This is a genomic window from Raoultibacter massiliensis (genome assembly GCF_900199545.1).
Lineage (GTDB): Bacteria > Actinomycetota > Coriobacteriia > Coriobacteriales > Eggerthellaceae > Raoultibacter > Raoultibacter massiliensis.
In genome coordinates this window covers 356,398-414,068 of sequence record NZ_LT962671.1, presented here as the reverse complement: position 1 = coordinate 414,068, position 57,671 = coordinate 356,398, and the positions used below count along the sequence as shown (strand labels likewise).

The 57,671-nt window shown below is 59.2% G+C and carries 44 protein-coding genes (1 of these 44 running past the window's edge); 14 read left to right on the top strand and 30 right to left on the bottom strand.

The features are described 5' to 3' along the window. Both C1719_RS05860 and C1719_RS05855 read right to left on the bottom strand, forming a co-directional pair. Nucleotides 1–1,237: the 5' portion of a response regulator transcription factor gene (locus tag C1719_RS05860; protein WP_102374267.1), read on the bottom strand. The gene continues 272 nt to the left of window position 1, outside the view; only the first 1,237 of its 1,509 coding nucleotides appear in the window; its start codon is at nt 1,235–1,237; the stop codon falls past the left edge of the window. 331 nt (nt 1,238–1,568) lie between these two features. Next, entirely contained in the window at nt 1,569–2,840 is a 1,272-nt protein-coding gene (locus C1719_RS05855; RefSeq protein ID WP_102374266.1) for an MFS transporter, read from the bottom strand. Between the two features lie 238 nt (nt 2,841–3,078). Here C1719_RS05855 and C1719_RS15680 point away from each other — a divergent pair, with 238 nt between their 5' ends. From C1719_RS15680 to C1719_RS15540, 6 genes are all read left to right on the top strand, one after another. Beyond that, nucleotides 3,079–3,252 carry a hypothetical protein gene (locus C1719_RS15680; protein ID WP_180963494.1) on the top strand — a complete coding sequence of 58 codons (174 nt, stop codon included), beginning with the start codon at nt 3,079–3,081 and terminating at the stop codon, nt 3,250–3,252. Between the two features lie 101 nt (nt 3,253–3,353). Continuing rightward, nucleotides 3,354–3,791, top strand: coding sequence for an FKBP-type peptidyl-prolyl cis-trans isomerase (locus tag C1719_RS05850; protein ID WP_102374265.1), 438 nt, complete (start codon nt 3,354–3,356; stop codon nt 3,789–3,791). 270 nt (nt 3,792–4,061) lie between these two features. Continuing rightward, nucleotides 4,062–4,529, top strand: a complete 468-nt coding sequence (locus C1719_RS05845; protein WP_102374264.1) for a zinc ribbon domain-containing protein — start codon at nt 4,062–4,064, stop codon at nt 4,527–4,529. A gap of 314 nt (nt 4,530–4,843) precedes the next feature. After that, nucleotides 4,844–7,204, top strand: coding sequence for a molybdopterin-dependent oxidoreductase (locus C1719_RS05840; RefSeq protein WP_245874382.1), 2,361 nt, complete (start codon nt 4,844–4,846; stop codon nt 7,202–7,204). Between the two features lie 3 nt (nt 7,205–7,207). Continuing rightward, the gene (locus C1719_RS05835) at nt 7,208–7,555 is read left to right on the top strand and encodes a 4Fe-4S dicluster domain-containing protein (RefSeq protein WP_102374263.1); all 348 of its coding nucleotides are present in this window, start codon (nt 7,208–7,210) and stop codon (nt 7,553–7,555) included. Nucleotides 7,556–7,616: 61 nt separating this feature from the next. Then, entirely contained in the window at nt 7,617–7,808 is a 192-nt protein-coding gene (locus C1719_RS15540; protein ID WP_146007849.1) for a zinc-ribbon domain-containing protein, read from the top strand. 426 nt (nt 7,809–8,234) lie between these two features. Here the strand turns inward: C1719_RS15540 and C1719_RS05825 are convergent, their stop codons facing one another. From C1719_RS05825 to C1719_RS05790, 8 genes are all read right to left on the bottom strand, one after another. Continuing rightward, nucleotides 8,235–9,149, bottom strand: a complete 915-nt coding sequence (locus C1719_RS05825; RefSeq protein WP_180963493.1) for a LysR family transcriptional regulator — start codon at nt 9,147–9,149, stop codon at nt 8,235–8,237. Nucleotides 9,150–9,217: 68 nt separating this feature from the next. After that, nucleotides 9,218–10,456 (bottom strand): amidohydrolase family protein, encoded by a 1,239-nt coding sequence (locus C1719_RS05820; RefSeq protein WP_180963492.1) that lies wholly within the window; start codon nt 10,454–10,456, stop codon nt 9,218–9,220. Nucleotides 10,457–10,558: 102 nt separating this feature from the next. Then, a complete protein-coding gene (locus C1719_RS05815; RefSeq protein ID WP_180963491.1) occupies nt 10,559–12,001 on the bottom strand; it encodes an SLC13 family permease in 1,443 nt (480 codons plus the stop codon). Between the two features lie 52 nt (nt 12,002–12,053). Continuing rightward, nucleotides 12,054–12,341, bottom strand: a complete 288-nt coding sequence (locus tag C1719_RS05810; protein WP_102374259.1) for a hypothetical protein — start codon at nt 12,339–12,341, stop codon at nt 12,054–12,056. Nucleotides 12,342–12,366: 25 nt separating this feature from the next. Continuing rightward, entirely contained in the window at nt 12,367–13,935 is a 1,569-nt protein-coding gene (locus C1719_RS05805) for an SLC13 family permease (RefSeq protein ID WP_180963490.1), read from the bottom strand. 411 nt (nt 13,936–14,346) lie between these two features. Further along, complete coding sequence (arsS, locus tag C1719_RS05800) at nt 14,347–16,386, bottom strand: arsenosugar biosynthesis radical SAM (seleno)protein ArsS (RefSeq protein WP_102374257.1); 2,040 nt, start codon at nt 16,384–16,386, stop codon at nt 14,347–14,349. A 46-nt stretch (nt 16,387–16,432) separates the two neighbouring features. Beyond that, complete coding sequence (locus tag C1719_RS05795; RefSeq protein ID WP_102374256.1) at nt 16,433–17,548, bottom strand: GTP-binding protein; 1,116 nt, start codon at nt 17,546–17,548, stop codon at nt 16,433–16,435. Nucleotides 17,549–17,607: 59 nt separating this feature from the next. Beyond that, a complete protein-coding gene (locus tag C1719_RS05790) occupies nt 17,608–18,654 on the bottom strand; it encodes a hypothetical protein (protein ID WP_102374255.1) in 1,047 nt (348 codons plus the stop codon). Nucleotides 18,655–18,856: 202 nt separating this feature from the next. Here C1719_RS05790 and C1719_RS05785 point away from each other — a divergent pair, with 202 nt between their 5' ends. Together C1719_RS05785 and C1719_RS05780 are read left to right on the top strand one after the other, a co-directional pair. After that, nucleotides 18,857–20,059: a PucR family transcriptional regulator gene (locus tag C1719_RS05785; protein WP_180963489.1), complete on the top strand. Its 1,203-nt coding sequence runs from the start codon at nt 18,857–18,859 to the stop codon at nt 20,057–20,059. A 176-nt stretch (nt 20,060–20,235) separates the two neighbouring features. Next, on the top strand, nt 20,236–21,876 hold the full coding sequence (locus C1719_RS05780) for an FAD-dependent oxidoreductase (RefSeq protein WP_102374253.1): 1,641 nt from the start codon (nt 20,236–20,238) through the stop codon (nt 21,874–21,876). Between the two features lie 149 nt (nt 21,877–22,025). Here C1719_RS05780 and C1719_RS05775 read toward each other — a convergent pair whose 3' ends face one another. The 3 genes from C1719_RS05775 to C1719_RS15865 all read right to left on the bottom strand — a co-directional run bounded on the left by C1719_RS05775 (nt 22,026) and on the right by C1719_RS15865 (nt 24,293). Continuing rightward, nucleotides 22,026–22,442, bottom strand: coding sequence for a hypothetical protein (locus tag C1719_RS05775; protein ID WP_102374252.1), 417 nt, complete (start codon nt 22,440–22,442; stop codon nt 22,026–22,028). Nucleotides 22,443–22,479: 37 nt separating this feature from the next. After that, on the bottom strand, nt 22,480–24,027 hold the full coding sequence (locus C1719_RS05770) for a fucose isomerase (protein ID WP_102374251.1): 1,548 nt from the start codon (nt 24,025–24,027) through the stop codon (nt 22,480–22,482). A 119-nt stretch (nt 24,028–24,146) separates the two neighbouring features. After that, nucleotides 24,147–24,293: a hypothetical protein gene (locus C1719_RS15865; protein WP_219717823.1), complete on the bottom strand. Its 147-nt coding sequence runs from the start codon at nt 24,291–24,293 to the stop codon at nt 24,147–24,149. A gap of 185 nt (nt 24,294–24,478) precedes the next feature. On the opposite strand from C1719_RS15865, the gene C1719_RS05765 reads away from it, so the two are divergent. Further along, nucleotides 24,479–26,074 (top strand): PucR family transcriptional regulator, encoded by a 1,596-nt coding sequence (locus C1719_RS05765; protein ID WP_102374250.1) that lies wholly within the window; start codon nt 24,479–24,481, stop codon nt 26,072–26,074. Nucleotides 26,075–26,464: 390 nt separating this feature from the next. On the opposite strand, the gene C1719_RS05760 is transcribed toward C1719_RS05765, so the two are convergent. The 6 genes from C1719_RS05760 to C1719_RS16345 all read right to left on the bottom strand — a co-directional run bounded on the left by C1719_RS05760 (nt 26,465) and on the right by C1719_RS16345 (nt 34,074). Continuing rightward, nucleotides 26,465–27,799 carry an MFS transporter gene (locus tag C1719_RS05760; RefSeq protein ID WP_102374249.1) on the bottom strand — a complete coding sequence of 445 codons (1,335 nt, stop codon included), beginning with the start codon at nt 27,797–27,799 and terminating at the stop codon, nt 26,465–26,467. Between the two features lie 177 nt (nt 27,800–27,976). Next, the gene (locus C1719_RS05755; protein WP_102374248.1) at nt 27,977–29,266 is read right to left on the bottom strand and encodes an MFS transporter; all 1,290 of its coding nucleotides are present in this window, start codon (nt 29,264–29,266) and stop codon (nt 27,977–27,979) included. Between the two features lie 42 nt (nt 29,267–29,308). Further along, on the bottom strand, nt 29,309–30,679 hold the full coding sequence (locus C1719_RS05750) for an MmgE/PrpD family protein (protein WP_102374247.1): 1,371 nt from the start codon (nt 30,677–30,679) through the stop codon (nt 29,309–29,311). A 150-nt stretch (nt 30,680–30,829) separates the two neighbouring features. Then, nucleotides 30,830–31,180, bottom strand: a complete 351-nt coding sequence (locus tag C1719_RS05745) for a 4Fe-4S dicluster domain-containing protein (protein ID WP_219717821.1) — start codon at nt 31,178–31,180, stop codon at nt 30,830–30,832. 37 nt (nt 31,181–31,217) lie between these two features. Then, nucleotides 31,218–33,746, bottom strand: a complete 2,529-nt coding sequence (locus C1719_RS05740) for a molybdopterin-dependent oxidoreductase (protein ID WP_102374245.1) — start codon at nt 33,744–33,746, stop codon at nt 31,218–31,220. Between the two features lie 106 nt (nt 33,747–33,852). Beyond that, nucleotides 33,853–34,074, bottom strand: a complete 222-nt coding sequence (locus tag C1719_RS16345) for a zinc-ribbon domain-containing protein (RefSeq protein ID WP_425439824.1) — start codon at nt 34,072–34,074, stop codon at nt 33,853–33,855. 767 nt (nt 34,075–34,841) lie between these two features. On the opposite strand from C1719_RS16345, the gene C1719_RS05725 reads away from it, so the two are divergent. The 3 genes from C1719_RS05725 (at nt 34,842) to C1719_RS05715 (ending at nt 38,179) form a co-directional block, all read left to right on the top strand. Further along, complete coding sequence (locus C1719_RS05725) at nt 34,842–37,172, top strand: molybdopterin-dependent oxidoreductase (RefSeq protein ID WP_102374244.1); 2,331 nt, start codon at nt 34,842–34,844, stop codon at nt 37,170–37,172. A gap of 1 nt (nt 37,173) precedes the next feature. Beyond that, a complete protein-coding gene (locus tag C1719_RS05720; RefSeq protein ID WP_102374243.1) occupies nt 37,174–37,506 on the top strand; it encodes an oxidoreductase in 333 nt (110 codons plus the stop codon). A gap of 232 nt (nt 37,507–37,738) precedes the next feature. After that, a complete protein-coding gene (locus C1719_RS05715) occupies nt 37,739–38,179 on the top strand; it encodes a helix-turn-helix transcriptional regulator (RefSeq protein WP_102374242.1) in 441 nt (146 codons plus the stop codon). Between the two features lie 88 nt (nt 38,180–38,267). On the opposite strand, the gene C1719_RS05710 is transcribed toward C1719_RS05715, so the two are convergent. After that, nucleotides 38,268–39,962, bottom strand: a complete 1,695-nt coding sequence (locus C1719_RS05710; RefSeq protein WP_102375939.1) for an AMP-binding protein — start codon at nt 39,960–39,962, stop codon at nt 38,268–38,270. 9 nt (nt 39,963–39,971) lie between these two features. Then, nucleotides 39,972–40,550, bottom strand: a complete 579-nt coding sequence (locus C1719_RS05705; RefSeq protein ID WP_102374241.1) for a helix-turn-helix domain-containing protein — start codon at nt 40,548–40,550, stop codon at nt 39,972–39,974. A gap of 529 nt (nt 40,551–41,079) precedes the next feature. Between C1719_RS05705 and C1719_RS05700 the strand changes: the two genes are divergently transcribed. Continuing rightward, the gene (locus C1719_RS05700; RefSeq protein ID WP_180963488.1) at nt 41,080–42,342 is read left to right on the top strand and encodes an MFS transporter; all 1,263 of its coding nucleotides are present in this window, start codon (nt 41,080–41,082) and stop codon (nt 42,340–42,342) included. Here the strand turns inward: C1719_RS05700 and C1719_RS05695 are convergent. Beyond that, entirely contained in the window at nt 42,326–42,709 is a 384-nt protein-coding gene (locus C1719_RS05695; RefSeq protein WP_102374239.1) for a hypothetical protein, read from the bottom strand. The two genes, C1719_RS05700 and C1719_RS05695, sit on opposite strands and share 17 nt — an antisense overlap. 201 nt (nt 42,710–42,910) lie before the next feature. Between C1719_RS05695 and C1719_RS05690 the strand changes: the two genes are divergently transcribed. After that, nucleotides 42,911–43,960 carry a PDDEXK family nuclease gene (locus C1719_RS05690; protein ID WP_245874380.1) on the top strand — a complete coding sequence of 350 codons (1,050 nt, stop codon included), beginning with the start codon at nt 42,911–42,913 and terminating at the stop codon, nt 43,958–43,960. An 819-nt stretch (nt 43,961–44,779) separates the two neighbouring features. On the opposite strand, the gene C1719_RS05685 is transcribed toward C1719_RS05690, so the two are convergent. The 8 genes from C1719_RS05685 to C1719_RS05645 form a co-directional block, all read right to left on the bottom strand. Further along, the gene (locus tag C1719_RS05685) at nt 44,780–45,595 is read right to left on the bottom strand and encodes a 4Fe-4S dicluster domain-containing protein (RefSeq protein WP_102375937.1); all 816 of its coding nucleotides are present in this window, start codon (nt 45,593–45,595) and stop codon (nt 44,780–44,782) included. A gap of 2 nt (nt 45,596–45,597) precedes the next feature. Next, on the bottom strand, nt 45,598–48,216 hold the full coding sequence (locus tag C1719_RS05680) for a molybdopterin-dependent oxidoreductase (protein WP_102374238.1): 2,619 nt from the start codon (nt 48,214–48,216) through the stop codon (nt 45,598–45,600). 419 nt (nt 48,217–48,635) lie between these two features. Further along, nucleotides 48,636–48,989 (bottom strand): oxidoreductase, encoded by a 354-nt coding sequence (locus C1719_RS05670; RefSeq protein ID WP_102374236.1) that lies wholly within the window; start codon nt 48,987–48,989, stop codon nt 48,636–48,638. 2 nt (nt 48,990–48,991) lie between these two features. Then, nucleotides 48,992–51,556, bottom strand: a complete 2,565-nt coding sequence (locus C1719_RS05665) for a molybdopterin-dependent oxidoreductase (protein ID WP_102374235.1) — start codon at nt 51,554–51,556, stop codon at nt 48,992–48,994. 299 nt (nt 51,557–51,855) lie between these two features. Next, nucleotides 51,856–53,160 (bottom strand): MFS transporter, encoded by a 1,305-nt coding sequence (locus tag C1719_RS05660; protein WP_102374234.1) that lies wholly within the window; start codon nt 53,158–53,160, stop codon nt 51,856–51,858. Nucleotides 53,161–53,379: 219 nt separating this feature from the next. Beyond that, nucleotides 53,380–54,696: an MFS transporter gene (locus tag C1719_RS05655; RefSeq protein ID WP_102374233.1), complete on the bottom strand. Its 1,317-nt coding sequence runs from the start codon at nt 54,694–54,696 to the stop codon at nt 53,380–53,382. A 346-nt stretch (nt 54,697–55,042) separates the two neighbouring features. After that, nucleotides 55,043–55,381 (bottom strand): 4Fe-4S dicluster domain-containing protein, encoded by a 339-nt coding sequence (locus C1719_RS05650; RefSeq protein ID WP_102373246.1) that lies wholly within the window; start codon nt 55,379–55,381, stop codon nt 55,043–55,045. Next, the coding region (locus C1719_RS05645; RefSeq protein ID WP_102374232.1) for a molybdopterin-dependent oxidoreductase at nt 55,382–57,671 on the bottom strand (2,290 nt) is incomplete at its 5' end.

The window sequence follows — 57,671 nt, the reverse complement described above, 5'->3', positions numbered from 1 at the left end:
GTGTTTTTCTCTGGCCGTCATGCTCGATATTCGCCCGCGTTTCTTCATCGAGCTTCGTTTCGATGACGGGTTCGAACGGGTATATCTGATAGTTAACGCGAATCTGCATCCACGCCGCAACAACAACCGCGACGATGCAAGTTGCATACCATGCGCCCTGCACGTCCCCAAAATGAAGGCTGCCCACGCTGAACAGCGCGCCACCCAAAAAGATGCCGGTGAAAAATACCGATCCCTCTTGACCGAAAAGCCAGATCGGCGAGATCATGTCGAAACGAGACGTCTCCACTACAGCATTGACCAGCACAATAATGTTGAGACTGATAACGCATACGTAAACTGACAGAACGGCAAGCTTGCCAATATCGGGCAAAAGAGGTACCGGAAGAAGGAAAAGCGCACCCGTAAACGCGACGCTCTTCTTCATCGTCTCCTTGTACATGCGCTCGTCCATTTGACCGAGCAGCAGCGATAGTATTCCCGCAAGTCCAACCGCCGCGCCGATTGCGAGCATAGCGATTTCGACAGCAAAGCCCACGAAGAAGACCATGAGCGCCGCGCTGAACATAAAGCCGAGCAGCAGCAGCGTATGGTTGTTCCCTTTCACCTTTATACTGCGGCGCTTCGATTCCCGAGCACTCACCAAATCATCGAGCTGATAGCGTTTGCGGGAGTAGAGCAGAGAGATCGTAACCGACAAGACAACCGCCACGGCAACCGCTGCGAACGAGAACCAGAAAGCGAGCTGGGAAAGCACAAGAAGCATGATGCCCGCATACATGAACACGACGTCGAACACAAGTGCAAGGGCCTTGCGCGCGAGGCCTGCCAGGAACCTACCATAGAGAAACGCCGTTGCCACAAGACCCACGCCCGCAAGGGCAGCTGCTGCAACATCAATGCCGAAACAGATAAGCAGAAGCGCTCCGGTAAAGCTGGCCGCCTGGCCGTAGACGATTACATTTTTCCCCGCAATGGTTTGAAGCCGATCGGTGAGGAATTGACCAACCCGCAACGTTATCGCCGCAACCAACGCCGTGCAGACGGCGATCAAGCTGCCTGCCCCCGCATCGGAGCTATGACCGATTGCCATAAGCAAAATGAGAACGGCGTTGCCTATCGAGAGTCCAAAGCCCAAGCACCCATCGAGCAGCACCGCTTCAAAGTCTTTCTCCGTTGCGCCGATCTGGCTTTCTTGAATTTCGGTAAACTCATCGTCGAGAGAGGATACCCTCATACATGACCCCCTTCATGTACGGACGACAGTTGCTTGTCGGCTGAAAGCAACCGTCGCATATGCCTGATTCGGCGAAGACCCAAATCGGAATCCAATGAAAGAACCGACCCGCCGCCACGCCGTCAACCTCGTCTGTCCCCATCAACCCGACCGTGCATACGAGCTCGCAGATGAACCCCGAATTGCAAGGGCATTGCTGCAACCGTACTATCCCAGCTCAGGAAAAACCATCATACGTGAAGTATGAAAACATCCGTCGCCGAATATATCGAACCGCGTTTACGAGGTGGGCAACGGCATGCTCGCCACGCATCGAAAGGTCGCAGGACGTCTAGCGTATCCGGCACAGGAACAGAGCAAACGAACCAGCAAATCCCAAAACCATGAGAACCCCTCCTGCAAATGTCCATTCGGTCAAAGAGGGGCCGAGGAGCGCCTGTACAAGAAACGTGCCGAGAAACTGACCGACGCCCTGCACAAGCACAAGCACCCCCATGCCAATCGAAGCCAACTCAGGTCGAGGCAATATCTTTGCATACGCCGAAAGAAACAGGCCCACGCTGCCCATGCCAACAAACCCCATGAGCGCGACCGCGCACCACATGAGCACACCGGTATCAACGTAAAGAGCAAAAGTGCAAGGACCCATGACGAGCATGGACGCCACAAGCAGCGGCTTGCTACGCCCCAGCCTATCGGAAACCGCCCCGAGCAGCGGCGAGGACACCACCGAAAGGAGCATCGGAGCCGTACTGATAAAACCCGACACCGTGGGATCGAACCCCTGCATCTGGAGAATCGTGGGCACGAAAGCAAGGATGGCGAGAAGGCATATGTTGAACGAGGCGAGGCCCGCGAAGAGCAGCGCTATGTCGCGCGTAAACAGCTCGCGATAGCGGGGCTTCGAAGCGCCGGGGGGCGCCTCGGCGCGCTGCGCGTCGGAAAGGGCTGCATCCTTGCGAAAAGGCGCAACGGACCGACCCGAGTCCTCACGACCGAAAGCCTGGATGCGAGGCATGCGCACGAACACCGCTACAAGCACCGCCGCGAAAGCAGCGAAGCCGGCGAACAGAATCCATGTGCCGCCAAGCCCGAAAGACTCGAACACCGTCGGCGTCATAACGGCAGCGATCGTCGAGCCAAGACACCCCCAGATACCCCAAATACCCATCGCCGTACCGACCCTGTCCCGCCGAACGCACGTTTGCACCACGATAGGTCCGCATGTCGTCAGAACGGTCAGCGCGACCCCCTCAACGGCGCGCGACGCGATGAGCACGGCGCTCGTGCCCGCCGAAAACCCGATGAGAGACCCGGCAACGGCAATGCCCAGGGCGACGATCATCATGGATTTCGCCCCGAAGCGCTGTGCGAGCACGCCCGAGGGGAGAGCCACGAAAATGCTCATCAGCGTAAATATCGACATGAGCCACGAAGCGACTTCGGGGCTCATGGAAAACATCGACATAAGATCGGTGAGAATCGTCGGTACCTTGTACTGGATTACAGCGACCGCCACGCCAGCGACGAGCAGCACGACACCCACGACAAAGGGGCTCTGGTGCCCCGCTTTCCCACGTTCGCTTTCGGCTTCCTTTCTCACCACTCCCCCTTTCGCCTGCCTGCCCGTTCAGCTTAAGGGCTTGAAAGCCGGCGCGATATCGACTGAGAATGCCGATATCGCTTCGCAATCTCATACTTCGCATACGATAGGCATGCTTTCCGAATGCGTTTACCATCAAACGAATGAAGCCGTCTGCCGCAGGATCGCCGCTCGAATGACGCCCTCAAGCAGATCCGCTGCAGACCGCTTGCCATTTCAGATCAGAGGAGGACGAGCCATGGTCGACAACGAGAAAAAGACCGCCGAAGAAGCCAAGGAAACCGAAGAGACGAAGGCGCCTGTGAGCGAAATTTGCGGAAACGCCCAAGAGAACGCCGCCGCGCTCATCGACGACGACAGCGAGATAAAGCCCGTCGAGGGGTTCTTCCTGACTTCCCAGCGCTGGCACTAACGCAGCGGCGTTCGCTGCGAAACGCAGCATGGAATCATGCGGAAAGCAGACGCATCGGGTCGGAGAAACCCCGACCCGATTTCAGAAAGGAGACAGCCACCATGGTTCGCGAAGGACAACGCATCCGTTTCCTTTACAAAGGAAGCCTCCCCGACGGCACCGTATTCGACGATTGCCTAGGAATACCCCATGAGATCGTAATCGGAAGGCACCAAGTCATGCGCGCCCTCGAAGCAACTCTCTCCGAAATGGAGCCAGGAGAAGAGCGCACGCTCGAGCTGCCCTGCAGCGAGGCATACGGCGAATACAACGAAAGCGCCGTGCAGAAGGTCCCCACCTACAAGATACCGAACGGCGACAACCTTCCCGTCGGCGAGACAATCGGATGGACCTCCCCGCGCAACATCGAACCCATCCCGGTGAAGGTCGTCAGCATAGAAAACCAAGTCGCCACACTCGACTTCAACCACCCGCTTGCAGGCAAGGACATCGCATACTGGATAAAACTCGTCGAAGTATCGGACGGCGCAAACACGTAAGCAGGGACAGCCTGTGGCAAATCGCGTATCGCACTCCTTGCACAGTAAACTCGAATGCCTCAACCAAAAAGAGCAGACAACGACGGCTCCACCCAGCCCCGCCCATCCAATAAAAGGGTGGCGCACCAAGCCGCGTGGGAAACAATATGATGGCAGCACTATATGCCGCAAAGCAACACCCCGTTGCTATCCTTCGCTCTCGAATCACCGTATACTCGTTCCATGCAAACACGCGAACCGAAACCACCCGAGCAGAGGAGCGCTCCGATCATGGAAACGAAAGAGATTCTTGCCAACCTGAGAGCCGAAAACGGACTCACGCAAGACGAAATGGCCGAAAAGCTGTTCGTAACGCGCCAAGCCGTCTCTCGGTGGGAGACAGGGAAAACCACACCGAACCCGGAAACGCTCAAGCTCATCTCGGAGAAATTCCGCGTATCGATCAACAGCCTTCTTGGAGGTGACGAGCCCGCGGTTTGCCAAAGCTGTTCGATGACGCTTCTTGCCACAGAGGACTTGGCTACCGAGGCCGACGGAAGCACGAACGTCGAATACTGCTCGCACTGCTATCAAAACGGCTCTTTTACCGATGCCGACAAAACCATAGAAGAGATGATCGAGACGAACCTTTGCTTTCTCGACGAGTTCAACGCCCAGAACGGCTCGTCGTACTCCGAGGATGAGGCGAGGGCTATACTGCGCATGCACCTGGCTACGCTGAAACGCTGGGCGGTCTAGCCGGAAAAGCGGCGCTCCCCAACGCAGATTTCTGCAGCACACTGCCGCGAGCGGTCAAATCCTTTACATGCCCCGTCGGTTCGAGGCGTTCTTTCGGATCGGCGGCCCCGTGAATAATCACTTTCCTTTTTGGAATACTCCTTTCATTTAACGAAACGCGAGTTGACCCGTTTCCTTCCTACACTTAACAGCAAGAGCTCGACTGCTGCCGCGCCCTTCGGCGCTTACGGGGCGCGACGCACGGTCGCATCCTCGCAGACGCAGCGAAGACGCCGCGCTCGCTTAAGCAAGACAGGACGAGAAAGGAGAGAGAGTTGGCTGATCTCAAGGACGTCTCCCACGAGAGACACACGGGGGAGAAAATCGGCCGCCCCGACAAGTACGAGTACGTCGAGCACGATAAGCCTTGGCGCTACCAGGAGGGCGAATACACGGTAACGCGCGGAAGCGCATGGTCGGGCCCTGGCTGCCACCTTGGCTGCGGCCTGCTCATGTACACCGATAAGGACGGCAAGCTCGTCAAAGTCGAAGGCGACCCGGACAACCCGTTCAACGAGGGGCGCCTTTGCGTGCGCTGCCTCGATCTGATGGAATCCGCCTACAACGAAAACCGCGTCGTCTACCCCATGAAGCGCGATCCGAAGGATCGCGGCAAAGATGCTTGGCAACGCATCACCTGGGATGAGGCGTACGACCTGATCGCCGAGAAGTTCTTGGCGTACAAGGAAGAGTTCGGCGCGCAATCGGTGCTGTTCTTCAAAGGAACCGGCCGCGACATCGCTCCATGGATCAGCCACCTCGCCTGGTCTTTCGGAAGCCCCAACGTCGTATTCGCCCTTTCAGGCTGCGCCTGCTTCGTGCCGCGCATCGCTTCTTCCATGTGCACCTCGGGTTCGTTTTGGGTGGGAGATTACTCCCAGCAGTTCACGAAGCGCTACGATGACCCGCGCTGGAAAACGCCCGAATGCATCATCCTCTGGGGAAACAACCCCATCGTGTCCAACTCCGACGGCCTGTACGGCCACTGGGTCGTCGACTGCATGAAGCGCGGTTCGAAAATCATCTCGGTCGACCCGAAGATGACGTGGCTCGGCACCAAGGCAGAGATCTTTCTGCCCCTGCGCCCCGGTACCGACGCCGCGCTCGCCATGGGCATCCTGCACGTCATGATCGAAGAGGAGATCTACGACAAAGAGTTCGTCGACTGCTGGTGCTACGGCTTCGATCAGCTCAAAGAGGCATGCGAACCCTACACCGCCGAAAAGACCGCTGAAATCTGCTGGGTGACCCCCGATAAGATCGTCGAGGCCGCCCGCATGATCGCGAACGCCGACGGCATGATCATGCAATGGGGCGTTTCCGTCGACATGAGCAGGGAAGCGGTTCCCGCATGCCAGGCGCTTTCGGCCATCTTCCAGATCACCGGCAACGTCGATGTGCCCGGCGGCATGATCGCACCGCCGTCGATCCTTCCCTACTATGCTGGCTGGGGCGGCGAAAACCTCTCCGACGAGCAGAAGGAAAAGCGACTCGGCATCCACAAGTACCCGCTGTACCGCTACGGCTTCAAGAACGCCTCGACCGACGTGACGATCGAATGCCTCGAAACCGGCAAAGACGAGCTGGGCAACGATTACCCGCTGAAAGCCGGCTGGCTGCAAACCACCAACCCGCTCATCAACTCCTCGCCCGACACGCGCCGCACCTACAACGCGCTCAAGAAGCTCGAATTCATCGTTTCGGTCGACCTGTACATGACCCCGACGGTGCAGGCGCTCGCCGACGTCTTTCTGCCCGCATGCACGTTCGCGGAGCGCAACGGCATCCGCATCGGCGACGGCGTGCAGCGCGGAGAGACCATCAACAAGGCTATACAGGTGGGCGAAGCGAAGTCCGACATGGTGATCAACCTCGAAATCGGCAAGCGCATCTGCCCCGAGTTCTACCCGTGGGACACCGAGGAGGAAATGTTCTCCCACATCCTCGAAGGCATGGATATGACGTTCGAGGAGCTGCGCGAGGCGGCCCCGACCTACCTCGACTTCGAGTACAAGAAATACGAGAAGGGCCTTCTGCGCGCCGACGGACAGCCGGGCTTCCAGACGGCGACCGGACGCATCGAGCTGTGGTCGTCCTACTTCAACCAGATCGGCATCGAGTGCGTGCCGAGCTTCGACGAACCCTCCCCCGGCCCCATCGCCGACCCTGAAATGTATGCCGAATACCCCCTTATCCTGACCACGGGCGCCCGCACCTGGTCGCTCTTCCATTCCGAGCATCGCCAGGTGCCTCGCTTGCGCGCCCTGCGGCCCGACCCCGTTTTGCAGATGCACCCCAAGGCCGCCGAGCAGTACGGCATCGCAGAAGGCGATTGGGTGTGGGTGGAAAACCATCGCGGCCGTGCAAAGCGACGCGTGCAATTGACCGAGGCCCTCGATCCGCGCTACTGCTCGACAGATCATGGCTGGTGGATGCCCGAACAAGCCGGATGGGAAGACGGCGGCTTCAGCGGCATGTACGACTACAACATCAACCAGCTGCTCGCCTACGATCCCGGCCGTTCCGGCTTCGGCTCGAACTACAAGACGGTACTGTGCCGTGTGTACAAATGCGAACAGGGCGATCACAACACCCTCGCAAATCCGCTCGGCTCCTATGCGAAAGTTGGTGAATAAACGATGCCAAAGGGAATTCTGATCGATTACGAATGGTGCTCTGGGTGCCACACGTGCGAGATGGCGTGCGCCGTCGAAACCACGCACGCCGATTTCCCCGAAGGCCACTGCGGGGTGAAGATCCACGAAGAGGGAATCTACCAGATCGGCGAAGATGCCTGGACCGACATCAACATGCCCGTGTTCACCGACCTGTGCGACCTGTGCGCCAAACGGATGGCCGAAGGCGGAACCGAGCCGACGTGCGTGAAGCACTGTCAAGCGCACGTGCTCAAATTCGGCGAGGTGGAAGACCTCGCGAAGGATCTCGCTTCGAAACCCAAGCAGGTCCTGTACTGCCTGGAAGCCTAAATATCGGCGCCGCCGCCCGAAGATCGGCGGCGCCGCGACTCGTTGAAGAGAAGGATACGGTATGTGTCAAACATGCATCGGATGCGGCAAGTGCACAGGTGAGGTTGCGCCCCCGCTTGCGCCTGGCACCTGCCCGCTTTGCGGCTACGAAAACGATGCCCGGGCCCTTGCGTGCCCCCAATGCGGAACGTTCCTACCCGCTCCCCCAGGGCGCGCCACCTCTTTGAAAGCGGAAAGCACCGACAAGAGATAGGAAGATCATCATGTGTTTCAGACCAGCAGCAATCGAATCGGATAAGAAATGCCCCGAATGCGGAGCCACGTGCGGCCAGTTCGATGCAACGTGCCCGCAGTGCGGGGCTCAACTGCCCGCAGCGAGCGCACCCGGAACCCCGGGTGCCCCCAGCGCCCCCGGCGCACCCAAAGCTCCAGGCGCCCCCGGCATGCCCGGCGCCCCGAAACCGCCTGGAGCCCCCGGCGCACCCAAAGCTCCAGGGCAATAACCGCTCGCGCCTTGCGCGCAAGACAACCCGCATGCGTACCCCGACCCGCCCGAAAGGCGGGTCGGGGCGTTTTTGCCGCAACGAGGCAGCGCCGCCGACAACCCCCTGGAAGGACAACGCACGCGAGCTGGTTCGGCCTTAAGCCCATGTGATAGAAGACGGGGTCAAAAAGGTGGTCAGGCGTCCTTTTGGGTTGCCAGTCGATTGCGGCAGTACTCGAGCGCTTCCAAGCACGGCGCAACGATATCCTCGCTCGTCTCCTTGAGCCACAAGGCGTTCACGCTGTAGCACGACGGCCTGTCGTTGATGCGCAAAAAGCACGCTTTGTCGCCGAACACGGGAATGTTGTGCTCAGAGGAGAACGCCACGCACTTGCCCATTTCCACATCGAGGTACATCGTGTCCACATCGCTGTAATACTGGCGCGCGGGGGAAGAACCGCTCGGAGGCAACAGCCCCTCGACGAAATTGCTCAAACCGGGATACGCCGAAGGGTCGGGAAGCAGCAGCTGTTGCCCCTCGAGCTGGGCGGCTTCGATCCCCTCGTCCTTAAACGCTGCCAGCGGATGGTCGTAGCTTACGATCGCATCGAAGCAATCGTCGTAGATGAAGAACGAATCGCACCGCGATTTCATATCGGTATCCAAATCGATCGCCAGCGCAAGGTCAACCTTGCGCATGGCCAAAGCGGAGTAGAGCTCCCCGTACTCCATACAGGAAAGAGAAACCCTGATCTCGGGTTTTTCTTTATTCATCCACTTCAGGAACAGGGCGAGGAACGGTCGCGCCGCATTGCGCAGATACCCGACCCGCACCACCGATTCGTACGATTGGTTGATGGCCGTTATACGCGCCAGAGCGCGCTCGTAGCTGCCCACGATAGTACACGCCTCTTCCAAAAAGGCCTCGCCGCTCTTGGTGAGACGGACATGGTGGCTATCGCGCACGAACAGCTTGGCGCCGAGTTCCTCTTCCATGGATGCAACGTGCTTGCTGAGCACCGATTGGCTCACGTAAAATCGCTTCGCCGTCGCGCTGAAGCTCAACGTTTCGGCAAGGTAGATGAATTCCCGCAGATGATCTATGTTCACACCGGCCCCCAAACCATGCATGCTGCCCGTATTTCGGTTGTGCGCACCCGCCCATTATACCGATTCCGTCATTCGCTCAAAATTCCGTTGTCGACGACCACCCTTCCCGCACGCATGACAAGGGCGATATCGCGCGTGTTTTCAATGTCATCTAAAGGATCGCTGCCGAGAACGACCAAGTCGGCGAGCTTCCCGGCTTCCACCGTACCGTAAAGCGCATCCCGCTGCAGAATCTTCGCATTCCCGCCCGTGCACGCAGAAACAGCCTGCAGCGGCGTCATGCCGCACCCCACGAGCTCCCGCATTTCGCGGTGCAGCGATTCGCCGTATGCAACGAACGGGATGCCCGCATCGGTTCCCACCCCGATGCGAACGCCCGCCTGGATCATCTTGGATACGGCTCTGCGCGCCGCGGGGGCAACGGGAGGCGCCCCGTTTGCGAAACCGTGCTCCTCGTGCTCTGCGGTAGCTACGATGGTCGGCGTCACGCAAACCCCGTGCTCGACCAGTTTGGCGAGAAGCTCCTCGCCGATCTCCTGATCCGGGTCCGTGCACACATTGCAGACGTGCTCGACGGTATCGACCCCGGCATCGACTGCTCTGCCCATGTCGCACAGGTCGTCAATGTGGCACATGACACGCTTGCCAGCTTCATGGGCGAAGCGAACCACAAGGCGGAGCTGCTCGTCAGTCAAAGAGGGCACGGTCGTATCGTCGGGATAGCGCAGCTTGTCGTCGTCCCCGCAAAACACCTTCACCATATCGACCCCCTCGCTTACGGCTCGTCGCACCGAAGCCCCGATGCGGTCCGCTCCATCCCCCTCGTGGATGAGCACGCAGGCATTCTGCATGATGGCGGGGTCGTTCATGTACACGGTGCTCAGCGGATGCCCTTCGTACGCCTGGACGAAACGACCCGGGGCGACGATATGAGGAGCGCGCACGGCGCCCGCCTCCACCTCATCGCGAAACTCAAGGATCTCGGGCGTCCAATCGCCCCCGGAGCGAACCGCCGTTACGCCCCAAGCCAGCAATCGGGCTATGTTGTACGAATAGTCCCAAGTAAAATGCCGACCGTGGTTGCCCATGCGGTCATCAAGGGAGTCCGATCCGCCGAGATGCAGATGGGCATCGATGAATCCGGGCAGCAACGTCTTCCCTCGCAAATCGACGACAACGGATCCAACGGGAACATCGACGTCGGCTCCTGCGGCGATTATCGACCCGCCTTGGATCAAAACGGTAGAGCACGGCCGGGGATCCCTCCCGGTGCCATCGATCAAATTCGCATGTACGAACGCAAGCATGGGAACCATCCTTTCATAGCGCATGGTAACCGAAGAAGCTGCAACCCGACGCCTAATCGGGCTGCAGCTCTCGAAGAACACAATATGGAAGCTCGGCTGCGCTTACGCCGCAACGATGGGCAGCAGCATGCCGCCGATGAAATACAGCACCAAAACCTCGACGAGCACGTACACCACCGAACTCAGCCAGCCCGCTTTCGTAAGCTCCGAGGTCGTGTAATAGCCCTCGCTGTACGAAACCATCATGGGCGGACTCAGAGGAAGCAAGAAGCTGCCCGCCGTAACCGATGCCATCAGCATGGCGAAAATAGCCGGAGAAATGCCCGATGCAACGCAGAAGCCCATGACCGGAGGTACGAACAGGGCGCAAAGCGCCGGCGCCGCGGGAACGACCGTATGGACCAGGTAGGCGACCGCCATGATGATAATGAGCGCAAGCAGCGTGTTGATGCCCATGATTCCGCTATTCAGGAACAGGTTGACCATATAGGCCGCAGCACCCGTCGAAGCTGCGGCGTTCGCCATACACATGACGCCGCCGACCATGAGGACAACGCCCCAGCCCTCCGCATCCTGGAATTCTTTCCAGTTGAGGATGTCGATGCCGGGAACAAACGCAACAGCCAGCATGATCATGATGACGTTCACGTTCGAAAGGACGGGAACCCAGTTGCCTGCAACGAAGCCCGCGATGAGCACGATCATGTAAACGAGCGACTTCTTATCCAGAGCGGTCATGGGCGCATCGTCCTTGTCGGCGACAAGCGCCGCTTCTTCGGGCGAAAGATCCTCGGGCGGGAACACCTTGCACAGGATTACCCACAAAACGGGAATCATGATGACGGCGATGATGAGGCCGGGGATGACCCACTCGAAGAATCCGATGGTGACGCCATACGCGGAGGTAAGCAATCCAGCGCACAGGATGTTGAGCGAGTGGCCGAACGGCGTGATGAAGCCGCCGATGATGGCCGCAAACGCAATGCCTATCGCCAAGCAGCGCCCGAGATTCTTCTTCTTTTCCTTTGCGTTGATCGCGTTGAGGAACGGCAGCGCAAGCGCCATGCCCACGGCAACCGCGCCGGTATCGGTCATGAACATGGACACGATGGCCGTAGCGATCATGTATGCCAAAACAACAGACTTCGACTTGGTGCCCGCCTTCGACACGAGCCCGCGCACCAAGCGGCGGCCAAGCGTCGTCTTGATCATAATGGCTGTCATCACGAACACGCCGAAGATGAACCACACGGTCGAGGCGGTAAACCCGCTCCACGCCGTCGCGAAATCAGGCACAACGCCGAGCACCACGAGCAAAATGGCACCCAGAAGACCGGTCACGCCCACCGGCAGCGTATCGAAAATCCAAAACACCACGGCGAACAGCAGGATGCCCAGCGACATGATGGCCTCGTGGGAGAGTTCTTCGTTTCCCGGGATCATCATCGCCGCAACCAAAACGACGATTCCGAGCACAAAACCAACGAGGCGCTTGGTCAGGCCCTTCTTTGCTGTACCCGCTGGCACAGCCGCTTCTTTACTCATAATTCCCCTTCCAATCTCAGTGAACAGATGCCTTGACGAATTCCTTTCCCAATCACTCCTTTTCCTTCTTCTCATCCTGCAACGATTTCTTTTTACGCGGAGGTGCAAACACACCCGAAAGCATCTTCATGGGCGTCAGATCGAGCGTTCGAGCCAGACGATCGTCCTCGTCTTTTGGCGATATGCCGAAGTATTCCCGAGCCTCGGCCATGGTCTGCTTGATGCTCGTCGAGGATTCGGCTTCGCCTTCCCCTTCGTGCCGCTTGAAGCGCAGGTAGCTCGCGCCCAAAACGACCACCACGGCCAGACCGATCGCATACGTGATAATTTGCTGATCCATACCTTTTTCCTTTCGGTTGCGCCCGCTACAGCGGGATCGCCTGGACAAGCCCCATAACGTCGCAGACGAGAAACGACCAGCACACCGTTACGAACACGAAGATGGCCGCCGAAAGCCAACCGCCTTTGGCGACTTCACCGAACTTGTAATAGCCCTGATCGTAGGTGATCACGATGGTTGGATTCAGCGGCACGAGGAAGCTGCCCGCCGTAATCGACGCCACGACGAATACCGGTATGACAGTGGGCACGCCAACCGTTTGCGCCCACAGCAGCAAGGGCGGCAAGAACAGCAGGCAGAGCGCCGGCGCAACCGGGCAGAACGTATGGATGATGTACATCACGTATCCCACGATAAGCAGCACGAGGAACGGATGTATTTCCAAAACACCGCTGTTCAAGAACAGGGTTGCAATGAAATCGGTACCGCCCGTGGACGACACGGCGTTGCCCAGGCACATGACGGTTCCGAAGAACAAAAACACGTTCCAACCTGCAATATCCTGAAACTCGCGCCACGACATGAGGTCCATGCCCGGCAAGAACAGCAGCGCCACACCCACCATCGCGACGATCGTGGTATTCAGCGCGCCGATCCAGTTGCCGGCAATCCACAGGATGGGCAGCAAAACGACAACGCAGATGGATTTCCTGTCCTTTGCGGTCCATGCGCCGCACGAAGCGGTGTTCGCCTCGATGACGCCCTTCTTGTCGGCGATGCTTTCGGGAGGGAAAACCCGCGTCAGAAGCCACCAGGTAACGGGCAGCATCACGGCGAAGATGGGAATGCCGACGAGCATCCATCCAAGAAAGCTCACCGTCTCCCCTACGGTCGACTCCATGATGCCGATGCCGAGGATGTTGAGCGAATGGCCGCACGGCAAGGCGAACCCGCCGAGAACGCCGGCGAACGCAACGCCCAGCATGAGGCACTTGCCCAGATTCGAAGAGCCGGGCTTCGCATCGACCGCCTTCAGCAAGGGAAGCGCCATGCTCATGCCAAGCACGACCGCCCCCGTATCGGTCATGAAAAACGAGGCGACCGCCGTTCCCAGCATGAAGGCGAACACGAGCTTGCGGGAGTTCGCGCCCGCCCATCCGATCAGCGCACGCGTAAGCCTGAGGCCCAACGTGCTCTTCTGCATGATGGCAGTCATGCAGAACACGCAGAGGATGAACCAGGTAGTGGCGGATGTGAACCCCGATAGGGCTTCGGTCAACGAAGGAACGACGCCGAGAAAAACCAGCAAAACAATGCCGACGAGCCCGACGACGCCCTGCGGCATCGTGCCGCAAAACCACATGGCAACCGAAGCCAGCAACACGCCGATCGCCATGACGCCCTCGCGAGAAAGGCTCTCGGTGCCGGGAACAAGGCAAGAGGAGACGACGATGAGCGCGGCAAGCACCGCTCCGATAACGCGTTTGAGGGGAAACGATCCTTTCGGCTGCAAATGACCCGTTGCAGCCGCCGCCCCGTCGCTTTCCCTAGGCAGGGAAAGCCCGTCGATAGGCGATGCGGCAGATTTCTGCCGATCGGTTTCTTGAATAAGCGCAGACACCAAACCACCCCCATAGCTCAATACCGTTCGCATTGTGGAATCCGGATGCATCTTCAACCGGCGCGACACCCCACCGCCGCACGACATCGCATAGACGGCAGCACTACCGTTTGCCGCGATCCCGAAACCTCGCCATTGCCGTTGCGAGCATTGTATGGGCGACGGCGATCGGGTGGCGTATCACAAAAAACATGGGCTATTCCAAAAAGGAAAGCTAATCAGCCGAACCGATTTCGGCTGCCGATACGACGGAAGGGATCGACACATGAAAAGCGAGCCGCAGGTGACGGAAGGACCGGCTATTCCATTCTGGAATCGGGGATGGCAATGCATGCCGAAATGGCTCGAAACCGTAAAGCGAGCCGCCATGCAAGGGATGCGAATCCAAAAGCGGCCCGCATCGCCATGCGGGCCGCCGAGACAGGCGCGAAAAGACCGTGCGCGCTACACCAAACTGCCGCCGCAGCTCGAACCCGAACCCGCTGCGCAGCTGTAACAGATGGGGTTCGTCCTGATCTGGCGTGCGCCGAATGCGCCGCACGCCAGATCGGCGACGGTTGCCGCACGCCCATCGAGCAGAAGGGGAAGCCCCAGTACGTGATTGCACTCGCAATCGTACAGCGTGCCATCCACATCGACGTTCACCTGGTCGAGGCACATCATGCGCGTCACGGCGAGGGCGTTGAAGCTATCAGCCAAAAGACCGAGGTATTCGTCGAACATGCCCGCTTCCATGAGGTCGGCGGCAAAGCGGCCGAGCGCGTAGTTGTTGAACGCGAGCAAGCCGTCGAACTCGATGCTCTGCTCGCGGGAAAGCACTTCCTTGTACGCTTCTTCCACAAGCTCCTGCGGGGGCGGCAGGAACGGCCCCGCCACGTTGTAGACGATGTCGAGCGGCAACTCTCCTGTGCGCCCGTAGCCCAGCTCGTTCAGGCGCCTGATCGTGCGCACTGCCTTTTCGAACGCGCCGCGACCGCGTTGGGCGTCGGTGCCGTCGCCGTTGTAGAACGGAAGCGATATCACCACGCGCGAGCGCGTTTCGGCGAACGCATCCATGAGGCGCTCGTATTCGGGCTTGCACAAAAGCGTCGCGTTCGTGCGCACGATGGTGCTGCCGAGTTTCGCCCCCTCGCGCAGAAACCACTCGAAATCGGGATTGTACTCGGGAGATCCGCCGGTGATATCGAGCACCTTGAACCCGCCTGCGGAAAACGCGCTCAGGCACGCCTCCATGGTCGAGCGCGACATGCTCTCGGTGCGAGTCGGGCCGCACTCGAGGTAGCAATGCCTGCAAGCGAGGTTGCATGCATAGCAGATGTTCACCTGCATAGTCGAGGGCGCCTCGCGGGCGCGCAGCAGCGATGGCTCGCCAACCCGCTCGTCGAACGGGGTTATGCCGCATCGTTCGCATGCGCGTTCGAGCAGCGCAAGATCGACCTTCTTCGCACCCTTCCGTACCTCAAGCGCTTCCTGCGCGCGCGGCGTATCGAACCTCCCTCGGTGCTTGCCCGCCCGCGTTATCTCGAATGCAACGCCATAGCGGGACTGTTCGAGCATACGAGCCGTGTTTCCGCTGATAGCCCGCGGCTTACCCTTGATGAACCGCGTATCGGCATCGAAATCGAAGTAGCGCGGCGTCTCGGGTATCGCGCCGGTGTAGATCGCGCTCTGCCCGAAGTCCTCTTCGCCGTCCTCAAGGCCCGTCGCTTTGATCGCCCGCACCGTACGCGACGTGAACCCGATGAACCCGAGCTTGGTCTCGAGCGCGAAATCGCCTACACGGATGTCGTCGACGACCGTGAACGCGTAGCGCTCCCACCCGTGCGACGCCATCATGCGGCGAAAGTCCTCAAGGTACAGCGCCCCGCCCAGGCATTCCCCGCGAAGCACAGGATCGTCGCGCAGCGCTTCGGGGATGCGTCGGTCGGAGAACACATCGGAGAAGAACAGCTCGCCGCCGGGTTTGAGTACCCGGTATATCTCGGAAAACACGAGATCCTTGAACGGCGAGAGGTTGATGACGCAGTTCGACACGACCACATCGACGCTTTCGTCGGCGATGCCGAGCGAGGCGAGATCCTCGATGTAACCGCACTTGAGTTCGACGTTCGATGAGGAAAACCCGAATCGCTTCGCCTGTTCTTCGCGATAGCGCTCGGCGACTTCAAGCTGCTCGGGCGTCATATCGACGCCGATCACGCGCCCGTTTTCGCCGACGAGTTTGGATATGACGTACACATCGCGCCCGGTGCCGCAACCAAGGTCGAGCACCGTTGCGCCTTCGAGCGCAGGCGGTATGGGCGACCCGCATCCGTAAAAGCGCTCGACGATCTCGTCGGCGACAAGCCCCATGACGTCGAGCACGTACTTGGGCGGCGCATCGGTTGCGCAGCAGCACGCGTCGGTTTTAAGGTCGTCAGACCCGCCGAGCACGCGCCCGTAGTACTCGCGCACCTGATCGTGCACCGTTGTAGCCTCATTCATGCCGTCAGCTCCCTTTCGTATTCGAGCGCAACCCCGGCGCAGCGGGTCAGCGAGAGGCGCGACCCCCGTTGCCGCGGCCTTCATCCATCATGCCGAAGCATTCGGTGAACAGCACGTGGCACGCAAGACCGTGCTTTTCCTCGATCGCCTTGATCGCTTCATCCACAATGGCGGCCATCGTCTCGGATTCGCAAACCGCCCGCGCGTTCACGACGATGGACATCGCGGTGTATTCGTGCTCGAGCTTGCGCTCGTACTCGATGTCGTAATCGACGCCCACCAGCGACGCCTTGACGAAATCATCGCCCTCGCCCGCCGCAAACAGCTTCAGATGGGGAACGTTGCGCTTCGCCTCGATGAGCCCGTCGCGAATGGCCTCCATGAAATCATCGACCACGCCGTTGAAGTCGATATTGGCCTCGTCGGTTCTCTTAGCGAAGAAACGACGGTTGTACCAGCACATCTTCTCTTCAGCCGCTAAGAATTCGGGGGTGCCGTATCCGATTTCGCGGTGCTCGGCCGCCGCCTCGTGCGCCATGAGGTAATCGACCACGGCCGCAACGCCGTCGTTCGTCTTCGCAGACATGGTCATCACCGGGATGTCGGGATAGGCGGTCTTGATGAAATCGACATCGGCGGCAAGCTCCTCTGCCGAGAGCATATCGATCTTGTTCAGCACGATGAGATCGGCCTCGGCCATCTGCGCGTCAAGCAAGAACCGCATCTCTTCGGGCAGGTTGATGGTTGCCCGCTCGGGCAGGATCATGCGCAAGCGCTCGGGATCGACGACGCAGGTGAACGGCATGAGGTCGAATTCCCCTGGATACTCGTCTTTCAGCTTCAGATACACATGATCAAGAGCCCCGATGCCGCAGCCGGGAATATCAGACATGATCACGTCGGCTCCGCCGTCGGCAAGTCGGTTGAGCTTGTCGACGAGGTTCTCCGTCTGATAGCAGATGCAGTCGCCCGTGATCTCGGTAATCGACAGGTCGGTCGTTGCCGTGTAGTCGGCATCGACGAGGTTTTTGGCACCGAGATCGTTTGCAATGATCGCCGATTTACCGTGTTTTTCGTTGATGCAGCGGGAAAACGCGATCATCGAAGTGGTTTTGCCTGCGCCGAGAAACCCGCTTACTACCATGAATCTTGCTTTTGCCATACTCGCTTCCTCCTGGTTCGACACCCTCGGGTGCGGCATCGTTTATGCCCTATCGTACGCTATCGATTGCAACCTTCGATGTATTCCATGGTCAACGGCACCTTTGTGCCGTCGCCTTTGCACAGGTGGGTGAAGCCCGCCTCGAAGAGCACGCGGCGGCTCGCATCCATGTCGAGGCCGCGGCTTGCGGAAGTATCCTCCGCCGTATCGCGAGGGTTCACGCCCGTTTCCGCCGAAATGAGGTTCGCACCCGAAAGATACCCCGCCTCGCAGGGCTCGTGGATGCCGATCCACGGCAGCGTTTCCATATCGAGCAGGGCGAGGCACTGCACCGATACGATCTGGGAGAGCGTGAAGTGGTTGATCTCGCCCTTGTCGGCAAACGGCGTGCCGGGAACCGCAATGCGCTTCATCGAGCCGGTCTGTATGGAGTGGAAACGTTTGGTGAGGAACATCTTTTCAACAAGCTGTTCGGGCGTGTGCTCGGGCCCGATCGGCTCGACGGCATCGAGGATCGCAAGACCCGCCCTGCGCGCGTTTTCCATCGTTTGGAAGCGAGCTTCGGGATCGAGCTTCGTGTGCTCGCCTTCGCCGAGGCGGCAGATATGGTAGACGCCCGATGCTCCCGCCTCTTTCATCTTGCAGAAATCCTCGTAGCTCGTATCGCCCACGTTGGTGTAGATGTTCGTCTCGGCAGGTGCGTGTTCGCGGGCCAGCTTCAACACATGAAGGTAGTATTCGAGATCGTATTCGTGCATGGTCATAAGCCACAGGCCGTACAGATCACCGTCCTTGCAAAAGCCATCGATCTTCTCGACGATCGTCTCGTCGTCAAGACGCATTGCCTCGAAGCCGGTCGTGCTTGCGGCAAACGAGCAGAAATCGCAATCGGCCGTACACGGGGAGCACTCCACTCCGATCTGGCCGAAGATAACCGCTGTGTTATCAGTGCGGGCGCGCACGATGCTCGCAGCCGCCGCCCGCACCGCAAACGCCTCGGGCGAAGCCTCGCCGAACCCGAGCAGATAGACGCACTCCTCTTCGGTCGCCGCTTCCCCCGCATACGCCTTTGCCACTATTTCAGCAACTCTTTTGTCCAATTCCATGCGCTCACCGATCCTCGTCTGTCGTCTTGATTTCATAAGACCATATACTATAATTGTGAAATGCCACTATAGGACATAATCTATTAACGAATCAAGCGCTCGGTTGCATTTTTCATCCGACCGACATCGACGCGGCAGATTCTGCTACCCTTGAATGCGGACGGTACGCGATGCCGCCCATAGATGCCGCAAGGGAGGAACCATGCCGCACGAAATGCGCGATTCGTCGTTTCAGTTCATGGAGCGTCTCGCAGAAGAGGGGTTCGGCTACGCAGGAGCATACCTCGAGCAAACCTGTCGCTGCAAAGCGCTCGTAATCGGTCCCGACCGTGAGTTGCTCTACCCCGCTGCAGCCGATGCGACTGGCCCCACGGGAAATCCAGCCGAAGCGGCCGAATCCGAGCCAGGCGAAAAGCGCTATCGCTTCGATGCGCGGAGCAACCGGCTTACCTACTTCATTCCTCTCGGCCGCGCATTCGCATCGATCGTGCTCGCACCCGTAAAGGAGGCTGCAGTCGAACAAACCGTTTCGGTCCTCGACGAAGTGAGCGCTCCGCTCACCTACCATCTGGCAAGCTATCTCTCGTCGCAGCGCATGATCAGAGCCATGAGAGACGATGCCTCCGCCAAGCTTTTCGAAAACGGCGCGCAAGGGCTGGCCGACTACCTTGCAACCCGCCAGCTGCAAATCGACGAAACCGGATCCTTCTTCATCACAATCACGCGGATCGGCGGCGGAGACCAGCACTACGATTGGGCATCGACCTCCGAATCGGTACGGCAGTACCTGCGTGAACAGCACGCCTCCGACGTTATCGACATCGGCATCGACGAGGGGTTCATCCACATCTTCCCCAGCGACTACGCCGTCGATGACGAAGGCCGCAAGATGCCCCACCGACACTTTTACGACCTCGCCTACCACAAGGCCGTCCACGACCGTTACAACGGCATCGTCACCTCGATCGGCATCGGCCGCAGCTACCCGTTCCCCCAGCTCGGTACGAGCCTGCGGGAGGCGAAGGAAGCGCTCGAGCTCGGATGGCTGCTCGGCAAGGAGGATGACATCATCCGCTATGCGCAGCTCGGCATCTTCGCCATCCTGCTCGACACCGACCACGAAGCGCTTCGACGCTACTGCAAGCAGACCCTCAAACCCGTGATCGACTTCGAAGCGGCGCACGGCACCCCGCTCATGAATACGCTCAGGCTCATGCTCGATCATTCATTTCGATGGACCGACGTATCGAAGCTTCTGTTCATCCACGTGAACACGCTTCGCTACCGCATGGACAAAATAGCCGAACTGCTCGATTCGGATTTCTCGGAGCAAGCCGTGCGCGCGAACTTCTTCATCATCGTCAAACTGTACGATTTGCTGAGCAGCGAACAGGCCGATGCGTGACCGTGCGGCACACGTGGGAGATACGTCATAAATCGCCTGGTCGATCTCTTGTTTTGTAGGATCGCACAAACAAGACCAGCGTTCGCTACACTAGTTCTTCGCCGGCGATCATCGTAAGGTCTTCCCATGCAGCGGTCGAACAGCTCGACCGCAAAAAGCAAGGGAGGAGCACCATCATGGAAAACAAGGAAAACAACCAGCGTACGTCTCTTTCGCGCCGCAGCTTTTTGCAAGGGACGGGCATCGGCGTAGCGAGCTTCGCCGCTTTGGGCCTGCTCGGCGGGTGCGCTCCGGGAGCGCAAGGCGAAAGCGCCGGAGCCGACGCGAACCAGCAGCCGCAAACGGGCAACGCCGACGCGAGTGGCGAACTGGTTAAAACCTGGACGGTTGAAAACGCACCCGAGCCCATCGCCGACGCCGACATCGTCGAGACGATCGATGCCGACGTAGTCATCGTCGGAGCGGGTACGGCGGGTATCACCGCAGCGCTCACAGCCGTGCAGGCAGGCGCGAGCGTCGCCATTCTGCAAAACGAATCGGTGTTCATCAGCCATGGCTGGAGCACCGGTGCGGTCAATTCGAAATACCAAGCCTCGATCGGCGTCGAATACGACGTGGCCGAAGTGCAGGCGAACTACGCTAAGCTCAACGGCGGCAAAGCCGATGAGCGCGTGCTCAAGATATTCATGGACAACAGCGGAGAAACCGTTGACTGGCTCATGGCCGAAACCGACGGCATCGTCGAATTCCAGGGCATGATGGGCGAGCCGCCCTTCGCTCATGCCTGGGTGGGCCAGCAGACCGCCATGCTCGAAGCCATCCTCGACAAAGCCGTCGAGGGCGGCGCCCAGGTCTACTACAACACCGAGGGCGTGCAGCTCGTCAAGGAAGGCGATCGCGTGACCGGCGTCATCGGCAACCGCACAAAGGGAGATCCCAAAGGATACGTCAAGTTCAATGCGGGAAAGGGCGTGCTGCTCGCCACAGGCGACTACGGCAACGATCCCGAAATGGTCAAGGCGTTCGCACCGTTTTGCGTCGACCTTCCCAACACATACTTCCCCGCCTCGAACACCGGCGGCGGACACAAGATGGCCATGTGGGCGGGGGCCTCGATCGACAAGCCGGCCCACGCGCCGATGATCCATTTCGATCCGAGCCCGTTGCCCGAAGGCGACGCGCCGTTTTCGGGAACCCCTTGGCTTGCCGTCAACAAGCTCGGGCAGCGCTTCCAAAACGAGGACACCGACTACCCTTACATCGTCAACCAATGCATCCTGCAACCCGAAAGCACCCGGTTCCAGGTAACCGACGCCGACTACAACCAGCATTGGAATGATTTCGGCGGCGATTTCATGCGCTGGACCGTTTCGGGCGACAACCAAGCGGAATGGGACGATGCGCTCGAGCGCGGAGCCATCATGAAAGCCGATTCCCTCGAGGAGCTCGCCGGCATGATGGGCGTGCCGAAAGACGACTTCCTCAAAACGGTCGAGCGCTACAACGCCCTCGTCGACAAAGGCGAAGACGAGGACTTCGGCAAGAACCCCGACTACCTTAAGATCTCGAAGATCGAGAAAGCGCCCTTCTACGCCATCAAACGCGTCCCCGGCGTGCTGACCATCCTCGGCGGCCTCCACGTGAACCAGGGGCTCCAAGTACTTGACCTCGAAGAGCAGCCGATCGAAGGCTTGTATGCGGCGGGCAACGTGTCGGGCAACTTCTTCGGCAACGACTATCCGCTCTGGCTCGGTGCCGCAAGCTGCGGACGCGCTGTAACCTTCGGACGCTATGCCGCAAAGAGCATGATGGGGTAAGCGTCGCACCGCGCAGCTTTAGGAAGAAGGCCGTCGGCGCCAGCCCGGCGGCCTTCTTCCCGGTTTTGCCCGCTGTGCGGCCCGAACCGAGAAGACCCGTATCCCGCCGTCAGCCAATACCGCCGTCTAAGGGGAGAAGACGGGTCGCCTCAAGCACCTTTGCTCGATATCGGAAGATGCCTCCAGACGGCACGCGCGACATCTTCGAGAGTGTCGATTCCCATCAGGTCCGGCAGCGACAACTCGATGGAAAACGCCTTTTGGATTTTCATGAGAAGCAACGACCGCTTGACCGTAGCAGACGTTGCCCCATCGCAGTTCTGCCCAGCCTCGTAATCAGCAACCAGGTCTTTGGACATCTTCAGGGTCTTGGACAAGCTGATCAGCGTCAGCTTGTCCAAGTCATCCGTCCCCTCGCAATCCGAAGGATCGAGAGCGTAGCGAATGAGCACGAACCTGCGAAGATGCTCGCTGAAAAACGGGTAGGTGAGCCTCTCCTGGCTCAGGATGAGGTCGATCTCGGCCTGAGATTCATCGGCGGCCCTGCGTATGCTCTCCTGCAGCATCGGATGCCTTTCTCAACGGTTGCGCTCGCCTGCAGCCTTACTCGACAACAAGCGGTTCGATGCCGAGCGCCTCAGCCAACGCCATAAGCTCCTTGGTGTAGTCGCCGTACACAAGCGCTATATGGATGCCCACCTTGCATTGCGCGCGATGCGCGGCAAGCGAATCCTTGAAACGGTAAAACACCAGCTGCGTACAGTTCTCCCTGTCTTTTCCGCTGCTCTCGACGATTTCCGCTTTCCCGATGAACATCTTGCCGCCATCAGGCGAAAACTTGCACAGCGTAATGCACGCGCCCTTGTCGCGAGAGAAATCGTAGCGCAGCGTTGCGCCGAATTTCTGATCGTAGGCGAACGGAGCGATGCCGTAAGGCGCATGCGCGTTCGCGTCGGGGTGGCATCGGTGGGCAACGGAGTGCTGGGTCATCCAGAGTCTGTCGATGTTCTCGGGATCTTTCGCAAGCTCCTCAAGCTGCTCTTCGGTCGCGCCGAACACATGCTTGAAATGCCCGTCGAGCACGGGAATAGGGCATGTGTTTCCCATGTAGGGGCTCATACCCGAGACGGCAATCAACGCCTGCTCGGAAAGCGCGGCGGGCAGGTCGTATTCGCATGACGACGGAATGCCGGCTTCCGCATTGAGGGCATGGGTCAAACACATGGTGAATTTTCCCTCGTTGAGCCTTCTCGTCGAACATGCGTCGGGACAGGGGATCGAAAAGGCGTTGCAGTCAAAGCGATCCATGTACTTCTGTGTGAGCACGTACGCCACAACGGAGGGAAACATCAGCTCACGGCTCATGCCGACGCTTTCGGCTCCGTCGATCAGCTCGTCGCAGATTTCGTTCGCCCTTTTCAAGTCGTCCTCGTCAACGTTGAGGGTTTTCCGCCCCGGCGTCGTATGGTTGCCCTCGGGCACAGCTTCTCCCATGCAGTCGAAGAACTCGTGTATGTTGGCAAAATGGAAACGCGTACCGAACCGCTGCGTAATATGATCGAGACTCGTAAAGGAGTCGGGCCGGCTGACGGACTGGGTGCCATCGAACCTCGTCACGCAAAGGTATTTCGTGCGGGCAATGACCTTTTTCGCACGAAGCGCCACCATGCGCAACACGAAATCTTCCCAACGGTACTCCGAATAGCATACGTAGTCGACGTCTCGCGCCGCTATCGCAGACGGAACATCGGGCACGTTGAAAGCGCCGGATGACGGACAATAGCACATGGTTTTCTTGAAGCGCTGAGCGAATTTGAACGCCAGATCCTGAACGCCGGCACCCGCCATGGGAATCACGACGTCAGCCGCGTTGACAGCGGCCTCCATCGCTCGCCATTGCTCTTCTGGTTCGTCCCAGTCGTCGGTCCTGCGAAACAAGACGGGGTCCATCACGTTAACGCCCTCGGGCACATGCGCCTCGATGTCGGCAACGAATTTCTTCGCCCTTTCGGCGAACGCAATCTCATCGTATCCGGGTCGCAGGGCATCCCCGCTTCCGAACCGGCACGGTCCTTCGTAGTAGTAAAGGTGCTCGCAGAAAAGCTCCAACGGCAACACGTTGAGCGTGATATCCTTTGCTTTTTCGATCATTCTCCCATTTCCTTTCCCTATAGAATACTTCTCGCCGAATGAAATCAGGTGCCCTTGCACCCAGCCTCCTATCCGAGGCAACCTGCCAAAATCCGAAAAACGTCAGCCGCGCCCGTCGGCTATGCGCATTCGGTAATCTCGAAGCCCTTCAGCTTTGCGAAGCTCACGACCTCGTCGTACATATCGCCGTACACCAGCGGAATACGATTGCCCACCAGCAGCGATCCTTCGAAGAACCTCTTGCCGTCGAAAACCTTGAAGAACAAGCCCCCGTGCAGTTTTCCGCTTCATAGCCGACACCTGCCACCACAACGCCCCCATTCCGTCCGGCTGCATAAAGCATCGATACTACCCACTCATTTTACAAACCTCTATTTCAGTCATTAATAGGCTATTCGCCTTTAATTTGATATAAAATTGTGCATATTGCCTAATCCAAGGGAGCTGCATCATGACAACCCCGGCTATGCTCATCGGCTGGATCCAATCCCTTTCAAGAGAAGCTCGTTGCCAGAGCTTCTCCCCGGGAGCAATCGAATGGATCGAGCCCCTGCCTCCCGTTACCGGCGAAGAAAACGTCGTTTTCGAGAAGGGTGCGATCCTCGTATGCGAGGAAGATCGGGAGATTCGAAACATCCGAGAAGACATTCCGATCATCGTCGTATGCAAGAAGCTCTCCGAAGCGCCGCTGCCCGAACATCGGCGCAACGCGATAGCGGCAGAGACGAACCTCTCGAAGCAAGCTTTTGCCTCGGCCCTCCAAAAGCGCATCCGCACAATCGATCGATGGGAACACGATCTCGACAGAATATCGGCCGAAAGAGGAAGCTACCAAGAGATGCTCGATATCTCGCGTGACGTTTTGGGCAACCTCGTAACCATGTCGGACTCGACGTATCGTCTGATCGCGTATACCCCCGATATGCCGATCGATGACCCCATCACAAACGAACTCATCGAAAAAGGCTTCCACGGAGAACGCGCCATAGCGCGGTTTCGGGAAACGAAAGCGCTCTCGCGATGGGCGAAGCAGGGAAAGACCCATTACTCTGGAAATCGGATAACGCAATACCCGTCCATGAACCACGTGTTCAAGATCAACGGCGCCTACTTCGTTCAAATGGTTATGACCTGCAACAACGTCCCTTATTCCCAGGGGCTTCTGGATACGTTCGACATTCTCGCATCCCATATCAAAGCGCACATACGACGCTGCCAATCCTACGAAAGCGAAACATACGCCGAGGGCACAGAGCTTCTTTCGGCACTGCTGGCGGGAAAAACGATGCCGAAGGATATCATCGCACGGCAAGCGCGCAGCATAGGGCTGTCCGAAAACGGCGCCGTTCGCCTATATGCGATAAAACCGAAGACAGCCGATGCGGAGAACCTCGGATATCTAGCCAGGAGGATCAGCTCGATGCTGCCCGACAACCCCGTCGTTTTGCGTGACGGTGCGGCCTACCTTGTCGTGCAAGCCCGAAAGTCCGACGGCAAAGCAGACCGCACCGTCAGAGCCGCCTTGTCCGCCCTGATTGACTTCTCCTATGTCGATGCGGCGATCTCGGGCCCTCTTCCCGAACTGCAAAACCTCGATAAGGGAGCCCGGCAGATAGCCATCGCATTCGAGTACAGCGCCATGCTGCGCTCGCCCGAACACGACAGCCTCGACAAGCATGACCCGTTCGCCCGCTTCGAAGACTACCTGTTCGACTATCTGCTGTTCAGCGAGGGGAAAGACTACGCCTTCCTGGAATTCTGCCTCAACACGAGCGCGCTCGCCCGCATAAAAGAGAGCACGCCGAGAAAGAATCCGTCCGACGGGGACATCCTCCGTTGCTACCTGCGCCACGAATGCAGCGCGTCGCGTACGGCGGATGCTCTCGGCATCCATCGAAACACCGTCCTGAATAGAATCGGATCCGTAACGGAGAGAGAGGGCCTCGACCTCGATAGCCCGAAAACACGAATCAGCTTAATCGCCTTGTTTCATCTTTCCGACTTCCTCGAGTCTGGCAAAGGATGCTCGGAACCGGTAGGCGCATGACGATTCGCCACCTTCACACTGCCTGCTCGCGGACGGATAAACGCGCCGCACGAAGAGCAGTAGCGTACATCGGGATCGACCTCTCTGCGGCAGCACGGACAGACAGGCGCACTCGGCAAACCCGATTGCGCCTCAAGGCATCTTCCGCAGCCAGAGCACTGGTAGCACATGGTCAAAACCGTCCCCCCTCAGGCGCTGCAGTCGCATCGCCGCTCGCATCTTGCACAGGTTTTCCAGAGGAGGCGCGGCCGGGCGGTGCGGGCATCCTCATTCCGCAGCCGGGGCAGACGCCGCCCTCAGGCAGCTCGGCTCCGCAAAGCGGGCACTTCCCCTTCGGCAGCTTCACTTTGCAGGCACCGCAATGCGAACACGGATAGCACATGCCGTATCCTATCGACGAACCGATGCGTCGCGTGCGCAATCATAGGCATCGGCCGTCGACCCAACCGGAAGACCATCCCCTTCGTCGGTTTCCCATGCAAGCTTCTTGCGCTTCGCATACGCAAGCACAATGCACCCCATGGCAACGAAGCAGGTGATAACAAGGCCTGCGAACGCGGGGACGAACGTGCCGGTCGTATCGTACACAGCGCCCACCAGCACACCCGAGAACGACCCGAACAAACCGACGCCCGTGCGAATCCAAGCATGGATCTGAGTGTAGTTCCGCGATCCGAAGATATCGCGAATGAGCAGCGGGAGGCTTACCGACATAAGCGAATCCTGAATGCCGAACAACACCGTCGACAAAACGAGGAACACCGGATTTCTGAAATAGAGGAACCCGACGATGCCGATAGCAATAAGGGCGAGCTCGATCAACGTCGTCCTCCGCACGCCGATCTTGTCGTTCAACCATCCCATGACGAGCTTGTCGATCACCGAGCCGACCGACTCGGCGGAAACGATGATGGCGGCAAACGATGCCGTGAACCCTATCGATTGGATATAGCCGGGCATATGCTGATCGATGCCTCCGTGGATGAACGACGCGATGCCCGCAAACACGAACAGGCACCAAAACGCAACCGAGACGACGGCCGCCTTGAACGCCACCCCGCGCATAACGGGCAGCGTTCCCTTGTCGTCGGGGTCTTCGCGATATCCGTACGGCGCGATCCCCAGCTCCGTCGGCTTCTTGCGCATGAGCAAGCTGCACGGCAGGATCACGGCCAAAGACGCAATGCCGACGAACAAATACGCCGATCGCCAGCCCGCCGTTTGAATGATCGAGCTGATCACCATGGAGAACAACGCAGCTGATACGCCCGAACACGCCATAACGATGCCGTATACGAACCCGCGCCGTTTGATAAACCAGTTTCCGATCAGCGATGCCGAAGGCAGCACGAAGATGCCGGCGCCGGCCGCGCCCACCAAAAAGCCCGAGACTTGCCACTGCCAGATCTCGCTGTACGTGCTCATGGCCATTACGGATCCCGATAGCACTACGATAGCCACAGACATGACGATACGGGTATCGTATTTCGTAAGAAGCCTGCCTGCCAAAGGCGTTACAAGCGTCGTTCCGATAAAGTAACCGGTCATGTATGTAGATATCTCGGAGCGCAAAAATCCCAGATCCTCGCACACCGGCACATAGAATAGGCTGCCGCAGTTCAGAACAAGCCCCATACCGAACGCCTGGACCAAACAGCAGCACACCATGATGACAAACGCATAGTGAATCCTACCGAACAACCTGCCATTGCTGACAAGCGCCATCGCATTTCCTTCCCCCTGTCGCGGAAGCCGAGCGAGCTGAGACCGCTCGGCTTCCGTCAATGCAGATACGTGTCTATGCTGTGGATCGGTTTTCTACGCTGGCGGTTGAGAGATCAGCCTGCGCAGCGAAACCCCCACAGATTTCGTATCGCCGCGCCGTTAAGGCCAGCTGAGATTTTACTCGTCTTTCCTTTCATCGAGCGCAGGAGCCGCAGGTTCGCGCAGTCCGGCAATCAGCTCGGGGTGCTTGGTCTTGGTTGCGACGATAATGATGGCAACCAGCACCGCCATGGCTGTCGCGAGAGGCCAAGACACGTTCCATCCGGCAAGCTGACCCGTCCCTGCAACGCCCATGATGCCGGCAAGAAATGCCAGTACGTAGGCGGAGAAGTACTGGCACAGGTTCTGAGCGGCAGCCAGGAGCGACAAGCCCAAAGTAGCGCCTTCCTTCGGCAACACTTTGACGATTTGCAATATAAGAGCGGGGTTGAACATGCCGAACGCAAAACCGTAGATGATGGCGCCCGCATAATAGCCGGGAACGCTTATCACGTTGGTCAGGATGAAGAAGCCGATCGCCTCGCCGATAAGCGCAATCGGAAGATCGAATCCGCGCAGACGCCCTTTGAGGAATGCGCCGTAGCAGATGGCGCCCACAGCAGAAGCAAGCGTCTCCGTCGAACTGATGATGCCCGCAAACCCGGTATCTCCCAAACCGGCTTCCTTGATGCACAAAGAGATGTTGGTGAAATACGAGAACTGGAAGAAGTTGTAGATGCCGGCGAGGAATATGACAATCCATGCGGCTATCGTAATGGATTTGAGCGCACTGCCCTTTTTGCCGTCAGCCGTCACACCTGCGGGCTTCACATCGGGCTCGGGCAGCCAGAACACGATCATCAGAATGATGGGCACGATAAACAGGTAGCCGATGAACGAGTAGCGCCACGAAAGCACGGCCAGAAAACCACCGATCAGCTGGAAGAGCGAACCGGACAGACCGCCAACGGCCGTCTTGAAGCTCATGAGGCGATCGCGCTGCTTCCCTTCGAACAGGTCGGCGATAAACGACGATGCCATCGGGAAGATCATGCCTCGCCCAAATCCGAGAATGACGCGGCAGACGAGTATCCCGTAGAAACCTTCGGTGGTTTCGGGCATGAAGCCTGCAGCCACGCCGCCGACAAGCGTGCATCCCATCGCGATGATGAGCATGGTCTTTTTCTTCATGTAACGCTCCATGATGCCGACGGCAAACGCACCGACGATGGCCATGAGCGAAGGAAGGCCCTCGATGTTCTTGAGCATGAGGGAATCGACCCCTGCCGGCGCAAACGCTTCACCGATAGCCGACATGGCAGGCGTTGAAAACGATTTTGCATACTGAAGCGTGATGACGAGCAACGCAGCGATCTGAACGGTAACGCCTAAAGCCTTTTTGGTTTTAGCCTTTTGTTCTGCGGTCATTTCATTCTCCTTACTATGACCTTGTCCCCTGAACCCATCGAGTTACCTCATTAACTCGATGAGCTCACCGATGTCATCGAGCTCTTCGAGGCGCGATACGGTCTCCACAACGCGATCGGCGTTTTCGCGGGAAAGCGTCTGGGAGAACTCGATGTTCTGATAAAACTTGTCCAACACCTCCTCTTCGCTCATGGGGCTCTTGTATATGTCGCCTTTGGGAACATCGCAGCGGGCGTGATAGGTGGCTCCGTCCGCCATGACGATGTCGACCTCTGCCGTCTGATACTCGTCCGGAGCGAGCGTCGGGACGATTTCGATTTTGTCGATCAACCGTTTCAGATCCGGATCCTCCATCGCCTCGCGGTTCATGTAATCCGGACGCACCGACTTCGTCGCTATGGCGACCGCCGCGGTATAGATAATGCTGAAAGCACCGCTTACCTGAGGCTCTTCGCCGATCTCGAACGGCTGGCCGACAAAGCCGGCCGCCGTGCGCGGCGTCGTATGGATAACGACCTTAAAAACCTGTTCGGGATCGATGTCGTGCGCTTGAACGATCTGCATGCAAGCATCGATGGATGGGTGAGTGGCACGGCAGGCCGACCACGGCTTGATGACAACGTCACCGTAAAACACGTTGCCGAGATCTTTGCACAGAAGCTCGGGGCGCTGCTTTTCGCCGCAGAACAAGAAGAAGTATCCCTTCTTGCCGTTCAACGCGTCATGCGTCGCCGTCATGCCGCGACGAGCGAAATCCGCCGAGAAGATGGCGTTGCGTGCAGCGAGCGCCATGGGCAGCTTGAACGCAAGCGTCTTATAGTTGATGTTGTCCATCGAGCCGCCGAGCATATTGAGATCGAGACCAAGGGCGTTGTTAAGCTGCCTTTCGGTCAAGCCTCCCAGTTTTCCGGCGATGACGGTGGCACCCAACCCGTTGATGGTGTTGGTGTTATCCCAGCCCCCGTACACGTCGAAGCCCGATGCCGCCCCCAGGCGGGCCGCGATATCGTCTCCCAAAGCGAGAGCGCACATGAACTCGCGCCCCGTTGCGTGCGCGCGTTCGGCGCAGGCGAGCGCCGTCGGCACCGTCGTACCGCTGATGTGGGCGGCGCTGCTCTTCCGATTCTCGTTTTCCGCTTCAATAGCCTCGAAATCATAGGACCTCATGGAGAAGCTGTTGATCATGGCCGCAGACGGCGCATCGATCCGCTCGCTTCGGTAGAACGCCGCGCTCTGCGGTGCCGATCCGTAGCTCTTAAGCAGATCGAATAATTCGTCGCACATCGGCGCGTGAACGCCCGCCGCGATGACCCCCGCCGCATCGAGGACGCGCGTTTTAACGCGCGCAATCGTGAAAGCATCAAGCGATGCATAGTCCGTCGCAACAACATGCGCGCAGACTTGGTCTGTCATGTTCAATGGGATTCCTCCCTCAATGTGTCTGCGGGTGCTTCCCCGCACTTCCCGCTCGGTCAAGCGAAGCCGATTCGCGTCCGCTCGACAGATCGCCGGGAAGCCCCCTTTTGAAGGCGCGGGCGACTTTCCCGCCCGCGCCAATCCCCATTATTCTTTGACGGTTACAAGCGACCAGCGGGTTTGGCCGTCCATCTTCTTGACAAGCTCCTCAGCCTCGCCGTAGTACATGCACCACGCTTGGCAGTGCTGCACGCACATGGGCATCTTGCCCTGCTCGGTACGCTCGGCGCACATGTCGCACGCCTGGGTGATCACAGGCATGTACGTCCACTCCCAGATGCCCTTCACGCCCTCGCGCTCGCTGTATTGGAACGGTCCCACTTCGCACACCTTGATGCCGAACTCGCCTTTCGGCAGATCGAGAATCTTTTTGCACGCCACTTCGCAGGAGTGGCACCCTGTGCAGTAGTCGTAATTGACGAGAATCGCCTTGGTCACGGTTGTTCGCCTCCTTTTCTCTAAACTTCGCGGTCCTCTATTTGATAACCTCGTCGGCATGCTCCTTGGCATACTCGAGCGCGTTGCGTCCTTGCATATCGGCGTCTTTCACCTTGAGGCTCTGAACGCGTCGCGCGTTCTCGAGCTGCTTTTGCAGCGCGTCGTTGCCCTCGGCCGCCTGCTTCTCGGCAGACTCCTTATCGCCAGCCATGACGCCGGGAATGTAATCGCCCCAGCCGCCTTCGCGCGTTACCTTCTCGCCCGGCATCTGATCGCCCTCTTGATATTTGTAAATCTTGGCGAGGAAGCTTTTGATGCCCGAGCCGATGCCACCCTGGCCGGTCTCGAAGTTCAAAGCCATGTTGTTGATGTTGGAATCGAATGTGCCGTACAGGCTCGGCTCGGCAGGCTCCTCCTCCGGATACCACCACGCATGCTCCAGATGAATGGTGTCGCGCTTGATGCCGGGGAACAGAAACGCCTTCTGTCGGCAGCGGCCATGCGTGGTCTCGATCCACACCCAATCGCCATCCTCGATGCCGTATTCGGCAGCGGCATCCGGGTGGATGGTGACAAGCGGCCACGGATGGAATTCGCGCATGGTCTCGAGCTGGCGATGTTCGGAATGGAAGAACTCGTAGGATCGGCCGCCCGACGTCGCAATGAACGGATACTCCTCGAACTTCTCGGGTGTTGAGACGGGGCTGTCCTTCGGCTCGAGATGATACGGCATCGGATCGACGCCCCAGTGATTGTATCCCCAGCTCCAAAACTCGAATCGGCCGGTAGCCGTATCAAATCCAGGTTGACCGTCCGGTCGGCACATGCCCTTCTCGTACTTGTAGTACTCGGCGTCCCACGGGTCGTACTTATAGCCGCCCCGCGCCTGCAGCTCTTCGAAATCGCCTTCGTAACGGGTGCCGCCTTCGGCGTACTGGTCGGTGAGATACCACGTGGAAAGCTCCTTGTCGTCTTTCCACGGCCAGTTCTCGGGCTTGAGCAGACGGCCGAGTTCGAGAATGATCTGCTCGTCGGATTTCGACTCGTAGTAACTCGTGCATTTGGAGATCGAGCGGGCGGGCGTCCACCAAGTACGGACGGAGTTGCGCTCGCAGCTCATGGCGACGGGCAGCACGATATCTGCATGGGCAACCGCCGTCGGCGTCATGAACGGATCGGCCACCACGCAATACGGAATCTTGTTTATAGCCTCGTACATACGCGGTGCGTCCATGCCCGAGCACGAAAGAGGATTGGCGCTTTGCAGCCAGATGATCTGAGGCATGAAGGGCTCGCCCGTTTCAACCGCGTGCAAAAGCGCGTCGGAGGAGGCGCAGGCCACGATGTCCGACGATTCAATGCCCGCCGACAAGGTGAGTTTTCCGGCGTAGTTTTCGCGCGGGATCTTGAAATCGCCCAAGCCGTAGCGCTTTTCAATATCGAATGCGCATTTGATGAGCAGGTTGCCGCCGGGATTGTCGATATTGCCCGTCACACCCATGAGGTCGCATGCTGCGGCGGTAACGCCGAGAGCCGAGAGCTGCTGCTCGAACGCAAGACCCCATTGGATGGACGCGTTCTCGGCCGTTGCGTACAGTCGCGCCGCGCCGCGGATGTCGTCGGCATCGAGGCCGCAGATCTCGGCCGCCCAATCGGCGTCCTTGCCCTGCACGGATTCGACAAGCTGCTCGTAGCCGTAGCACCACAGATCGATGAACTCATGGTCGACCAGATCCTCGTTGATGATGGTGTTGAGCATAGCGATACCGAGGGCGCCATCGGTGCCGGGCCGCACTTGCAGCCAATACTCGGCTTTCGCACCGAGCCAAGTGAGGCGAGGATCGATGGAGATGATCTTCGTGCCCATCTGCATGCACTCGAGGATCCAATGGCCCAAGAACCCGTCGGCGTTCGCCTTAAGCGGCTCGTTGCCCCAAACCATGATAACCTCAGGGCGCTTGAACGAAGGATCGGCGTAGCGCTGTTCGTGCGTTTCGGATACGTCGATGATGGTCATCTCGCCCATTTTGGCGGAAGCGCCGATCATGCGAGGGAGGTAGCAGGCGAAACCGGTAAAGCCGAAATTGCAGACGTTCGGCGTCTCGAGCGCCGTCGAAGCGAAAAGCGGCAGCTGCCATCCTATGTTGCGGCCGGTGCCGTGCACGAACAGGATGGTATGGGATCCGAAATCGCGTTTGACGGCATTGACCTTTTCGACGATTTCCTCGTAGGCCTCGTCCCATGAAATACGCTCCCATTTGTTTTCCCCGCGCTTACCCGCACGGCGCATGGGGTACTTCAAGCGGTCGGGATGGTTGACTGCCTCCACCATGTCGAGACAGCGCATGCAAAGCTTACCGCCGTTGAACGGAGCCAGCGGATCGCCCTCAATGTGAGCGAGCTTGCCTTCCTTGTCCACGTACAGCAGCACACCGCAGCCGTTATGGCATCCGGGCGGCGACCAGTGGTTTGTGCGGGTGACGGTGTATTCGCCCTCCTGCCACCGCCATTCGCCCTCATGGTAGGCCTCGCGGTCTACCGAATCGAGGAATTCTTGATAATCCATGCTCCTCCCTTTCTCTCGTATTCGTCTTCGATGGTTGTGAGGAAACTCGCAAGGCAACCGAAAAGGCAGCGGGATGCTAAAAAACCTGCGCCTTTTCGAAAGCTTTCTATCGTGGCGCCCCGGGAGCCTTCGGCGCCCCAGGGGCGCTCGGTTTCGCCGGTGCACCGGGCGCTGCCGGCATACCCGGCGTCGAGGGAGCACCAGGGGCTCCGGGGGCTCCAGGGGCTCCGGGCATCGAGGGGGTGTTGGGAAGATCGGCTCCGCATGCAGAGCACGTCTTTGCGTCAAGCGCGCATTCTGCACCGCACTTCGGACAGGTAACGGTCATGGAAACTGCTGCTGGTCTGAAACACATGGACAACTCCTAAAGTAAACCTTTTAGTACTAGTCTTTATCGTCTTAGTTGACGTGATCAAAATAATACCTTTTAGTATGACTCGACAAGAGGTATATTTATTTTATTTTAAGAATAATATAACGGCTGTTTATCGTGATGTGGCTATATTTTACCTGATCAAATACTAAGATTTGTAGCCTTAAACCTCTATTAGTCCATATCAACTATTTATAAAAAAGTATAATATCTAATCCTATTTGGTACTATTCAATAGGAAGGATTAGTATTATTTTATTCTCATCAGATTTCATACTCTAATACTTATTAGATTAGGTATGGCTTCGATCATCGGACACAACTTCCGCGAGAAAGGTACTCCCATGTGCTTCAGACCAGCCGAAACAGAACTACCGCCCGTCGTGTGCCCCTCATGCGGGAAGCGCATCAATCGCGTTGCCGGGCAGCTTCCCTCGAAATGCCCCTTCTGCAAAACCTCGACGGAGGGCATCGAAAGCGCATCCCCTCAAGCACCGACCCCCGCTTCCCCGGCGGCTCCAAAAGCCCCCGGCGCCCCCGCGGCACCCGCCGCCCCGAAAGCGCAGCCCCCGAAAACCCCCGGCGCCTAGCCGAAGAGGGTTCGATCCATCGGCATCCCGTCTGAGGCAATCCGGGTTCCTAGCGCTTTCGAATAAAAAAACCCTACCCAGACGCACTGCATACAACAAGACGAGAACGAGAACAAGGAGAGAGGAGAGATTATGTCGGAAAGGATAATCGATTGCGGTGATGGCGTTGTCAAGTGCCGCACCTGCGCATGGTCCCCGCCGGGCGACCATCCTGTGGGATGCGGCATGTACCTCACGGTCAAAGACGGCAAAGTCGTCGACGTCGAGGGCGATCCCGACCACCCCATCACACAGGGGCGCCTGTGCGTGCGCTGCCTGACGCTTCCCGAGTACATGTACAACGAAAAGCGCATCCTGACCCCGCTCACCCGTAAGCGGGAAGATCGCGGAAAAGATGCCTGGACGGCGATTACCTGGGATGAGGCACTCGACATCATCGAGGAGAAAGTGGCCTACGTCAAGGAGAACTGGGGCGCCGAATCCATCGTAGCGTTTCAGGGAACCGGCCGCGAGGCGACGCTGTACAAAACGCCGCTGGCCTACGCTGCACTCGGAACGCCCAACTCGTGTTTCCCGATGAGCGGCGATTCATGCTATGGGCCTCGCTGCTCGGTGGCCGACTTTATTCTGGGAGCCGGGTATCCCGAACTCGATTATGCGGCGTTCTTCCCCGATCGATTCGACGACCCGCGCTACGAGGTGCCGAAATACATCGTACTCTGGGGCAAGGATCCGCTCTTCTCGAACCCGGACGGATTCTTCGGCCATACCCTTATCGACCTGATGAAGCGCGGATCCAAATACGTCGTCATCGATCCCCGCGTCACCTGGATGGCCGCGCACGCCGATTACCACCTGCAGCTGCGCCCCGGCACCGATGCCGCGCTCGGCCTCGGCATGATCAACCTCGTCATCCAAGAAGACCTCTACGACCACGATTTCGTGGAAAACTGGTGCTACGGATTCGACGAGCTCAAAGAGCGGGCAGCCGAATACCCCCTCGACAAAGTCGAGGAGATCACCTGGGTTCCCGCCGAGACTATCGCGGCAGCAACGCGCGCCATCGCCACCAACCACCCATCCTCGTTCATGTGGGGACTCGCCATCGACACGAACAGCAACGGTGTGCAGGCAGGCCACACCGTGCTCATCTTGGCCGCGATCCTCGGCGATCTCGACGTGCCGGGCGGCGTCACGCTTGCCGTACCCGCAAGTTTCATGGGCAAATGGCGCTACGAATGCGCCCAACAGCTGCCTCCTGGCATGCTCGAGAAGCAGATCACCGATCCGAAGTACAAAGGGTTCCGCGCAGCGCATCTCATCGCACATCCTGATTGCATCCTCGATACGCTTGAAACCGACGAGCCCTACCCGCTCAAGATGGCATGGTTCTACGCAACCAACGGCATCGCCAACACGACGAACGCCCAGGGCAAGCGCTGGTTCAAGGCGCTCGAAAAAATGGAGTTCAACGTATGCCAAGACGTCTTCATGACGCCGACCGCCATGGGATTGTGCGACCTGTTTTTACCCGTTACTACCTTCGCCGAGCACGACGGTATGGTGCTACCCCACTTCGGCCGCAACACGCACATGGTTATGGCCATGAACAAATGCGTCGAAGTAGGCGACTGCAAATCGGATCTCGAGATCGACTTCTTGGTGGGCAAGCGCTTGAACCCCCAGGCTTGGCCATGGGATAACGTTGCCGACTTCTTCACCGAGCAGCTGCACAACGGCGGCGTGGATATGACGTTCGAAGACCTCCAGAACGACGGTTGGCTCCAGATGGATTTCGAGTACCGCAAATACGAGAAGGGGCTCTTGCGCCCCGACGGGGAACCGGGCTTCAACACCCCCACGGGTCTCGTCGAGCTGTGCTCGAGCCTCTACGAGGACTGGGGCGAAGACCCGCTTCCCTATTTCGAGGAAAACGCGCTGACACCCTACAGCAGGCCCGATCTGGCAGAAGAATACCCGCTCATCATGACCACGGGCGGCCGTGAGACGACTTCGTTCCACTCCGAGCACCGTCAGGTTCCGTCGCTGCGCGCCATCATGCCCAATCCTCTCGTGCAGATACACCCCGAAACCGCAGCGAAGTACGGTATCGAAGACGGCGACTGGGTGTGCATCGAAAACCCGCTTGGCAAGGCCATCGAGAAAGCCAAGATCACAACCATCGTCGATCCGCGCGTCATTCATGCGCAGCACGGCTGGTGGTTCCCCGAGCAAGACGCAGAAGCCCCAAACCTCAACGGCGTATGGAAGGCGAACATCAACAGCCTCATTCCTCATCGCGCCATCGGGCGCATCGGATTCGGCGCGCCGTTCAAAAACGTCTTATGCAAGATATCCAAAGTTGACAGCCTCGATGCGCTCGGCACCTTGAGCCCCGATACCGTCGAAGGCGCGATCGGCACCGACCCCGCAAGCCCCGTAGCAGCAAGGAAGGAGGTCTAGCATGAACGAGTACGCCTTGTTGATCGATTACAAGTACTGCACCGGCTGCCACGTATGCGAAGTTTCGTGCCGCAAGGAGCACGATATCCCGCTCGACGAATGGGGCATCAAGCTCAACGAAATGGGCCCCGTGAAAATGAAGGACAAGTGGCTTTGGGATTACGTCCCCGTTCCCTCCGACCTGTGCGATCTGTGCGAGGACCGCGTTGCCGCAGGCAAAAAGCCTGCATGCGTTCACCATTGCCTCGCCCAGTGCATGGAACTCGTGCCCGTCGAAGAGCTTTCGGCCAAAATGGCCGAGCACGGAAACAAGGTTACCTGCTTCATCCCGTAAGGCCTGGTTTCCATGGCCTAATACTCCATGGATCAGATTATCGAAGCGTCAACAGAAAGATCCCTTGGGGGCAAGGGATCTTTCTGCATTGATAACCCCTGTTAAAAACTCTTATTTTAAGCGCGCCAACCAAAATAGCGTTTTTCAAGAAAAAGAATGCTTTCATGAATCATCGTTCCACGTTACTATTTATAATACCTATCAGTATTATTTCTTACAGAAAGCATGCACCATGAAAGAAAGCGAATCGAAAGTGCTCGAAGCAGCAGCAATACTCTACAACGCCATCCCCGGATACCTCGCTCAAACCGAGAGCAAGCAGCAGATGGGACACTACCTTGTCGACCTCATCGACGCGCTCGACGACATCGAATACTCCCGCTCGGGCACTCCTCTGTACGACATCATCGGCGGCAGTGCGCCCGGCAGACGTAAGAAAGCCATCCTTACGCTGGAAAAAGAATACGGCTTGACCGAGCGCGAAAGCCATATCCTGCGCTATCTGGCAAACGAGCGCAATCCCACCTACATCGCCAACGCGCTCGGCATCTCGCCATCAACCGCCAAGGCGCATAAATACTCTATCTTCAAAAAGCTCGGCGTGCATACCTCCGAAGAACTCAAAGCCATGCTCGAGCACTCCGAAGCCCATCCCGCCGTCGGCTGCGAATAGGAGCGATCAGCCGCCGACGCGAAGCGGGGCGCCGCATTGGCACCCCGCAGGTCGTACATTGCTGTCGCCTTCCGCTAAACGGCGGCTCCTACTTCCCCGCTTTCACGTACTCCTCGGCCATCTCGCGAAGCTTGAACTTCTGTACCTTCATCGAAGGCGTCATCGGGAACTCGTCGATGAAGAACACGCGCTTGGGAACTTTGTAGCGCGCGATGCGCGGAATCGCAAAGGCGCGCACATCTTCCTCTGTCATATCCTCATATCCCGGCCGCGTGCGGATGAACGCGCCGACGATCTCGCCGAGCCGCTCATCGGGTATGCCGACCACCTGGGCATCGAGCACACCGGGCATAGTGAGCAGGAAGTTCTCTATTTCAAGCGGATAGACGTTCTCGCCGCCGCGAATGATCATATCCTTCACGCGGCCCGTCACGCGATAGTAGCCGTCTTCGTCGACCGTGCCGAGGTCCCCCGAATGCAGGTAACCCTCCTCATCGATCACCTTGGCGGTTTCTTCTGGCATCTTGTAGTAGCCCTTCATCACGTTGTAGCCTTTGCAGCACAGCTCGCCAGGCTCGCCTATGCCGCATACCTTGCCGGTATCGGGATCGACGATCTTCACGAGCACCGGCTCGTGCTTGCGGCCGACCGTTTCGCACTTGTGCTCGATATCGTCGTCGACCGTGGTCTGCGTAAAAACCGGGCTGCATTCGGTCAAGCCGTAGCAGATCGTGATCTCGGTCGCATGCATCTTGTCCATGACCTCGCGCATGGTCTCGGGCGGACACGGGCTTCCCGCCATGATGCCCGTGCGCAAACTCGTGAGATCGAACGTGTCGAAATCGGAATGGTTGAGCTCGGCGATGAACATGGTAGGCACGCCGTACACGGCCGTCGCCCGTTCCTTGTGGATCGCCTGCAGCACGAGTCCCGCGTTGAAATCCTCGACGATGACCATGGTCGATCGGTGCGTGAGGTTTGCCATCACTCCGAGCACGCAGCCGAAACAGTGGAAGAACGGCACCGGCAACACCACGCGATCGTCGGGCCCGAGCTTCTGGCCCTCGCCGATGTAGAATCCGTTGTTGAGGATGTTGCGATGCGTGAGCATGACGCCCTTCGGAAAACCGGTCGTACCGCTCGTATACTGCATCATGACCACGTCGTTGTTGTCGAAGTGCGCCTCGGCCTCGGGCAGCGCGTCGTCGGGCAGGTACTCCCCGAGGAGAATCAGCTCGGGCACGCTGTAGAACCCGCGATGCTTCTCGGGACCCATGTAGATGAGGTTTTCAAGCATCGGATAGTTCTCCGATTTGAGGTGCCCGCGCTCTTGCGTGAGCGACTCGGGCACGAGATCGCGAATGATCTGCAGGTAATCGACGTCGCGGTAGGCATCGATGACGCAGAGAGCCTTCATATCCGACTGCTTGAGCACGTAATCGAGCTCGTGGCTCTTGTACACCGGGTTCACCGTGACCATGACGATGCCCGCCTTCGCGGTGGCGTACATGAACGTGAGCCAGTCGGGGATGTTGCGCGCCCACACGCCCAGATGGTCGCCCGGCTTCATGCCGATGGCCAAAAGGCCGCGCGCAAGGTTATCGGTGCGCTCATCGAAATCCTTGTACGTCCAGCGCAGAGCGCGGTCAGGGTACACGACGAACTCGTGGTCGGGATCGATCGCCACCTGGTTCTTGAAGTAGCGGCCGATGGTCAACTCCGAATGGAGCTTATAGTCGGGCGAGCCGGGCTCCCCCTTGTATTCGGTATCGATCGTATCCATGGCGATCACCTACATCGGGGTGTACACAACGGCAAGGAACTTGGCGCTCTGGCCGTCGTGGGCACGGACCTGGTGCGGCACGATCGAATCGTAGTAGATGCTCTCGCCGGGATGGAGCACGAAGACCTCTTTGCCGTACTCGATCTCGACGCAACCCTCCATGCCGTAGAGAAACTCTTCGCCTTCGTGCTGGGAGAGCACGTGGTCGGTCTCGCCCGACGGCTTGATCGTGATGATGAACGGATCCATATGCCGCGACGGACGCCCCTCGGCCAGACTGAAGAAGCGCAAGTCCCCCGCATCCGAAACCGTCTCAAGACTATGCATGCGCGTAGCCTCTTCCATCTCGTCGGCCTTGACGTATACCGGGCCGAGCGCCTCGTCATCGTCCATGAGGGTACCGAGCCTCACGCCGAGCGCGCGGGTGATCTTGATGAGCGGAGCGAGCGAGGGCGCCATTTCGCCGTTCTCTAGACCGCGGATAACCTCGACGTCGCAGTTGCACCGTAGCGCGAGCTCGTCCTGCGTTAGCTGCAGCGACTCGCGCAATGCGGTGATCTTGCCTCCGAGTTTGTTTTCCGTTGCCATACTTACTCCTATCTCTTGATCGCGCCTCGTATGAAGAGCGCATCGGCATATTGTACCGCGACGAGCGTACGCCACAACCAACGACCCGGAAGGCGGGCAACATGCTCGGCGATCGTATCGCCGTACCGCCATGGGCTGCGCCGGCAACGCCGCACCCGCCCGCCGCGCATGACCGCCGCATACGACCGTTTTTCCGCCCGCGCCCACCCACCGCCTGCGCAAACGAAGAAAACCAGTCTCCAGGGCTTACCCAGAAAGCACGCATTCCCCCAAAGCAACCTTTTCGGGGAATGCACGGCAAGGCGCCGCGCGGTAAGGTTTGCGTCATTCGGCAAACGCGATCGAAAGGCAATGATATGGGATGCTATCCGTGCACCCACTGCAACAAATGCGGGATCTTCTCCGTCAAAGCAGAGACGCGCTGCGCGAATTGCGGAGCGCTCAGAACGCCGGGAACCTCCATCTGCTCGAAATGCGGAAGCAAAGAGACCGTCTCTCGGGTCGTGTCGAGCGAAAAGCCCAAACGGTAATGCCGGCGCAAAACGCCGTGCCGCAGGATCGCCGACGCTGGCCCCGGCTGTTGGCCGCCTGTGCAATCATGGTCAGCATAGGGTTCATTTACGGATGGTCGGTGTTCTCGACGCCGCTTGCCGCAGAATTCGGCTGGGATCCGACTACGATATCATTCACTTTCACCGTGCTCATGTGGGCCTTCTGCGCCGGAGGAATCATCGGCTCGAAGGTGGCGAGAAAAACGTCGCCGCGCTGCGCGCTCATTATGTCAGCAGCGGGGATATTCATGGCGTTCGCCCTGACGGCGACGCTCATCCAGCCTGATGCCCCCTGGGTCATGTACGTCGCCTACGGTGCCCTCGGCGGTGGCTGCGTCGGCATGGCGTACACGACAACCATGGGTGCAACGATCCCCTGGTTTCCCGATCGAACGGGGTTTGCGTCGGGAATGCTACTCCTGTGCTACGGCATGTCGACCATGATACTCGGCTCGGTGGCCACGGCGCTTTTCGCCGCGATCGGCTGGCGTTGGTCGTTCGTCGCCCTTTCCGCCAGCATCGCCGTCGCCATCGGCCTGCTCTCGCTCGCCATCAAGAACCCCCGCTCGGATGAAGTCCGCCGAACACGCACCCGAAGCGATGAGGCTCCTGACGCCCCAGCCCCCGAAACAACTGCAGTAGACACCGAATTTGCCACCGCAGACATGTTGAAGCGTCCGGTTTTCTATCTGTATGCCGCATGGATGGTGTCTGTAAGCAGCATAGGGCTCGGCTTGATCGGCTCGGCCAACCAGGTTGCGCTCGATATCGGCGCCGCAATACCTCTGGCGGCGTTCATCGTCGGCACGCTCTCCGTATGCAACGGCCTCGGCAGATTGGCAACAGGATTCGCATTCGATCTTCTCGGCATCTCCGCCACGATGGCTGTTGTTGCGGCGGCCCATATAGCAGGCTGCCTGCTCATCGCGGCGGCGATCGTGCAGCACTCGGTTGCGCTCATGGTTGTTGGCGCGATCGTCGGGGGCTTGGGCATCGGGGGGACGTCCGTCGTCGGATCGGGCTTTATCGCCAAGGCGTTCGGGGAAGCGCACTACGCCGAAAACCTCTCCATCCTAAATCTATCGCTCATTCCCGCCGCGCTCGCGGGACCGCTCGTCATGAGCTCAGCGGCATCGGGGGCGGGCAGCTATCTTGCCGGAGTCGCTGCCCTCGCCGCAATCGGCCTGATCGCGCTGGCGCTCTCCCGCATCACGAAGGCGTTCCTCACCCGCAGGGGCTAGCCCCGCCGACGAAGAGATCCGCCCATGCGTTGGCATCGCCATGGCGCGCAAATGGATGCGGGATGCGATCGCCGTGCGAAATGCGATAGCTCGGCGTAGGCGCCGGTGCCGGCCACCGCACCCCGCGCGCTAACACCGCACAAGCACGGTCACGGGTTGCGGCGCCCCACGCGCCGACATCGGCACGAGTTCGACCGAGATCTGCACGGTTTTTGCCAGATTCATACATCGTTGCCATGCTGTCGCGCAGCAGCATGGCGATCCGATAGGCGCTTGCCAATAATGTCGGGAGTAATGCCTGATCATCGAAGCGCATGTGGCTGACTGTTTTTTGGCGGCGCTGAATGCGAACCGAAAACCATCCCATGGTTTGCTTCTCAATGTATGAATCTGGCAAAAACCGTGCAGATTTTGACCGAATGCACCCCCGCCGTGATAGAATCGCTGCACCACAGAGCCAGTGCAGGCGCCCCTTTTTGGCGCGGCCCATCGTGGAAACGTCTGCCCTCGTTTCCCCTACCACGCCTGCAAGATCCTCTTCCGTTAAGGGCGAGAGAGGATCACGCCCATGGTTCGATCGATTTTCCATGCAGATGCCGATTCACACGCCGATAACGTCAATCGATGTGCCTGCGACACGCCCGTCTACTTCGGATACGAAACAGCATTGGCAATCCTGCGTTCCGTCGACCATCGCGCGCTCAGCCCGGCTAAGGGAAAATGGCGTTCGCTGCCAACCCGAGCACCCGGCAAGCACCGAGCCGAGGCCGCGATCGGGCATCTGGAATCAACCTATCCGAACCTGTCCGTCAGCAGACCGCTGCATGTTCTCGTCAACAACCGCTCGAAAGGCCGAACCTCAGACGGTTGCGAACCGCACATGTGCTCTTCGGACCTTGCAGGCACTTCGTTTTACCGGCTCGCTTACGATATTTACACCAGCTCGCCTGCGTTGTCCTTTATACAGAAAGCATCGCTGGAGAAAGATACCGTATCGCTTCTCGAACTCGGCTACGAAATGTGCGGGACGTATCAGACCTGGCGGACGGAAGCGCCGTCTCGCTATCAGGTTCCAGCGCTCCTATCCGTTCGCACGCTGGAAAACTATCTATCGAGAAACCCTTCGATCAACGGCGCGGCGAGGACGGCGCGCATGATCCGCTACCTTGCCGACGGCTCCGCTTCGGCACGCGAAACCAAACAAGCCCTCATCCTCGGGCTGCCCATGAGCTACGGAGGACAGGGGCTCGGCATCCCTCGCATGAACCATACGATCCCCGCAAGCGAAGCGGCACGGGCAATATCGGGAAAGGCAAGCTTTCGGTGCGACCTGTGCTGGCCCGAGTATAAGCTCGATGTAGAATATCAGAGCAGAGAATGCCACGAAGGCGAAGAAAGCAGGCTGGCGGATTCGAGAAGAACGAACGCCTTGATGTCCATGGGATGGACCGTGATCGGAGTGACGAATTCCGAATTGGACAGCATTGCCGCAACGGAAACGATTGCGCAAACGATTCGCCAGCATCTGGGGAAGCGCCGGCAAGTGCGCACGGCCAACCATCATGCGAAGATGCTGAAACTCAGGCGACGGCTGGGTCTTCCCGCGAGATACGAATGAAGGGTTTTCGCGCCATAGGAGGTTCGTTTGGTGTGAAATCCCATCCAGCACCGACCCCCGTCGAAGGGAGGCCGCGCCTCGCAATGAGCGCTCGAGGCACCGCCGCCGGGAGGAGGTCCAGCGCGCGCCGGAGCCTCCGAGATCCAACCCGCCCGAGCGAGCCCGAAACACCCTGGAGTCCCCAAGACCCACCCTGGCCCGAGAACGACCGAAACCTGCCATACGCCGAGTGCACGAAAAGCCGAACCCGAGCGCACCTAAACCCGCATGCGCCGCACGTTCGCTGCGCACATAGCTTACGATCGCGCACGAAAACTCGAACGGCCTCCATCTGCACAGTTTTTTCTAGATTCATACATATGAAGGCCGCACGTGTTCCCTTTGGGTCAAGCCCGCATATCGTGAACTGGGCATATGGTGCATCCTACATGCGAAGAGGAAGGTCGAAGGCGTATCGGGTTCGCTCGCATGTATGAATCTGGCAAAAACTGTGCAGATCGGCGCGCATCCGCTTCCAAGCTGCAGTCAGCTGGCATCCACCTGAACGCTCGCCGCCCATCTCACGGACTGCCAGCAAAACACCGACCGCCACGCAAGGGCCACCTGGTCCCAGCTCGCCGTCGATGCGCGCCCAGCCCACAACCAGCTCGCTAACGCGCCCAACCCACGGCCGGGTTGCAGATGACCTGCGACGGCACGCCATCGCGGGCGCTTCGGCGATGCCAACCTATCGGCATCGACTCCCGAAGCGGCGGGGCTTCGCGCATATGCGAAACCCCGCCCGGCGATCGGCTTTTGCAGCGAACCCCGATCGAGTGGCTACAACCGCGTTAAACCGAGGTCGCCCACGCATCGATCAGCAACGCGAACGTCAACCGCCATGGTTAAATCTGCATAGCCCGATGCCGTTACGCTCAGCTCGTATTCGTCGGGATCGATCTGATCGAACTCGAAATCACCGAACTCGTCGGTGTCAAGCGCCAAACGGACGCCACCTCGACCGATCAGAGACACACCGGCACCGATCAGAAGCTCGTCTGCCTCGAAGTCGACGACGGATCCCGCAATGAACCGCTTCGGAAGGTTGAGGTAGCGCGCTCGGGAACCCAAACCTCCCACTTCATCAAGAGGCTCAGCCCCATCGAGCAGTGTGCCGAACTCCCCCTCGTCGGCATAGCGTATGGCCTCATGGGCGCACGCATCCACGCAGCGAGGAACCTCCCACCCGCTATCCAGCAGATGGGCGCAGCCCGTGCACTTCTGCGCAATGCCCAACTCGGCATTCAAATAGATGGAACCCTGAGGGCACGCGTCGACGCACGAACCGCAACCCGTGCAAGCGTTGGGGTCGAGAACCAGCAGCCCATCGTCGCGCCGAACGAACGCATCGTCAGGACAGATTTCCGCACAGGGTGCGGCGGCGCAATGCGCGCACATGACCGGCTTGTAAGCCACCTTCACCACCGGCACCTGCCCGCGCGTCTTCTCCTCGAGCCTCATCCAAAACTGCCCCGTTTCGGGCTGAGGGGCGGCGTAAGGGCGCCAATCGTTGCCGCAGTGCTCGTCCTTGCATACGATCTGGCAATTGTAGCAACCGTTGCATTTGGCAACGTCAACAAGAAAAACCTTGCCCATGATCATGCCTCCTTCACGATGCGCGCAGAAGCGCAGAGGCCCGCCGCCGCATCGTAGTCGCGCGCAAACGCCTCAGGGTAGCGCTTTGCCAATTCGGACACATCCGCCTTCTCGATGCCCACGAGAAATCCGTTCGTCACCTCGCCGGCTGCATTCTTGGAAGTCGTTGCACTGGGGCAGATGAGGTTGTTCGCTCCCCCGCGGTCGAGGCCGCCCGCCCCGTATTCGAGAATATCGGTACGCGCCCCATGATCCTGATAGAGCACGCCTTGCATGATGCGCTCGGTTACAAGCACTCCCCCAAGCACGGCTCCGCGCTCGTTGAACAGCTTCGCCACATCGCCGTCGGCAAGCCCGAGCCGTTCGGCATCGGCGGGATTGACCCAAATGGGCTCGTACAGATAACCGTCGGACCCCCTCACTTTGCAGGTCGGTATCTCGCGTAGCCAGGGAATATCGTCGTGCTGCGCATGCACGCGCCACCTGGGATGGTTGGATACGAGCAAAAACGGATAGTCCTTCGCCCGCGCAGACGAGATGCGCTCTTCATGCCCGTCTGCTTCCTCGATCCAATGGGGCACGGGGCCGCGAACCTTATCGTCGGGGAAATGCTCGGCAAGTCCGATCGAGTAGAATTCGAGCTTGCCCGACGGGGTTCTCAGCGGATGCGCGACGGGATCCCTCGCGAACAGCTCGAGTCCCACCGGATCCTTCTCCCAATCCTTTTTGGTGGGAAACGCGAAGTACTGCTGCTCCTTGAGCTTCTCGAACGGATACTCGTCAAGCGGCACTTCGCTGATCGAATAGCCGTACTCGATATCCTCATCGATCGTGCGACCGCACGTGAGTTTTTCGTAGAGTCCCTCGTATTCGCCGCCGTAGAGCTCGAGCTTCTTCGCTATCTCGCAAACCGCCTCGTAATCGCCCTTCGATTCGCCGACGGGCTCGATGGCCTGATCCTCGTAGATTATCTTGTTCCATTGCCCCGAGAAGATATCCGCCTGGATGTCCTTGAGCTCGAACAGCGTCGATACGGGCAGCACGATATCGGCCAGAAGCGTGTCGTTTTCCATCCAGGGATGCTGCACCAGATAGAATTCTATGCTCTCATCGCGCACGGCATCCTGATATGCATTGCCCCCGTTCCAGCATGTCTCCCAACAAGGCGTGTCGCTCCAGATCATATGGATCGGATGCGCATCGGGTTCGGGGTACTGGAATTTGAGGAACTGGTCCTCGCGCTTCATGAAGCACACCACGTGGCCGAACCACGTCATCGGGTTTTCGTGCGTGTATCCGCCCACGATGGCATCGGGCGTCATGGTTTTCGGAATGAAGTGCTTGGGCGCTCCCATGCGCCAACCGTGGTAGACTCCCATGAGCGTAGGGTATATCTCGCTTGGGGGAACGGGGTTGACGCCCTGCAGCACCCACTCGATGAATTTGAACTGGTGAACGCCGGGCTTGCCAAGCCCCTGCATGCCCAGAAGGCACACCTCGAGACGAGCCGGTTCGTGAGAGAAGCACGAGCGGATGTAGCCGCCTCCGTTGCAATGGGCGATCGAGACCCTGTGCTTTCCCCAGTAGCGGGCGAACGCCTTGATGCGATACGAGGGGACACCGCATTTCTCAGAAGCCCATCGGGGCGTCTTGGGAATGCCGTCCTCATGGCCGAGCACGTAATACTCGAACCAGTCGAAACCCTCGACGTGCGTTGCCACGTACTCTTTGTCGTAAAGCCCCTCCGTCATCCACACGTAGGCCACTGCCAACTGGAATGCGGCGTCGGTGTTCGGCAAGATAGGTATCCACTTGTCGGCATGCACGGCGTTGGTGTAGTTCACATCGGGGGCGATATGGATCTGCTTCACGCCTATTTCCGTGAACCAGTAACACAGGCGGCTCGGCTGCAACCCGCCCCAGCCCCACGGCGTCGTTTCGGGATCGGCGCCCCAGAACAGCACCGCATCGCTGTTTTCGCTCACATCCTTGATAACGTTGTCCTGGGGATTCTGCTGCCCGTGGGTCTCCATGCCCCACACGTGCTTCGCACCCCAGTACCAGCCCTCCCAGCTATCGGGTTGACGAGCCTGGATCAGGTAGTCGCCCGGCTCCTCTCCCACGTAATCCAACATCAGCGACGAGCAGCCGTGAGCGCCGCTGACAACTTTCGTCTCGCCGTGCCCCTCGCCCTGGATGAGAATGGACCTCCGTCCGTATTCGCGCCCGATGCGCTCGATTTCGGCGGCGATGATATCGGTGGCTTCATCCCAGCTGATGCGTTCGTATCCGCTGAGCCCGCGCGTTTGGGGGTTGCGATCGCCCGCCGGATCCCAATCGACGCGCTTGAGCGGATACGGCACGCGATTCGGCGAATACGCGCGCTTCTTGTACGCAAGGGACAGAGGCGGCAAGAGCGTTTTCATGCCCGGTCTGAACGTGTGGCCGCGCACCTCGTAGCGCCATTCGTTCAGATCTTCGGGCGTGTAATGCTCATCGTAGTGCAGCGGGCGAATGCGCACGACCTTGCCGTCGAGCACATCGACGCATCCGGTGTTGGACGCTCCCCCGAAACCGCACGATCCGAGGTTCTTCAGTACGGTCCGATCCTTGATCTTCATAAGCCTTCCCCCTTTTCGGGATCGGCTGCAAGCAGAGCTCAAGCCCCTTTGCGAGAAGGCGGATTGCTCGGCAACGGCGGGAAGGGAGGCGGCAGCGCCGCCCCGCACTCGGGACAGACGCGCACGTCGTTGTCGGGCTCAAGGCGGCCGCAGGTCGGGCACTCTCGTTTGCCCAGCCTGTCCTTCATCTCGTCAGCTCGCCCGCACCTATTGCACAAATTACAGCAGTAGCACATGCATGCAGCCTTTCTGAACTCGTCGCCTGCGCGCGAAGCCGCTCCATGCGGACGCGGCCTCGCACCTTCCAGCTCGACGGGTGCCGCACGAGCAGCAATCGCGCGGCACCCGCAAAATGGATCGTTCGATCCTGCTATCTAGCCCCAGCGCTCATGCGCCCGAGGCATGCACCCGAGAGCACCCTACTCGCAGGGTGCCCACAGCACCTGCTTCGGCTTCTTGGCGAGCTTTGCCGCCAGTTCCTCAATGGGGCCGAACTCCATACAGAACGCCTGGCAATGATGAACGCATGTCGGGTCTTTGCCCGCAGCAACGCGATCGGCGCACAGGTCGCACAAATCGGTGGGAACGGGGATCTTGTTCCAGTTGAAGCAGTTGCCGCCTTCTCCGGAATCGTCTTTCTGCCACGGGCCGTCGTCGAGCACTCGGATGCCCCACTTGCCGACCGGAAGCTTGTGTTCCTCCTTGCAGGCCACCACGCAGCTCTCGCAGCCGGTGCAGTACTCGTAGTCGATCAAAAGTCCGTAATCAGCCATGGTTACACCAACTCTCCGAATTTTTCGACGACAAGGTCCATGTCCGTGTCGTAGCTCTCCTTCAACGGGGTAATGCTGCAGCAGTTGCACTTGTAAGGCCCACCGTACCCGAGCTTCGAGTTGTAGTGGTTCGACACGAGGTCGTTCACGTTGGACTGCCACAGGCCGTACAGGCCCTTCTCGTCGGCGTGGTCGGTTTTTACGTACCCGTTGCGAATGTGGGTTCCGTTGATGTCGAACTCCAAGGGGCCGTCTTCCAGGATCTCGCCGACGGGCACGAGCTCGTCGCGCGCCTCGTCGTCGGCGGGCATCTCGGGGAACCACCAGCCGTGATCGGTCTGAACGGTACCCTTCTTCACGATGGGCGACACGACGGCCTTGAACTTAGCACGTCCGAAATCGTTCTTGATCTCGACCCATTGGCCCTCGGCCACGCCGATTTCGACGGCGTCTTCGGGATGGATCTCGATGATCGGGTTGGGATGCAGCTCGCGCAGCACGGGGATCTGGCGATGCTCCGCATGGAACGACGCGTAGTTGCGCGCACCCGTGGTGAGGATGAAGGGGTACTTCTTCGCCAGCTCGGGATCTTTATGCGGGCTGAATGCCGGCTCCTGGTAATAGGGCAGCGGATCCTCGCCGTAGTTCGCATAAGCCGTCGACCACAGCTCCACGCGACCGGTCGGGGTGAGGAACCCGGGATGACGGTCGGGGCGCAGCTTGCCGGTCTCGTACTTGCGGTAGTTCACGCCGCGCTGGTAGCCGACCTTCTTGCGCAGACTGTCGAAATCCATGCGGATGGGGCCGGACGTGCGGCGCTGGGTAAGGAAATCCTCGAGGTCCTTGAACATGCGCTCGCCGTTTTCATCCTTCAGGCAATCCTGCCCCAGGTATTCGCCCAACTCGATGATCAGATCCATGTCGGCCTTGACTTCTCCCACGTCGATGGCCTTGTTGACGGCTCCGTAGAACACGGGCGATCCGCCGTAGTGGGTCATGACCACGTCGTCCTTCTCGGCGCACGATGCCAAGGGAAGGAACAGGTCGCACGCCGCTTCGATAGCCGGAGTGATGAACAGATCGGTTGCCATGCAGAACTCGAGGTTCTTCAGGCCCTCGTACCAGCCATGCGGCTGCGCGCAACAGGTCGGCGCAAGCAGGGTGGTCGATTGGATCCACCCCATGCGAATCCGGTAAGGCTCGCCTTTGGTCATGGCATCGAACATGATGTCGGCCTGGGCGTTGCGTATGTTTTCCACGTAGAGCGGATACTCCTTGTAGCCGACGGTCTTATCGCGAAGGTCCTCAGGCAGGCTGTCCCAGCCGATACGGCGAGTGGGACGTGCGGCATCCTCGGCGGAGTTGTCATCGGCACCCGCATCGGCCTTGTCCAAGTTGAACTCGGCCTTCTCGCCGTCGGTTGCAAGCTTGTCTTCGACGCCGGGAGCAGGATCGATCTCGGCGACGATCTGCCCGCCGGGGACATCGATGTTTCCGGTGATGGCCATGAGGGCGAGCACGCAATGCGCCGCCTGGTTGCCGTTCTGATTCTGGTCGAAGGCAAGGCCCCAGGCGATCGAAGCCGGTTTGGCGGCGGCGTACATGCGGGCGGCCTTGTAGATGTCCTCGACCGGAACTTCGCAGATTTCCGCGGCCTTTTCGGGCGTCATCCCCTTCTCGGGATCGTTGATGCGATCGGCGAACTCGGCGAATCCGTACGTCCAGTACTCGACGAACTCGTGATCGTAGAGATCTTCGTTGATGATGACCCACAGCCACGCCATCGCCATGGCGGTATCGGTGCCAGGGCGCACGCGCAGATGAACTTCCGCACGCGTGGCGAGCCAATTGACGCGCGGATCGACGCTGATGAGCTTGGCTCCGCGCTTCATGAGGTCGATGACGGCATGGCCCCACAAACCGTCGCCGTTGGATGCGAGGGGCATCTTGCCCCACATGACCATGACCTCGGGGACGTTGTAGACGGGGTTGTCGTACGTGCCCTCAAGGCCGCCCGCGTAATCCATTTCGGGATAGTAGGCGCCGAGCACGTGCGAACAGGACATCGAGCGAGGCTGATAGCAAGCGTAGCCGGACTGGGTGTAGCAGGCGTTGGGGGTGCCGAGAACCGCCTGGGCCATGTCGGATACCAAAATGCCGCCGGAGCGACCCGTGCCGGAAAACACGGCCATCGATTCGGCGCCGTACGTATCGCGGAAGTAATCGCGCTTCTCCTTCACAAGGGCGAAAGCCTCTTCCCAGGTAATGCGCTCCCACTTGTCATGCTGACCGCGAAACTTCGGATCGCGTTTCATCGGATAGACGACTCGGCTCGGGTTGTACACGTAGTCTTTCAGCGCCAGGCACCGCGCGCATAGGCGGCCCTTGGTGATAGGGTTGTTCTCGTCACCCTCGACATGATCGAGACGACCGTCCTTGTCGACGTAAAGCTTCAGGCCGCACCCGACCGGATGGCATCCGGGAGGCGACCACATAGACGTGCGGACGACGGTGAATTCGCCGTCTTCGTATCTCCACGGCTTGCCTACATCGGTCTTATACTCCATACCGTTCCTTCCTCTCTCGCTTGCTTGTGCGCATGAAACCAGTGCGCATGCGGGCACTATACGGCGCTGCGGAAAACCTGTCATGAACCGTATGTGCTTATTGTTCCCGCAGGTGCGTTTTGCCTAAGCATTGAGTGTTTATTTTTGTCCTATTGAGCTTTTGACCTGCTTTTTTATGCGTTCTGAAAAAGAAAAGGCACCGCGATGCGATGCCTTTTCGAACCCGTGGCGCAAACCGTGCAGCACCCGATCTGCAATCCTCGAACCGCACGCCCGAGGACTCTTCGATACCCGGGCGCCTACGACTTCGATGCGGGCGCTTCGGGCAGCACCGTTCCGTCCGTATCGACCCAGTGCAGGCGTCTGCGGTAGACGTAGGCGAGCCTCGTCACGATGAAGCCGAGCGCCGTGATGCCGATGCCCAGCACGAAGGCAGGAATGAAGCTGCCAGTCGCATCGAATATGGCGCCGACCGTCACCGGCCCGAAACAGCCGATAACCCCCGTTCCGATTCGCGCATAGGTGAAGATCGCAGGGAAATCGCGCTCGCCGAAAATCTGCCGGATCAGAAGCGGCGTCGAAACCGACACGAGCGAATTCTGCGCGCCGAACAGAAACGCCGATATGTAGAGCATCACGAGGTTGCCTCCCGAGAAGATGAATCCCAGAAAGCCCAGCGCCACCATGGCGAGCTGGATGTTCACCGTGAACTGGACGCCGATCTTGTCGTTGAGCCATCCGACGAACAGCTTCTCCACCACGTTGCCGATCATTACCGCCGTCAGAAGCGAGGATCCCACCAAGGCCGAATGGCCGACCGTCTGCGCGAAGCCCGGCAGGTGGGAATTGAAGCCGGCGAAGTAGGCGATCAGGCCGGCGAACAAGAACATGCAGACGAACGGAACCGTTTTGAGCGCCTTTCCGATCGGAACGCCCGGAAGGTCTTGGTGCTTCTGCTCCCGAACCTGCTCGGCGAGCTCGTCCTCTTCGGTCCAGCCGTACGGGCGCAGACCCATGTCTTCGGGCCGAAGCTTGAACACGAACATCGTCCACGGCAGCACGAGGACGGCCATGATGATAGCCGCGACGAAATAGGCGTTGCGCCATCCGAAATCTTGAATGAACACCGTGAACAGCGGCGACAGGATCGCGCCGCCGATCCCCGAAAACGACATCGCGATGCCGAGCGCTATGCCGCGCCGCTTCTTGAACCAATTCCCGATGAGAATGGGTGCGGGAACGACGAAGATGAAGCTGCCGGCCAAACCGAACACGATTCCGGAGATCCACCATTGCCAGGCGGCGGTGTACGTGCCCATAAGGGCAACGGCTACGACCACGAGGGCGAATGAAACGCTCAGCAGCACGTTGATGTTGTATTTCGTGATCCACTTGCCGACGATGGGCATGGCGAACACGGTGGCGATGAAGTAAAACGTCAGATACATCGATATCTCCGACCGCAGCAGACCGAGGTCTTCGCAGACGGGGACGAAGAATACGCCGGCAGCATCGAGCACGGCGCCAAGACCGCCTGCTTGCATGAAGCAGCAGCCGATCATGATCACCCACGCGAAGTGCATGCGCGGAGCCTTTTTTTCCATGGAAATCACCTATCTATCGGGCGATGCGCCGAGCGCATCCTACATAGATCACGGGGCGTTTAGATTGTTGCCATATGCGGACGCGTTCCCGTATATGGTGGCGGTCCTGCAAAAACGCGCCCGCACCGCTCCTTGCATATGATGCGGGCGCGTTGTCTTCCATCGCTGCGGTTCAGTACGGCTACCGCAGAACCGGTACATTATTACATAGCTATCGGGCTATGCGCGGGTCTTATCCGGTTCGCCTTCGACGGTCCACTTATCGCGGAACTTCTTCGCGGTGGTAACGGCGATGAACATGCAAGCGCCGACGATGGCCATGAACACGATGCCGCAACCGTAGGCGGTCTGGAAACCGCCGGTGAACCCGGCAACCATGGCAACGAACGTCGCACCGATGCCGCCGAGGATGGCGATCGGCATGTTCATGTACGAATAGATCTCGCCGTAGCGACGGTCGCCGTAGCAGGCGCGCGTCACGAGAGGCAGGCCGACAGACATCATCGCATCGCCCGTGCCGATGCAGAAGCCGGCTACGAGCATGGGGATCTGGTTGTCGCCCATGAACAGGACCATCAAGAGGAAGCCGACGATGCTGATGCAGGCGAAACCGACCATGGCGTTGCGGATGCCGATCTTATCGGCCAGCGTGCCCAGGGCGATCTTGCCGAGAATGTTTCCGACGGCAGCGGCGGAAATCATAGTGGCGCCGAGCATTGCGAGCTCAGGGCCGCCCACGGACTGCACGGCAGTCGGCATCATGGATTTGTAACCGCCGCCGAGCGAGATGAGGCCGGCTCCGACGAGAATGGCCCAAAACGCGATCGTGCCCAAAGCGAACTTGCCGCTCACACCGCTCTTCTTGGCTTCCTGCCCATCAACGAGAGCCTCTTTCTCGATGCCGTAGGGCTTCAACCCCACGTCTTCGGGGCGCGTGCGGAAGAAGAAGAACGCCGGGATGAGGATCAGGATGGCTGCGGCAACCGCTTCCACCATGAAGCCCGTCTTATACCCGCTCGACTGGATGATTCCGGCGAAAACAGGCGACCACACGAACGTGCCGACGCCGGTGAATGCCGATGCTATGCCGAGGAACTTGCCGGCCTGCTTCGGGGCGAACCAGTTGTTGATAAGCACCGAGGGACCCACGAGGAAGATCACGGGGCCGGCCAAACCGAACAGCGCGCCGGAAATGTAGATCTGCCACACCTCGGTCCACACCGTCATCAAGAGCAAGCCGGCAACGATCAGGATGCCGCTCGCGCCAAACAGAATGCGTGCGTCAACCTTGTCGAACAAGCGGCCGCAGAACGGCAGCCAAACAAGCATGACGTACGAATACACGGTCATCAAAAGCGTCACCTGCGTAACGTCAGGGCCACCCGTTTCAGGGTTGATCAAACCAAAAGCCATCGCCATCGGAGCAAAGTAGTTGCCCATAACGTTGAGCACCAAGCCCATGCCGCCGGCCATCATCATGCAAACGCCGATGAAGACGAGCCAAGCCCGATGCATCCCCTTCTTTTCTTCAGTCATTGTTTCACCTTTCCCCAGGATTCCTCCAGGATTGAATCTCGATCGGTATGGCTGTTCGGGCCGTGCCTTCTCTCACCCCCTGCCCTTGTCCCGAACCGTGTCATCCGAGTCGCTTGCATTCGACCCGGGATCGAATTGGGCTGATTCTGTTCTCATTCGGAGAGTTTTTCATGGGGCGCGATTTCCTATCTGGATGAAAACCATCGGAAATAAGGCGAAACTGCTAAGCAATGAAGTATTACGATGTAGTCTGATCAGGCATTACGTCGATTCAAACCAAAACGAAAAAGGACGCTGCGAACATGTCGGCAGCGTCCTTTTCCTCGGTTTCGGTGCAGATTTCGCCCTACCGCGTGAACAGCGCGCAGCGCGACGTCCCGTCGATCTTCCGGGCGAGCTCGTCGACCTCGCCGTAGTACATGCACCACGCCTGGCAGTGCTGCACGCACATGGGCAGCTTGCCCTTCTCGGCGCGGTCGGCGCACATGTCGCAGGCCTTGGTGATGACCGGCAGCCACGTCCACTCCCAGCGGTCCTTGCCCGTCTTGCCCTCGTAGGCGTAGGGGCCCGTCTCGGTGAGCTTTATGCCGAACTCGCCGGCGGGCAGGCCCAGGTGCTTCTTGCAGGCAACCTCGCAGGAATGGCAGCCGGTGCAGAACTCGTAGTTGATCAGAATGCCCTTCATCTACTCCTCCCCTCTCTTCTGGCGTTCCTGCCAGGAATCCTCCATGCCGTAGGCATACGGCTCGCCGGCAACGTAATCGTCCCTGAACCCCCCGAGGCGCGTAACAACCTCGCCCGGCGCGGGTTCGGCTACGTCGTCGGTGCACTTGTATATCTTGCAGACGATGCTCTTGAACGGGCACCCGATGCCGCCCGGTCCCGTCTCGTACGATGCCGTGAGGTTGTTGATGTTGACATCGAACGTGCCGTACAGGTGCGGAAACGCCGGCTCCTCTTCGGGGAACCACCAGCCGTGCTCGGCGTACACATAGTTGGGGTTGAGCGTCGGATCGATATGCACCTTCTGGCGGCACCGTCCCTCCGTGTTCTCGATCCAGATCCATTCGCCTTCGGAGAGACCGTACTCCTCGGCCGTCTTCGTCGACACCTTCACAAGCGGCATCGGATGGAACTCGCGCATCGTGGCCTGCTGGCGGTTCTCCGAGTGGAAGAACTCGTAAGATCGCGAGCCGTTTACGCAGATGAACGGATACTCCTTCTTGAACTCGGGGTCAGTGAGCCACTTTATCGTATGGATGGATTCGTGGTGCTTCGGCCACGGGTCGATGCCCCAAGCGCCGAACGTGGCGAACGGCACGAGCTCGATGCGGCCCGAAGGCGTAGAGAAGCCAACCTGCCCGTCGGGGCGAAGAAGGCCCTTCTCGTACTTGTAGTAGGTATCGCAGAAGTCGTCGTATTCGTAGCATCCCTTCTCCACGAGCGCGTCGAACGAGCACTCGCCGTCCGCATGGTGCTTCTTCCAGTACTCGGTATGGGCGTCTTCGATCTCCACCATGCCCGCCTTCGAGCGGCCCGCGCTCTTGTAGCTCTTGCCGGTTTCGGGGTCGTAGATGTTGAAGCCGGTATCGAGGTAATCCTGCAGCAGCGCCTCGAGGGTCGGCCACCTCTTCTGGAACAGCTCGGGGTTGAGCTTGTTGCCGAGCGCCACGATGAGCTCTTCGTCGGATTTGGCCTCGTACCATTCGCTGACCGATTTCATAGCTCGAAGCGGGGTCCACCACACGCGCATCGAGTCGCGTTCGGCGGTGGTCTTCAGGGGCAGGAAGATGTCGGCGAACGCTATGGCGGTCGGCGTCAGATACGGATCGGCCACCACGCAGAACTCGACGTTTTCGAGCATCTTGTAGACGCGCGGAGCCGCATTGGCCGTGCAGGCGATGCAGTTGGCCCCCTGCGACCAGAACATCTTTATGGGATAGGGCTTTCCCGTCTCGAACGCCTGGTTCACCGCGTCGCAGTCGGCCATGCCGATAAAATGGACGTAGCCGGGATGCACCACATCGACGGTGAGCTTCTTCGCGAAGGTCTCCGGCGGGCAGTACAGCTGCGCCGTCGCGTAGCCGGGGTTGATCTCGAAGCCGTTGCGCACGAGGATGTTCGTGCCCGGCTTGTCGATGTTGCCGCACACGCTCATGAGGTTCGAAACCGTCTGGCAGAGCTGGATGGAGTCGTTTTGCGTATCGAACGCGAGGCCCCACTGGATGGCGCCGCGCTCGGCGTTCGCGTAGAAGCGCGCCGATTCGCGAATGACATCGGCGGGAACTTCGCAGATCTCGGCGGCCCACTCGGGCGTGAACTGCGCGACGTACTCCTTCAGCTCATCGTAATAGGCGCACCAGCAGTCCACGAACTCCTTGTCTTGCAGTTCCTCGGTGGTGATGACGTTGAGCCAAGCAAGCGCGATCGCCAGATCGGTCGCAGGGCGCAGTGGAAGCCAGTACGCGGCATGAGCGCCCCACCAGGTGAGCTGCGGATCGATGGAGATGAACTCGGTGCCCATCTGCATGCAGGCAACAAGCCAATGGCCGAGATACCCGTCTGCATTCGATTTCAGGGGTTCGCAGCCCCAGATGACCACGACGTCGGGACGATGCCACTCGGGGTTGGCGTAGCGGTCCTCGTGGCCCTCGGACGCGTCGACGATCGGGAAGTCGCCGATGCTCGCGGCGGTGCCGCAGGTGCGCGGCAGGTAGCACGAGTAGCCCGAAGAACCGATGGCGCCGATGTTGGGGGTGCCCAGGCACGCGCCGCCGAGGAACGGCACCCACGACGATATGTTGCGGCCGGTGCCGTGGTTCACGAAGATCGACTCGCGGCCGAGCCCCGCCTCGTCGATGTTCACGCGGATCCAGTCGGCGATCTCGTCGAGGGCCTCCTCCCAGGTGATGCGCTCCCACTTGTTCTCGCCGCGCTCGCCCGCGCGGCGCAGCGGGTACTTGGGGCGGTCGGCG

Coding starts and splice junctions, on each gene's coding strand:
- C1719_RS05795 (WP_102374256.1), bottom strand. CDS start 17,548: ATGGCAAAAGCAAGATTCATGGTAGTAAGCGGGTTTCTCGGCGCAGGC.
- C1719_RS05810 (WP_102374259.1), bottom strand. CDS start 12,341: ATGGATCAGCAAATTATCACGTATGCGATCGGTCTGGCCGTGGTGGTC.
- C1719_RS05750 (WP_102374247.1), bottom strand. CDS start 30,679: ATGACAGACCAAGTCTGCGCGCATGTTGTTGCGACGGACTATGCATCG.
- C1719_RS15540 (WP_146007849.1), top strand. CDS start 7,617: ATGTGTCAAACATGCATCGGATGCGGCAAGTGCACAGGTGAGGTTGCG.
- C1719_RS05815 (WP_180963491.1), bottom strand. CDS start 12,001: ATGAGTAAAGAAGCGGCTGTGCCAGCGGGTACAGCAAAGAAGGGCCTG.
- arsS (WP_102374257.1), bottom strand. CDS start 16,386: ATGAATGAGGCTACAACGGTGCACGATCAGGTGCGCGAGTACTACGGG.
- C1719_RS05715 (WP_102374242.1), top strand. CDS start 37,739: ATGAAAGAAAGCGAATCGAAAGTGCTCGAAGCAGCAGCAATACTCTAC.
- C1719_RS05695 (WP_102374239.1), bottom strand. CDS start 42,709: ATGGGATGGTTTTCGGTTCGCATTCAGCGCCGCCAAAAAACAGTCAGC.
- C1719_RS05755 (WP_102374248.1), bottom strand. CDS start 29,266: ATGACCGCAGAACAAAAGGCTAAAACCAAAAAGGCTTTAGGCGTTACC.
- C1719_RS05720 (WP_102374243.1), top strand. CDS start 37,174: ATGAACGAGTACGCCTTGTTGATCGATTACAAGTACTGCACCGGCTGC.
- C1719_RS05685 (WP_102375937.1), bottom strand. CDS start 45,595: ATGGGCAAGGTTTTTCTTGTTGACGTTGCCAAATGCAACGGTTGCTAC.
- C1719_RS05765 (WP_102374250.1), top strand. CDS start 24,479: ATGACAACCCCGGCTATGCTCATCGGCTGGATCCAATCCCTTTCAAGA.
- C1719_RS05805 (WP_180963490.1), bottom strand. CDS start 13,935: ATGCGAACGGTATTGAGCTATGGGGGTGGTTTGGTGTCTGCGCTTATT.
- C1719_RS05760 (WP_102374249.1), bottom strand. CDS start 27,799: ATGGCGCTTGTCAGCAATGGCAGGTTGTTCGGTAGGATTCACTATGCG.
- C1719_RS05790 (WP_102374255.1), bottom strand. CDS start 18,654: ATGGAATTGGACAAAAGAGTTGCTGAAATAGTGGCAAAGGCGTATGCG.
- C1719_RS05785 (WP_180963489.1), top strand. CDS start 18,857: ATGCCGCACGAAATGCGCGATTCGTCGTTTCAGTTCATGGAGCGTCTC.
- C1719_RS05725 (WP_102374244.1), top strand. CDS start 34,842: ATGTCGGAAAGGATAATCGATTGCGGTGATGGCGTTGTCAAGTGCCGC.
- C1719_RS05680 (WP_102374238.1), bottom strand. CDS start 48,216: ATGAAGATCAAGGATCGGACCGTACTGAAGAACCTCGGATCGTGCGGT.
- C1719_RS05665 (WP_102374235.1), bottom strand. CDS start 51,556: ATGGAGTATAAGACCGATGTAGGCAAGCCGTGGAGATACGAAGACGGC.
- C1719_RS05850 (WP_102374265.1), top strand. CDS start 3,354: ATGGTTCGCGAAGGACAACGCATCCGTTTCCTTTACAAAGGAAGCCTC.
- C1719_RS05740 (WP_102374245.1), bottom strand. CDS start 33,746: ATGGATTATCAAGAATTCCTCGATTCGGTAGACCGCGAGGCCTACCAT.
- C1719_RS05655 (WP_102374233.1), bottom strand. CDS start 54,696: ATGACTGAAGAAAAGAAGGGGATGCATCGGGCTTGGCTCGTCTTCATC.
- C1719_RS05660 (WP_102374234.1), bottom strand. CDS start 53,160: ATGGAAAAAAAGGCTCCGCGCATGCACTTCGCGTGGGTGATCATGATC.
- C1719_RS16345 (WP_425439824.1), bottom strand. CDS start 34,074: ATGACCGTTACCTGTCCGAAGTGCGGTGCAGAATGCGCGCTTGACGCA.
- C1719_RS05775 (WP_102374252.1), bottom strand. CDS start 22,442: ATGCTGCAGGAGAGCATACGCAGGGCCGCCGATGAATCTCAGGCCGAG.
- C1719_RS05845 (WP_102374264.1), top strand. CDS start 4,062: ATGGAAACGAAAGAGATTCTTGCCAACCTGAGAGCCGAAAACGGACTC.
- C1719_RS05710 (WP_102375939.1), bottom strand. CDS start 39,962: ATGGATACGATCGATACCGAATACAAGGGGGAGCCCGGCTCGCCCGAC.
- C1719_RS15680 (WP_180963494.1), top strand. CDS start 3,079: ATGGTCGACAACGAGAAAAAGACCGCCGAAGAAGCCAAGGAAACCGAA.
- C1719_RS05780 (WP_102374253.1), top strand. CDS start 20,236: ATGGAAAACAAGGAAAACAACCAGCGTACGTCTCTTTCGCGCCGCAGC.
- C1719_RS05770 (WP_102374251.1), bottom strand. CDS start 24,027: ATGATCGAAAAAGCAAAGGATATCACGCTCAACGTGTTGCCGTTGGAG.
- C1719_RS05705 (WP_102374241.1), bottom strand. CDS start 40,550: ATGGCAACGGAAAACAAACTCGGAGGCAAGATCACCGCATTGCGCGAG.
- C1719_RS05670 (WP_102374236.1), bottom strand. CDS start 48,989: ATGGCTGATTACGGACTTTTGATCGACTACGAGTACTGCACCGGCTGC.
- C1719_RS05835 (WP_102374263.1), top strand. CDS start 7,208: ATGCCAAAGGGAATTCTGATCGATTACGAATGGTGCTCTGGGTGCCAC.
- C1719_RS05650 (WP_102373246.1), bottom strand. CDS start 55,381: ATGAAGGGCATTCTGATCAACTACGAGTTCTGCACCGGCTGCCATTCC.
- C1719_RS05700 (WP_180963488.1), top strand. CDS start 41,080: ATGCCGGCGCAAAACGCCGTGCCGCAGGATCGCCGACGCTGGCCCCGG.
- C1719_RS05820 (WP_180963492.1), bottom strand. CDS start 10,456: ATGCTTGCGTTCGTACATGCGAATTTGATCGATGGCACCGGGAGGGAT.
- C1719_RS05690 (WP_245874380.1), top strand. CDS start 42,911: ATGGTTCGATCGATTTTCCATGCAGATGCCGATTCACACGCCGATAAC.